We start from the raw sequence: 57,671 nt of genomic DNA, 5'->3' as shown, positions 1-57,671 counted from the left end.
GATGACAGTTCACTCCAGACGCTGCCTTTGTCCCTGCAGTTTCTGGCAATGATGATCTTTACCATGCCTCTGTCCGGCTTGATGGGGCGCTACGGGCGACGTTTGGGCTTCTCCCTGGGGGCCGGGGTTGGTGTGATTGCCGGGATCCTCTCTGCGCAGGCCATTCTGATGAACTCCTTCCTGCTTTTCTGTGTGGGATCTTTCCTGTTCGGTTTTTCTGCCTCGGCTGTTTTCTACTATCGCTTTGCTGCAGCTGATGCTGCGCCACAGAATGCGAAGGCCAAGGCAATTTCGCTGGTGATGGCCGGGGGTGTGTTGGCTGCCATTCTGGGGCCGGAGATTGCCAAGTGGTCCAAGGACCTTTTGTCCCCGGTGCTTTTTGCGGGCAGTTTCTATGCCATGGCGCTTCTGTCGTTCCTGTCACTTGTTGCCCTGCAGTTGCTCAACATTCCTGCTGGTCCCCGCAAGGCTGTTGCGGAAAGGGTCAGATCCTTCGCAGAGCTTCTTCGCCAGCCGGTTGTTGTTGTTGCGATGATGGGCGGAGTGGTCAGCTTTTCCTGCATGAACCTTGTCATGAGTATCACGACAACGGCGATGATTGCCTGCGCCTTTCCCTTTGATGATGCGGCCTTTGTCATTCAGTGGCATATCCTCAGCATGTATGCGCCTTCCTTCTTTACAGGGCAGTTGATCCGACGTTTTGGCGTTCTGATGATCATGGCGCTGGGTTTGCTGATGCTCATTATGGCGGCCACCATCAATCTGTCGGGGATTGATTTCCTGAACTTCTGGTTTGGTCTTGTCATGCTGGGGCTTGGCTGGAACTTCCTTTACGTAGGAGGAAGCACCTTGCTGACCTACGGTCACAGACCGGAGGAAAAATCGAGAGTTCAGGGGTTGAATGAACTGGTGACTTTTGCCGTTGTTGCTGTCACATCCTTTTCATCCGGCTGGATCTATGATGCGCTTGGCTGGAATGCGATCAACCTGATTGTGTTTGTCCCGCTGACCCTGATGACGCTTGGTCTGATCTGGTTGACCCTGCGGTTCAGAAGAGGGCTGGAGCAACCCGTCTGATCAGATGGTCTGCATGGCATGAAAAAAGCGCGGAGACGAGGATGTCTTCGCGCTTTTGTTTTGTCCTGTTCAGGAAAAACGGCTAGCTGCCGGGAGAAGGCAATCGGCCAAGGTTGCCCAGGAACTGCTGCAGAACTGTCAGCTCCTGTCCTTCTGTTGGTGTAATGCGTTCCACGAATTCGATTTCCTGGGCGTCTTCCAGGGAATATTCGTTGGCGGCAGTCAGGATACCTTCCTCATCAAAGGTCACAACCAGAACTGTTCTGGAGATGATCTCCGGGTCAAGGAAACCGTCTTTCTCCAGCTCTTCCCCGATGTAGTACCAGACCCTGTCCTTGAAGGTGGAGAGAGTGGAGGGAGAGCCCAGACGTTCCACAACATCGCGCCGGTCATCCTTTCCGGCTTCCAGTTCTCCGACAATGTCGGGGTCGGGTATGTGTCCGCGAATGATCGTTTTGGTTTCGCAGGCGGAAATCAGCAGGGGTACTGCTGCAATACACCCCAGAGCCCAGGCGCGCGGGGTTGTCTTTTTCCGGGGCTCTGAAGCACCAGAGCCGAAAGAAAAGAAGTTCAACATCAGGTCATGTTTCCTGTGGTCTTGAATATTCGGGGAAGGTTTTAGCATAGCCTTCGCGAAAAACAAACCTTTCGACAGTGCTATATACCCTTGCTGAAACCGGGTGGCTTGCATTTGTCGTAAAAAGAGGGCACATCACAGTTTAAACCTCTAGACGACCAAGGGCAGGATCATCAATGTTCGGAAAATTAAAGCGTGCGATGATGCGATCAGGGAATGTGCAGGAGCTTTATGCCATGACTGTTGCGCAGTCCCGTTTGCCGGGGTTTTACGGGCGGGGCGGCATTCCCGACTCTGTCGACGGGCGTTTCGAGCTGCTGGCCCTTCACATGGTTGCTGTTCTGAGGGCCCTGAAATCCGATGAACGCGAGGTCAAGCTCTTTGCCCAGGAGCTTTATGATTTCATGTTTCATGCCATGGATGTTGCAATGCGCGAGGACTCTGTTGGCGACAGTGGTGTCAGCAAGAGGATCCGCAATCTGACCGAGTCATTTTCGGGACGCATCGTTGCCTACGAGAAAGGCCTGCGTCTGCATGAGGCCGGTGAGGGTCTGGAGGATGAGGCGGATGGCCTGAAGGCTGCCTTGAGGAGAAACCTGCTGGGGACCCTGTCCGATGAAGTCGTGCAGGAAGGGCAGCTGGAGGATTTCGCAGCCTATTTTATCGCCCTGAATGACAGTCTGCAGGAGCAGGGTCGCATCGCCCTGCTTGAAGCCCGGGTGACTTTTCCAAATGCTGATTTCCCGAACGGTTGAAGACAGAAGGCAAGAGAGTATTCCTGAATGATCGAGAACGAGTTTTCCCGGCTCTATAAAGCCGATAACCTTCAGCGTGCACCACAGACCATCAGGCTGAAGGCCAAACCGGAGGAATGTGCCGCTCTGGCTGATCGCTTTGAACTCGAAGTCCTGGAAGGGCTGGAAGCGGAACTGAGGCTCTTTCCGAATGAAAAGGCTTCCCTCCTGAAGGTTGAGGGGCGTTTTTCCGCTGAAGTGACACAAAATTGTATTATTAGTGGTGTTCCGTTGAAAAAGCTTCTTGAAGAAGACTTTGAGATTCTATATAGCTTCGTTCCAGTTCACCAGCCCGACTACAGTGAAGCTGATGACGAAAGCTACATCGACATGGAAGCAGAGGATCCCCCGGAAGAGGTTGATCCCGCTGGCATAGATTTCGGTGAAGCTGTTGCGCAACAACTTGCTGTGTCACTCGACCCCTATCCAAAGGCGGAAGGCGTGGAGTGGGATGGTGAGAGTATTGATGTTGCTCCGAAAGAGGAGGAAGCGGCGCCTGTCAAGCGCGCTGATAACCCTTTCGAAGCGCTTCGTGCTCTGAAAAAGGATTAATTTCGAACCTTGCCCTGTTAAAAGGCTTGCTCTTATCGGCTGAATTGGCTACTAAGCGGCAAACTTTTGTCAGTGCTTGCAAAATGAAGAGAGTGAACAATGGCTGTTCCAAAGAGTAAAATAAGCCGTTCCCGCCGTAACATGCGTCGTGCTCACGATGCAATTTCTGCTGGTGCGCACCATGAGTGTTCAAACTGTGGCGAACTGAAGCGTCCACACCACGTTTGTGCATCCTGCGGCCACTACGATGGTCGTGATGTTGTCGAAGCAGAAGCTTAAGACAACATTCAGATTATGAATTTACAATAGGCCGATCTCTTGCGAGGTCGGCCTGTTGCCTTGTCATAGAGGCTTTTTCTTTCGGTTATTCTGTGACAGGGCTGGTGTGTTCGACTGGACGCATGGATCAGTTTCGTTAATCAACAACCTGATTTGGAAGCATTGTGACTGCTGCTGTAACCATAGCACTTGACGCGATGGGTGGTGATGCGGCCCCCGGTATTGTTATCGACGGGGCAGAGATATCCTGCCAGCGTTATCCTCAACTGCGCTTTATCATCTTTGGACGCGAGAAAGAGGTTCTGCCTCTTCTGGAAAAGACAGAACGCCTCAAGGATGTTGCAGAGTTTGTTCACACAGACGACATTGTCGAAGCGGATGACAAGCCTGCTGTTGCTCTTCGCGCAGGGCGCAAGTCTTCCATGAGGCTGGCCATCAATGCCGTGCAGGACGGTCGTGCTGACGGGGTTGTCTCTGCAGGCAACACGGGCGCGTTGATGGCGATGTCCAAATTCGTTTTCAAGACACTGCCCGGCGTTGATCGCCCGGCTATTGCGACCTTCTTCCCGACCATGCGCGGTGAATCACTGATGCTGGATCTGGGCGGTAATCTCTCCTGCGATGCAGACAATCTCGTTGACTTTGCGGTCATGGGCAATGCCTTTTCCCGTTGTGTGATCGGTGTCGAGGAACCTTCTTGCGGTATTCTGAACATCGGCTCGGAAGAAGTGAAAGGGCACGAGTATCTGCAGGTGGCCAGTGCCCGCCTGAAAGAAGCCAACCTGCCCGGCAGGTTTGTCGGTTTCGTCGAGGGAGATGACATTGGCAAGGGAACTGTCGATGTCATCGTAACAGACGGTTTTACTGGAAATGTTGCCCTGAAAACTGCCGAGGGAACCGCAAAACTGATTTCAGAACTGTTCAGGCAAACCTTCCGCAGTGACCTTCTGGCAAAGTTGGGTTATCTTCTTGCGCACTCTGCTCTCAAGAAGCTGCGCAAGCGTGTCGACCCGCGTCGGTATAACGGTGCGATCTTCCTGGGCCTGAACGGCATTGCCGTGAAAAGCCACGGGGGAACGGATGGTGTGGGCTTTGCCAATGCCATCAGTGTTGCCGTGGACATGCAGAACCAGAATATTATTGCCCGTATGCGCGAAGACTTTGACGCATTGACGGCTGAAAGTCTCGACAAGGAAGTGGTTGCCTCACAATGATGTTTCGTTCTCAACTTCTCGGCTGTGGTTCCTATTTGCCAAGCAAGGTTGTCACCAACGATGAACTGGCCCAGCGGGTTGAGACTTCTGATGAATGGATTCGTCAGCGAACCGGTATTCGTCAGCGCCACGTTGCGGCTGATGGCGAACTGACATCCGATCTGGCGACACGGGCGGCAAAGGCTGCCCTTGAGCATGCGGGTGTGGAAGCGAGTGAAGTGGATCTGATTGTCTGCTGTACGGCCACTCCGGATGAAACCTTCCCCGCAACAGCCACTGTTGTTCAGAAAAATCTGCAAATCCGGAACTGTGCAGCCTTTGATCTGCAGGCCGTCTGCAGCGGTTTTGCCTATGGTCTGTCTGTTGTGGATGCCATGGTGCGATCCGGTCAGGCAAAAATGGTTCTTCTGATTGGAGCGGAGACCTTCTCCCGCATTCTGGACTGGGATGACCGTTCAACCTGTGTGCTTTTCGGTGATGGAGCCGGTGCCGTGGTTGTGAAGGCGGTCGAGGTTGAAAGCGAAAAGGATCGCGAGACCTCCGGCATTATCGCAACTCACATTCAGTCCGATGGTGATTTCCACGATGCGCTCTATGTCAACGGCGGACCTTCCAGCACGGGAACGGCCGGTGTTGTGCGTATGGAGGGACGTGAAGTCTTCCGTCATGCCGTTGCCAACATGCCTGCTGCAATGGACAAGGTGATGGAAAAGGCCGGCTATACGCAGGATGATATCGACTGGCTGGTTCCGCACCAGGCAAACATTCGCATCATTGAAGCCATGGGCAAGCGTTTGGCGCTTTCAGGCGAGCGTGTTGTTGTGACGGTGGACAAGCATGCAAACACCTCTGCTGCTTCCATTCCGCTTGCTCTTTGTGAGGCCGTTTTTGACGGACGCATCAAGCGTGGTGATACATTGGTTATGGCTGCAATGGGGGGTGGCTTTACCTGGGGCGCAGCACTTCTGAAATGGTAAAAAAGCCCGAAACATACTTTTAAGTATGGATGGGTTTGTTTCTGAATATGGTGCGAATTTGATTTAAACACTTGTATTTGTGTAACATATTCCGCATCATTGTATTTGCTACTCGCTCCGAATGGGGGGCAGGGCCAATAACAGGAATAGACCGGGAGCTTGAATGCCATGGGAAATACTGTGACACGCGCTGATCTGAGTGAGGCTGTCTACGAAGAAGTCGGTCTCTCCCGCAATGAGTCAGCAGAGCTGGTGGAAGCCATTCTTGATGAAATCTCTGATTCCCTCGTAAAGGGCGAGATGGTCAAAATTTCGTCATTTGGCAGCTTTACAGTTCGTGAAAAGGGAGAACGCATCGGCCGCAATCCAAAGACCGGTGAAGAGGTTCCGATCCTGCCAAGGCGGGTTCTGGTCTTTCGTGCATCCCATGTCTTGAAAAACAAAATCAACGCATCCCTTAGCTAAGGTTTGCCAAACGTCCTGTCACGTTGTGAAAAGGGGTCAAGCAAGGCCCCTTTGCTGGCTGTCTGTTGCTCTGGGTTTTTTAAATCCTTTGGAGTTAAGCGGGCGAATGTCGTCTGAATCTTCTGCCAACAAGTCAGCCAATGCCTTTCGCACAATCAGCGAAGTGTCCGAGGAACTGGACATACCCCAGCACGTTTTGCGTTTTTGGGAGACCAAGTTTACGCAGGTCAAACCGATGAAACGTGCTGGCCGGCGACGGTATTATCGCCCGGCCGATATCGACCTTCTCTCCAGAATCAGGGATCTTCTTTACAAGGACGGCTTGACGATCAAGGGCGTTCAGAAGCTCTTCAAGGACAATGGCGGGCGCTTGCCCAAGCGTCTGGACAGCAAGGCTGCCGCCTCTGCTGCGGCAAGCTCCTCCGATCTTTTTTCTGACAGTCAGCCCGGAACTTCGGACAACACGTCCGGTGCTGTTGAGGCCCTTGCCGATCTTATGCAGGCGGCCAGAGGCCAGTTGCCTCCGGGCGGGCAGGACAAGGCGGAAACGGGCGTTTCTGCAGGCACACCGGATATCGGTGCCCTGCATGAAATGCTGTCACGTTTGCAGAAGTTGAGGGACAGGCTGGACGATTGATCCTTTTTCCTTTGCAGGAACTTCAGGGAATCCTGTGAAAGACGTTGATCTCTTTGAAAGGAGGAGCTATATGCTGGTTTCAGATATTTCTTCCTGCGAATCAGGGAGATACTTTTACGGAGTATAGCGCAGTCTGGTAGCGCACTTGGCTGGGGGCCAAGGGGTCGCAGGTTCGAATCCTGCTACTCCGACCAACGAAAAACGGGAACCGTCCGGTTCCCGTTTTTTTTTTGTTTCCGGAGGACAGGCTCTGTTTTTCTTCCCTCTATTTCTCTTCCTCGTGAAGCCACTCGGGAGGAAAGCCGTCATGTGTGACGACATTGTCCGGTATCTGTTCCCAGGACGCCTTCGAACCCACAAAAATATGCTTTTCAATGGCAATGTCCTGATCGTCATCCAGACACCCGAGAGTGATGCCGTGAACCTTGCCCTCGACGATACCGCAGAGGGTGGAGCCGCACTTGCTGCAAAAGGCTTTCCCGAAATCTCCTTCGGGGGGATAGAAGCTCAGCAGGTTTTCCCCACTGACCCATTCCAGCGTTCCTTCGTCGATCAGGGCATAGGAACTGGCCTGGGCGCTGAAGGCCTTGCGACAGCGGGAGCAATGACAGGAGCGGGCATCAAAGACAGGGCCGTTGATCCGGTATTGTACCGATCCGCAAAAGCATTGCCCTGTTCTTGTCATGCTGTTCTCCTGTCTGCTTGCCTTTTATTCATTCAGGATTTTTTGCCGTAGAGCTCTTCCGGTGAGATTTCCGGTTCCATGATTGTTGCAAGGTCCGTGCGATCGCCTTTGCCTGCAGAAAGATAGAAGCAACTGCGCCGCCCTGTGTGACAGGCCACACCCTTCTGGCGGACCTTTACGAGGATGGTATCGCCGTCACAATCAATGAGAAAGTCGACCAGTTCCTGCTGCTGGCCGGAGGTTTCGCCCTTGCGCCAGAGTTTCTGGCGGGACCGCGTCCAGTAGCAGACCTTGCCTGTCGAGAGCGTTTCGATCACGGCATCCCTGTTCATCCAGGCCATCATCAGGACATCGTTTTTATCGACGTCCTGGGCGATGGCAGGCACCAGGCCGTCGGCATTAAAGGAAATGGCATCCAGGATTTTGGGGTAGTCTTGAGACATTTCTGTGTGTTCCTCAGGCATTTGCACTCAGGCGTTTGAACCCGGCATCGAGATCGCTGATCAGGTCCTCGACATTTTCCAGACCGATGTGCAGGCGAACGAGATCGCCCTCGACTTCCCATTTGGTTGCTGTGCGGATAGAGGCCGGATTGGCCGGGAGAATCAGGCTTTCGTACCCACCCCAGCTGTAACCCATGCCGAACAGTTCCATGTTGTCGACCATGGCAGCCATGGCGGTCCTGCTGTAATGCCTGTCGAGAATGAAGGCAAAGAGACCGCAGGTTCCGCTGAAATCCCGTTTCCAGAGTTCATGGCCGGGATGTTCCGGCAGGGCAGGGTGAAGAACCCGTGCAACCTCTGGCCGTTCGGACAGCCATTTTGCCACCTGCAGACCGCTCTCGTGGTGCTGTTTCAGGCGAACGGCCATCGTGCGCAGACCACGTTGCCCCAGATAGATGTCGTCCGGTCCGGCGCACTGACCCAGATGATAAACGGAGTTCTTGACGGTTGTGTAGTGTTCATCGGTGGTGACAATCAGCCCGAGCATGGCATCGGAGTGGCCGACAATGTACTTGGTGCCGGCGTGAACCGAGACATCCACACCCAGTTCAAAGGACTTGCAGTAAAGCGGTGTCCCCCAGGTGTTGTCGAGCATGACAATGGCGCCCTTTGCATGCGCGGCTTCGGCAATGGCCGGGATGTCCTGGATTTCAAAGGTCAGGGAGCCCGGGGACTCAACAAAGACAACCGAGGTGTTGCCGGTTATGAGAGCGGCAATGTCGCTGCCTGCCAGCGGATCATAGTAGACTGTTTCGACCCCCATCTTCCTGAGGATGTCATTACAGAACATGCGGGTTGGTGCATAGACCGTATCGGGCATGAGAATGCGGTCGCCGGTTTTGACAAAGGCAAAGAGCGCTGTGGTGATTGCACCCAGACCGGAGGAGACTGTAAAGGCGTGGTCGCCCCCTTCAAGCTCGGCAATGGCACGTTCCAGCGGGAAGGTGGACGGAGTGCCCTGACGTCCGTAATTGATGTTCTCCGGCTGCATTTTGTTTCTGGCGCGTTCGTCCATCTCTTCCAGGGATTTGAAGAGGATGGTCGAGGCGTGATAGACGGGCGGATTTACAACGCCGTAATTTTCAAGTGGGGCGCGGCCTGCATGAGCCACACGGGTTTCAGCGGAAAACTTCTTTGCGTCAGTCATATTCACATGTCCTGTTCAGACTTTAGGCTTCGGCGGACATAATGCAGGCGTGAGACCTAAAGTCAAAGCGTGATTTGCCGCTTCAGCCTCTTTGGTCTGGCGGAGAAGGGAAGGGGCGTATCCGCGATCAGGAAGGGTTGGGGGCAATCTGTCACTGACTGTTGGTGCTGAGATTAAATACAGATTTTTAGTGCTAATTTTTTATGTTTAATTTCAATTATCTAATTTGATGATAGCTTTATTGGAAAAGATAACTGTGAAATTGAATGAAAAGTCCCTCAAAAGAGGTTTTGCAGATGCATCAGTGTGTTATACGGCTCCTGTGCAAAAAATTCTCTCTGTTTTATAAATCAAGGAAAAAGAGTAATGGGTTTCAAAACTCTCCTGACCGCTTCTGCTCTGGCCGTCGTGGCCTCTGCAACTGCCTCTGCCGGTACGCTGGATGATGTCAAGGCCAAGGGCTATGTCCAGTGTGGTGTTAACCAGGGTGCTCCGGGCCTCTCGAACCCGGATGACCAGGGCAACTGGACCGGTCTGGACGTCGATTTCTGTCGTGCCATGGCTGCAGCAATCTTTGATGATCCGCAAAAGGTGAACTTCAGCCCGCTTTCCGGCAAGACACGCTTTACAGCCCTGTCTTCCGGCGAGATTGACGTTCTGTCCCGCAACACCACCTGGACCATGAGCCGTGACGTCGGCCTGGGCCTGGAGTTTGTTGGTGTGAACTTCTATGACGGCCAGGGCTTCCTGGTGCGTGAGGATCTGGGTGTCAGCTCCGCTCTTGAACTCTCTGGCGCTGCCGTCTGTACGTCGACCGGGACAACAACCGAGTTGAACGTGACGGATTACTTCCGTGCAAACAGCATGGAGCTTTCCCTTGTTGCCTTTGAAAAGGAAGACGAGGTGATTGCAGCCTATGATGCCGGTCGTTGTGATGTCTACACCACAGATGTTTCCGGTATTGCTGCACACCGCACAAAACTGAATGATTCTGCAGCGCATATTATCCTGCCGGAGATCATTTCAAAGGAGCCGCTTGGTCCTGTTGTGCGTGAAGGGGATGCCCAGTGGATCAACCTTGCGCGCTGGACCCTGAACGCCATGATCAATGCAGAGGAGCTGGGTGTGAGCTCTGCAAATGTTGATGAAATGCTGAAGAGTGAAAATCCGTCCATCCAGCGTTTGCTGGGTGTCACTGGTGAACTGGGCTCCAGTCTTGGTCTGAGCAATGACTTTGCCTACCGGATTATCAAGCAGGTTGGCAACTATGGTGAGTCCTATGAGCGCAACGTTGGCGAGAACACACCAATCGGTCTGCCCCGTGGATTGAATGCCCTCTGGAACCAGGGTGGTGTTCTCTATGCTCCGCCTGTGCGCTGATTGTTACAGGACAGGGTGATTTCGGGTCGCCTGCCTGAAACCGGAGGAGGGAGTGAAGAGATCGCTCCCTCCTTTTTTGTTCCGCAATAGCTGTGATTATCTGATTTGTGATTTAATTTCGCATTAAGGGGCATGGAAACCCTGTAAAGATCAGTTTTCCTTTTCCGATTTAATATGAAAATAGAGCTATATAGTTTTTTCGCTGTCTGATTCTGTTTCTTTTTTTCGCATCAAATGAAAAATATTTAAATATGGTTAATTTGTAAGACTTTGAATCTAAATGAAAAAAAGGTGTCAAATGGAATTGTATCAACACAAGATAAAAAAAGCCTGTTTTCCTCAATGACTTATTGGGGTAGAGATAACTTACTCATCTGTTTTTGGAGGGTCTGCCATGTCGGATTGGCATGGCTACCGTTTGAAGCCGGATGACAATCAAATGTCTTATTAGAAAAATAAGCAGGGAAGACAATACAATGAAACTGAAAACCATTTTGGCGACTTCTGCCATCGCACTGGCCGCTACAGCGTCTGCTAGCGCTGGCACACTTGACGATGTCAAGGCAAAAGGCTTCATCCAGTGTGGTGTGAGCCAAGGTCTGCCTGGCTTCTCCAACCCTGACGATGCGGGTAAGTGGACTGGCCTGGACGTTGATTTCTGTCGCGCTATGGCTTCTGCGATCTTTGGTGATCCGGAAAAAGTAAACTACACACCTCTGTCTGCGAAAACACGCTTCACAGCGCTGTCTTCCGGTGAGGTTGACGTTCTGCCACGTAACACCACCTGGACCATGAGCCGTGATGCTACTCTCGGCATCGACTTCGTTGGTGTGAACTTCTATGACGGTCAGGGCTTCCTGGTTCGCAAGGATCTGGGTGTAAGCTCTGCTCTGGAACTCTCCGGTGCTGCGATCTGTACAAACACCGGTACAACAACAGAGCTGAACGTTACAGATTACTTCCGCACAAACAACCTGGACTTCACTCTGGTTGCCTTTGAAAAAGCGGACGAGGTTGTTGCAGCTTACGACGCTGGCCGTTGTGACGTTTACACAACTGACGTTTCCGGTATCGCTGCTCAGCGTACAAAGATGACAGATCCTGCTGCTCACGTTGTACTGCCTGAAGTGATTTCCAAAGAGCCGCTTGGCCCAGCTGTTCGTGAAGACGACGGTCAGTGGGAAGACATCGCTCGCTGGACACTCAACGCAATGATCAATGCTGAAGAACTCGGCATCACATCTGCAAACGTTGATGAGATGAAAAACAGCGAGAACCCTTCAGTTCAGCGTCTGCTGGGTACAACCGGCGAACTGGGCGCAGGCATTGGCCTGGGTAACGACTTCGCTTACCACATCGTCAAGCACGTTGGTAACTACGGCGAGTCCTACGAGCGTCACGTTGGTGAAAGCACACCTCTGCAACTTCCACGCGGTGTAAACGCACTGTGGAACCAGGGTGGTTTCCTTTACGCGCCTCCAATGCGCTAAGATATTCTGATTATTATCAGAATGATCGAATGACTTGATATGACGAGGGGGAGTGACGCAGTCGCTCCCTCTCGTTCGTATCACGTCACAACAGGGCAACTGTGTCCTTTAATAAAAAAGTGTGGAGAACACATGACTGATAGCGTTCAGACAAAAGCGCCATCGGGAGACAAATCATTCTGGAACGAGCCGAAAAACAGATCGATTGTTTATCAGCTTCTGGTTCTTTTGATTGTCGTTGGCTTGGGGTGGTCTATTTTTGACAACACTCTCAAGAATCTCGAGGCCCGCGGTATTTCAACCGGTTTTGACTTTCTCAGCAGTGAAGCCGGTTTTGCCATTATTCAAACCCTTATTGAGTTCAATGAATCCTCGACCTACGGTGATGTTTTCATCATTGGTCTGCTGAACACCCTGCTGGTGGCCGTCATCGGTATTATTCTGGCAACCGTTCTCGGTTTCATCATGGGGGTTGCACGCCTTTCTCCGAACTGGCTCGTGCGCAAGCTGGCGGAGGTCTATATCGAGATCTTCCGTAACGTTCCTCTGCTGTTGCAGATTTTCTTCTGGTATCACGCTGTTCTGAAAGCTCAGCCCGGACCCCGCGAGGTTTTTAAATCCGGTGACCAGGTTTATTTCGGTGTGACCAACCGTGGTATCGCACTGCCGGAATTCTCCTTTGCTGCATCCTTTGATTATGTGATCTGGCTTTTCTTTATTGGCGTTGCTGTTTCTGTCTTCGTCAAGAAATGGGCCAGGGAACGCCAGGTGCGCACCGGACAGCAGTTCCCGGTCTTTCTGGCAACTCTTGGTCTGACAATCGGCCTGCCCCTGGTTCTTTTCCTGATCCTTGGCATTCCGGTCGAGGCCATTCCCGGCGAGATGACACGTTTCTCCCTGAAGGGCGGTACGACAATCAACCCCGAGTTCATTGCCCTGACGCTGGCTCTGGTCGTCTATACTGCTGCCTTTATCGCCGAGATCGTTCGTGCGGGTATTCAGGCTGTCAGTTACGGTCAGACCGAAGCATCCCGTGCTCTTGGCCTGCAGGAGAGTGTTACGTTGCGTCTGGTGATCATTCCCCAGGCGATGCGCGTTATTGTTCCTCCACTGACCAGTCAGTTTTTGAACCTGACAAAGAACTCCTCTCTGGCTGCGGCGATTGCCTATCCGGATCTGGTATCCATCTTTGCGGGTACGTCACTGAACCAGACAGGCCAGGCGCTTGAAATTATGGGAATGACCCTTGCGATCTATCTCCTGATCTCCCTGCTGACCTCTGTCTTCATGAACTGGTACAACTCCCGTATCAAGCTGGTGGAGCGATAAGATGGCTGAGAACAAGACCTTTACACCTCTGCCGGATCTTCCTCCTCCGGCTTCCACAGTGGGCTTTGTAGGCTGGCTTCGTTCGAACCTGTTCTCTTCGCCTGCCAATACGATCATGACTGTGCTGGCTGCGGTTTTTGCCCTGTGGCTGATCCCGCCAACTCTGGACTGGACCCTGTTCAGTGCTGTTTACAGCGGAGGCTCCGAAGCCTGTGCTGCAAATCCGGATGCTGCCTGCTGGCCCTTTATCACGAAACGTCTGCCTCAGTTCTTCTACGGTTTCTACGAGGAAACCGAGCGCTGGCGTGTCGATGTTGCGGCGATCATGCTTGCTGTCGGTCTGGTCTGGCTGCTGATCGAGCGTCTGCCCTATCGTCAGTTCGTGGGTCTCTTCATGCTGCTGGTCTATCCGCTGATTGCCTGGGCTCTGCTTTACGGTTCCGTGTTCGGGATTGATTTCTTCCCGATCGTGCAAACCAGCCTGTGGGGTGGTTTCTCCCTGACGCTGGTGATTGCACTGACCGGGATCGTGATTTCCCTGCCTTTGGGGATCGTCTTTGCCCTTGGACGTCAGTCCAAGATGCCGATCATCCGGACCATCTGCATCAGCTTCATTGAATTCTGGCGTGGTGTTCCACTGATTACAGTGCTCTTCATGGCATCTGTGATGCTGCCGCTCTTCCTGCCGGAAGGCGTAACCTTTGACCAGCTGCTTCGTGCCCTGCTGGGTGTTGCGCTCTTCTCTTCTGCCTACATGGCAGAGGTGGTTCGCGGTGGTCTTCAGGCCATTCCGAAGGGACAAACCGAAGGCGCCCAGTCCCTGGGGCTTGGTTACTGGCTGATGATGCGCAAGATCATTCTGCCACAGGCCCTGAAAACGGTGATCCCGGGTATCGTGAACACCTTCATTGGTCTGTTCAAGGATACAACACTGGTTCTGATCATCAGTCTCTTTGACCTGCTGGGTGTTGTTCAGGCGGCGATTGCCGACCCGAACTGGAGCGTAAAGTCTGTCCCTTACACCGGTTATGTGTTCGTGGCCCTTGTCTTCTGGGTGTGCTGTTTCGGCATGTCCCAGTACAGCCGCTATGTCGAACGCAAACTTCACACCGGTCACAAACGATAAGGAACTGTTGCAATGAGTGAAACAGCAACACAAAACGTAAAATCCTCTTCCATGACAGACGAAGTTGCGATCCGACTGGAAGGCGTTAACAAGTGGTATGGTCAGTTCCACGTCCTTAAGGACATCAACCTGACTGTCAAGCGCGGCGAGCGTATCGTGATCTGTGGTCCGTCCGGTTCCGGCAAGTCCACCATGATCCGTTGTATCAACCGTCTGGAAGAACACCAGCAGGGCAAGATCCTGGTGGATGATATCGAACTGACAGACAACCTCAAAAACATCGAGGCGATCCGTCGCGAAGTGGGTATGTGTTTCCAGCACTTCAACCTCTTCCCGCACCTGACCGTTCTGGAAAACTGTACTCTGGCTCCAATCTGGGTTCGCAAGATGCCCAAGAAGGAAGCGGAAGAGATTGCAATGCACTATCTGGAGCGTGTGAAAATCCCGGATCAGGCCAACAAGTTCCCGGGCCAGCTTTCCGGTGGTCAGCAACAGCGTGTGGCGATTGCACGTTCCCTGTGCATGAACCCGAAAGTGATGCTGTTTGATGAGCCGACATCTGCACTTGACCCGGAAATGATCGCCGAGGTTCTCGACGTGATGATCGGTCTGGCTGAATCAGGAATGACCATGCTTTGCGTGACACACGAGATGGGCTTTGCGCGCAAGGTTGCGGACCGTGTGATCTTTATGGATGCAGGTCAGATTGTTGAGGAAAACGAGCCGGAAGCCTTCTTCGGCAACCCGCAGAACGAGCGTACACAGCTCTTCCTGAGCCAGATTCTGGGGCACTGACCGGATTTCTCCTGAAATTTCTTCAGGGACAAACAGAAAAGGCAACCTTCACGGAAGGTTGCCTTTTTTCTTGTGGAAGATCAGGGTATAAGCCAAAAAAGAACAGAAGAAATCAGGCGAACGCAAAGGAACAGGCCGTGCTGTCCATCGAATTCAGAAATGTGACCAGGCGTTTTGGAGAGCAGGCTGCTCTGGATCAGGTCAGCTACGGGATTCCCCGCGGCAAACGGATTGTACTGATCGGTGGATCTGGCAGCGGCAAGACGCTGCTGCTCAAATGTCTGCTGGGTATTGAAAGCCATGATGGCGGTGAAATTCTTGTTGATGGACAAGCTGTGTCAGCGCTGGCCTTCGGGGAACACAAGCGGTTGATGAAGCGGTTTGGCATGCAGTTTCAGCAATCCGCACTCTTTGACAGTATGACCGTCTGGGAAAACATCGCTTTCCGCACGCTTCAGGACCAGAAGGCATCCCGCAGCAAGGCCCGGGATGACGCCATGGCGTTCCTGTTGCGTGTCGGTTTGCCTGAAACGACTGCTGATCTTTATCCGGGTGATCTGTCCGGCGGGATGCAAAAGCGCGTGGGGCTGGCCAGAGCTGCCTTCGAGGATCCTGATTTCCTGATCCTTGATGAGCCGACTGCCGGTTTGGATCCGATCATGAGCAGCTCCATTGCCGGCCTTATCAACAGTCTCTCGGAGCCTGAACGCGTAACAACAGTCTCTGTTTGCAGTGATTTGCAAACCATCCGCCGTATCGCTGACCAGGTCATGATGCTGGATCGCGGCAAGCTCGTCTGGTCCGGCCCGATTGAAGAACTGGATACCACGGACAATCCCTATGTCCGGCAGTTCGTCAGCAAATCTGCTGATGGGCCTATCCCGACCCTGACAGAGTAAGTAGCCTGTCATGCTGAACCTCTGTGCACCTTCCGAAGGCGAATTTGAGGAAAAGAAGTCACGTTTTCTGGCTTTTCTGGTGGCCTTTGATGATTTTGAGTCCACAATGGAAACACTCAGGACCGAGCACAAAAAGGCCAATCATTTTGTCTGGGCCTTTCGCCGGATGAATGAGCAGGGACGGGTTGAGGAAGGATCAAGTGATGACGGCGAGCCGTCCGGTACGTCCGGTCCACCCTGCCTGCGTGTCTTGCAGGGTTATGAACTGATTGATGCTGCCGTGATTGTCGTTCGCTTTTTCGGGGGAACGAAACTGGGAACAGGGGGGCTGGTCAAGGCCTATACAGAAGCGACCAGGACTGCAATTCTCAATGCCCGCACCGAGCCTTTTATCAGACAGTACGAAGCATCATTCTTTGTGCCTTTCAGAGAGATCTCCCATCTGGAATACCTTGTCAGCAGACACGAAGTAACCACGCTGGATCGACAGTTTGGTGCGGAGGGCGCGGAGGTTTCTCTCAAGGGTAGTCTGGAAAACCTGAATGCTGTGCTGGGTGCTTTGGGGGAGACACTTCATGATCCCGACGAGCCGGGATAAAGAGAGGCAGGCCTGACGTAATTCCTAAAGGCCGCCGATTTTTCTGTTGAGCTCTTCAATCTCGTTTTTGCAGAGATAGGTTTTCTCGACAACATCCTCCAGCAGGGCGTTCAATCTCAGAGACGTGGAATAAACCTGGAGATGATTGAGGAGCTGATTGAGTGTGTGTCTGTCCCTGGCCGAAAGGTTTGGATGGGACTGGAGATGCTTTCTCGTTCTCCGGATCAGATCCTCGCAGCTGCTCCATGTCGTTTCGGACGTTGGTGCCTTCACTTCTGGCGAAGTGGTCTTGGTCGGGAAACTGGCGACAGTGGCAGGCTTGTTGTCCTGATGGGCAGTCTGCGCATCGCGGGCCAGAGGTTCCCAAAGAGGAGTAATTGTTATGTCGGAAGGATTGAGACGCACCTGAGGATCATCCGGCGAAAGTGTTTCTGCCTGATTGCCACCCAGTCCTTCTGATGATGGAAAAATTCGCTTCATCCCAATACATGCAAGCGCGAACGCCACCCTGCTTGTTTTCTGTCCCCTTAACACTTTTTTTACCATAGAAATTTTGAATTTTCATCAAATACTTTTGAGTTGGGTTCTATGAAAAACGCATTTAAATCAATGTTCTTCATGATAATGTGCGAAAAGGTCACAAAAAAACAGGGCACTTTATCTGGATCAGTGACGCTTAGGGGGCAGAAAACAATATTTATCTTTGAAAGGCTATGTAGAGAAGATGAAATTGTATGAAGTAAAATTTGATTTCGTGATTTTTTTTGTTGTTTCGTTCTTTCTGGCCTGTCTTGTCCTGGGGCGTGCGGAGTCCCAGGAAATCGGGTTCGGGACCGGGCAGGTGCGTATTTTTGATGAAAAGGGACTGCAAAGGGCGGAGTTTTCGGTTGAAGTGGCTCGCAGTCAGATACAAAAAAGCCGGGGGCTGATGTTCAGGGAGGAATTGCCGGATAGTGCGGGAATGATTTTCCTGTATCAGCGTCCACAGATCCTGTCGATGTGGATGGCAAACACGCTGATCCCGCTGGACATGCTTTTTGTGGCCGGGGATGGAACGATTGTTCATATCCACGAGAACGCTGTTCCGCTTTCGAAAGATATCATCTCTTCAGGAGCAGATGTGACCACTGTGCTGGAAATTGCCGGAGGGCTTGCTGAAAGACTGGGTATTCAGCAGGGAGATGTGCTTTATTTCGAGGAAAGCCGTTAAATCAGTCAGGCTTTCTCTTGCAAATGAACTGTTCTGACGAGGCAGAAGGCAGTTTTTACTGCCTTCGCTTTTGTGCAGGGAAACCGGAGCCTGTGGTCAGGCCGGAGGAACGAGATCTGTTGATTTTTCAACTTTCTGCAGTTCCGGATCGGTTCTTTTCCATCCGTCACCGGCTGCCATCAGACAGCTGACACCTTTGGGGGAGGTGACGATGATGGTCCAGGTGCCCTTTTGTTCGTTTGTCAGCACCTCGATGAGTGCTCCGCGATTTGTGACGCCCAGGGCTTCACGCTGTTCGCTGTAACGATCGGAAAGAAGTTCGATAACCTGACCGCGGTCGCCGCACTGTTGCTGGGCGTGTGCCGTTTGCAGGTTGAAGCCCAATGTCGCGACGGCCATTAGAGTTATTGTTTTAAGCATAGTGGCCTCCTTCAGTCAGTTGTTAAACACAATAACAACAGGGTTTGCGAAGGACTGCGCTTGCAATCATATAAAACAGAAAGAAAGGCAGAGCTTTCGCTTGAAAAGTATTCCGCTATTCATGTCTTCTTCTTATATTATAATGTGTGAATGCTAATAAAAACTTTCAATTTGTTTTTTTGTTTTTTCGTTTCGCAAAACTGTAACTTTTTTTTGTTCCTCTGTGATCCGTGGAGGTGATTTTTTCTTTGCTCTTGTTTTTACAACAAAAAAGGCTGTCTGGATCAGACAGCCTTTTGGGAAACACCTTCAGGTTGCTTCGTCTAGTTGAAAACAACGCTTGGTAGCCATGTTGCCAGTTCAGGGAAGAAGGCCAGCAGAAGCAGGGCCAGAAGCTGAATGAGGACAAACGGCAGAACGCCCTTGTAGATTTGCATCGTTGTCACTTCCTTGGGAGCAACACCGCGAAGGTAGAACAGGGCAAAGCCGAAAGGCGGTGTCAGGAAGGATGTCTGGAGGTTCATGGCCATCATGACACCCAGCCAGACAGGGCTGATGTCACTTTGCAGCAGCACAGGTGCCACGATTGGAACCACGACAAAGGTGATCTCGATAAAATCGAGGAAGAAACCCAGAACAAACATCACCAGCATGACCACGATTAGTGCGCCGGTTGTGCCGCCAGGCATGGAGGTCAGGAATTCGTGGACCATTTCGTCACCGCCAAGGCCGCGGAAGACCAGGGAGAAAACAGAGGCACCGATCAGAATGACGAAAACCATGGAGGAGATTTCCATGGTGGAGATCATGATGGGCTTGAGAATGGTGGTGCGGAAAACACGATCCAGCGAAACGAGGATACCCCAGACCAGAACGGCGCAGAGAAGGTAGGCTGCGTAGATTGCCATCTGGTCCATGGCCGGGATCTCGTTTCTGGAGATGCGCAGATCAAAGCTGCCAATCAGAACGAGCAGGAAAACCAGCGAAAGTGCTGCCGCGAGGATGGGAGTGGCTCCACCAGTGTCCAGACGGGACAGAACTGTGCGGGAGTTTGCATCCTTGAGCATGCCCAGTTCCTGAACACGCATACCCGCCAGCAGTGTGGCGCCGATGGCCCCGACTGCGGCGGCCTCGGTCGGAGTGGCGATACCGGTCAGGATGGAACCCAGAACAGAAACAATCAACACGATAGGCGGAACAAGGGCGTGGAGGACCTGCAGCAGGAAATTGTCCCCGTGGCGTTCAGAGGTTTCCCGGGGGACAGGCGGTGATGTTTCCGGCTTTATGATTGCGACAATCAACTGGTAGCTCATGTAGAGTCCAACCAGCATCAGGCCGGGAATGAGAGCGCCGGCAAAGAGATCACCAACAGAAACAGGATCGGGGGACCAGTTTCCAATGGCGCGTTGCGCGTCGGAATAGGCGTTGGAAATCTGATCACCAAGAATGACAAGGACAATAGAGGGCGGGATAATCTGCCCCAGTGTCCCGGAGGCGCAAATCGATCCGCAGGCCAGAGAAGGGCTGTAACCCCGGCGCAGCATCGTTGGAAGGGACAGCAGGCCCATGGTGACAACAGTCGCGCCGACAATACCGGTTGAAGCGGCGAGCAGTGCGCCGACGAGGGTGACAGACAGGCCAAGGCCACCGGGAAGACGCCCGAAGAGCTGCCCCATGGTTTCAAGCAGTTCCTCTGCCACTTTGGACTTTTCAAGCATGACCCCCATGAAGACAAAGAGGGGCACGGCAATCAGAACGGTATTGGTCATGGCATTGCCGTAGATCCGCGACGGCAGTGCACCAAAGAAGGAGGGGTCAAAAACACCAAGCATATAGGCAATGCCCGCAAAGATCAGGGCAACACCTGCCAGGGTGAAGGCAACCGGAAAACCTGCCATCAGGAAGATACAGGCGACGGCAAACATGAGGAGGTCAAGAGTTTCAGCAATCGCCATGGCTTAGTCTTCTTTGTTTTTGTCTTGTTTCTGGATGTCCTGCAGGTCATTGAAACCGGCAAGGCCTTCTTCTTCCGGCAGATGATCACGCCCCATCAGCGTTGCAAGGGAGTGCAGTGCCATGGCAACGCCCTGCAGGATCAGGACGCCACAAAAGAGAAGGATCAGGGTTTTCAGAACGTAAACCAGCGGAATGCCACTGGTTTCAACAGAGCTTTCCCGGATGGACCAGGACTGTTCGACAAACCCCCAGGAATAGGCGGTAATCAGGATGCAGACCGGAAGGAGCAGGAAGAGGCTGCCGAGCAGATCGACAAGGGCCTTTTTGTGCTCCGGGGCTGTTCTGTAAAAGATATCAACCCGGACATGCCCACCGTGTAACAGGGTATAGCCTGCCCCCAGCATGAAGAGGCTGGCATGCATGTAGACGATGGATTCCTGCAAGAAAATGGAGTTAACCCCGAAGGCATAGCGCATCAAGACGACTGCAAACTGAACAACAACCATGATCAGTGCCAGCCAGGAAACGATGCGCCCGATACGATTGTTCAGTGCATCAACAGCACTGGCCAGAGAAACGAGAGCCTGCACGTTCTGATTCCCGATAAAAACAAAAGGACGGATGAAAGGCGTGTCTTTCAGCTTGTCCTGAAACCGAAAAGGCCCGTCCGGAACGCATGCCCCGGACGTGCCTTTTCAAAGACAGAATGAAAGAAACGATTAGTTCCCCAGAGCGGTTGAACGCGCGGAGGTGTATTCTGATTCAGAAAGCGTGGTCCAGCGGGAGACCTTGCGACGGAATTCAAAATAGCTGTCGTAAATTTTCTTGGTGTTGGCATCACTGTTGCCAACTTCTGCAACAACTTCCTCGGAGGTTTTGCCCAGCACGTTCATGATATCCTGTGAGAACTTGCGCAGCTCGACGCCGTGCTTGGTCAGCAGTGTATCGAGTGCATCACCGTTCTTGGCGTTGAATTCTGACAGCATGTTTTCGTTTTCTGCTGCACAGGCTGCCTGAACGAGGGTCTGATGTTCAGCAGACAGACTGTCCCAGACGTCCTTGTTCAGACCACAGGACAGTGTTGTGCCCGGCTCGTGGAAGCCCGGATAGTAGTAGAACTTGGTGACCTTGTAGAAGCCAAAAGCCAGATCGTTCCAGGGGCCAACCCACTCGGTTGCATCAATCGCACCTGATTCCAGAGACGGATAGATTTCGCCACCCGGCAGGCTGACAGCCGCTGCGCCGATACGGCGCAGAACTTCACCACCCAGGCCCGGCATGCGGATTTTCAGACCCTGGAAGTCTTCGATGGAGTTGATTTCCTTGTTGAACCAGCCGCCCATCTGAACGCCTGTGTTGCCTGCTGCAAAGGCTTTGATGTTGAAACGGCCGGACAGCTCGTCCCACAGTTCCTGACCGCCGCCGTAGTTCAGCCATGCGTTCATTTCATTGGCTGTGAAACCGAATGGAACGGCAGCAAAGAAGTTGAAACCCTTGTCCTTGCCCTGCCAGTAGTACTCGGCACCGTGATACATGTCGGCTGTGCCGTTGGAGACGGCATCGAAGGATTCAAAGGGAGGCACCAGCTCGCCGGCGGCATAGAGCTTGACTTCCAGCTTGCCATCACTTGCAGAGGTGATGCGGTCTGCAAGGCGCTGTGCGCCTGTGCCCAGACCCGGGAAGTTTTTCGGCCAGGTTGTGACCATTTTCAGTTCACGCTTGCCGGTCTGTACGGCTGGCGCTTCAACCTTGGTTTCAGTCGCTGGTGCTTCCGGAGCTGTTTCTGTCTGCTTGCTTGGCTGGGTGGCAACATAGGTGGCACCGGCGCCAACAACCAGACCAGTCGCTGCACCTGTTAGAAAGTCTCTGCGATTCATATGGGCGTCTCCCTGTGAAGGTCACTCTTCTTTGAAAACAACTGAGAGTGTAGACCCCAATCATGGGATCATGATCAGGGCCATATTCTTAAAAGGTTTTTGATAGGTTAAGGATAAGTGAAGCTCAACCCGGACGCAACAGATTCAGCTCATATCTATCGGAATTGTAATTATTTTTCACTCTGAAGAGGCGACCACTGCCCCTTGAGGAAGACTTCTGCAGGCTGGAAGTTGGCTTTGTAGGTCATTTTGGGAGAACTGGGGATCCAGTAACCCAGATAGACATAGGGCAAATCGCGTTTGCGTGCTTCCTCTGCCAGACGCAGGATCATGTAGCCGCCCAGACTGCGCCGGGTTTCATCGGGATCAAAGTAGCTGTAGACCGCAGAATAGCCATCGAAAACCTGATCGATCAGACAACTGCCCAGAAGCTTTCGGGTTTCGGTCTGTTCCGACCCTTGTTCGACTTTCCCGCCGTCAGGGAGGATAAAATCGAGCAGTGCCGTTTTTATCGGGCTCTCCAGTATCATACTTTCGAATTCTGTCCGCCCCATGTCGGCCATGCCGCCGTCAAGATGACGTCCGGAGACATAGCGCCGGAAGAGGGCATAATCGCTTTCATCCAGAAAGAAATCCCTTTTGCCCACCCAGCGAAAGCGCGTTTCAAGATCGCGGTTTTTGTTTTTTATACGCCTCTGGGTCTTGCTGAGCTTCAGCTGCTCGACAGGAATGCGCAGGGAAAGGCAATAGCCGGGGTCTTCATAAAGGGACTTGTAGACATAGTCGTGCTGTCGGCGAAAACCGGAATGGATCAGAACATCGTATTGCTCCGTTCCGTTATCAGGATAGAGCTTACAAAGGATTTTCTGTTCCTGAACGGAAGGATCATAGGCACAGGGCGCGGGTGGGGTCGTGTTGAAAACCTGCACTGTTTTTTCTCGCGTGTTCAGGCGTCGATGACACCATCATCCTCTTCACGGATCACGATTGTGCCGGAAAGGATTTCATGCAGGGTGCGCCGTTGATCATTCAGGAGCATGACAACAAGGATCAACCCGGATGTGGCAGGAACCGTAACGTAGAAGATGACGGTATTGATCGCGGCTTCAAGAATTGAAACCGGGCGTCCGTTGTCGTGGCGCAGCATCTTGAGTCCGACAAAGGACATGCCGGGTGTGCGTCCTTTCTGGGCCAGAAACCAGCTGTGATAGGCGACCGGAAGCAAAATTGCAGCAAGGGCTGTCAAAGGCGCAAGCAGGCCGAACGAGAGAACGTTCAGTATGGAGGCTGCAATTGCGAAAATAGCGGCAATGACAAAGAGAATGCAAAGGTCGATGATGTAGGCCACAAGTCGTGAAAGGGGCACACCATCCGGCTTGACAGTCTCTCCGAAGGGAACTGTGCCGGAATTGCTTTCTTTGGAGCCGAGGTCGAGTTCAGGTAGTTTTGACATAACCAGAGAATTGGGGAGTTGCGTTCATTTTTCAAGAGATTTTCATACAAGGGATGAAAAGCGGGCCAGATCACCTGAAAGCCGGAAGCTGCGAAACAGGAGGCTGTTTCAATTGAAGAGTGGCAGAGCCCTGGAGAGGAGAATGATGCCGCCGAGCACCATGAGGCTCCAGAATATGATAAGATCCTTGCGCATTAAGGTAATCCTGTTTTGTTTCGTCACTCGTGTTTTTGACTTTACCTATCATGGAAAGCAAGAAAAAGCTGGTTGACAGGTTTGGCTTGTGGCATTTGGACGCGAGGACATGACTTGAGAAAAACTAATTCGGCAGAGACCTGACGTTCTTGGTCAAGGCGCTGAAAAAAAGAAAATGCAAAAGATCGACTAGGGAATACGGTGGAACAGGAAAGGCATCGGTGTGTCATACAAGGATCTTTCAGAAGCAGAACTGCTGAAACAGGTCACAATCGACGATATCAGGAAGGCGCAGGAGTCCATCCGTGGCGGAGTGGTCAGAACTCCATTGATCCACGCTGTGCGCCTGTCCGAACTCCTGGGATTTGACCTTTATCTCAAGCTGGAAAATCAGCAATTTACAGGGTCTTTCAAGGATCGTGGCGCTCTGTACCGCATGCAGAACCTGACGGATGAGCAAAAGCGCAAAGGCGTGATCGCCATGTCTGCGGGCAACCATGCGCAAGGTGTCGCGCTGCATGCACGCAATCTGGGCGTGCCGGCTACGATTATCATGCCTGAAGGCGCGCCGTTCTCCAAAATCGAGAGAACCCGTCAGCTGGGTGCAAAGGTCGAACTTTTCGGGGACACGCTGGATGATTCCAGAGTACGGGTCGACGAGATTATTGCAGAGACAGGGATGACCTTTGTCCACCCCTATGATGATCCCTATGTTGTCGCAGGGCAGGGGACGATCGGTCTCGAGATGCTGGAAGACCAGCCGGACCTGGACGCCGTTGTCGTGCCGATTGGTGGCGGTGGAATTCTCTCCGGTATCGCAACAGCCATCAAGGCTGCCAAACCCGATGTGAAGTTCTACGGTGTTGAGGCCTCTCTCTATCCCTCCATGTCCCAGGTGCTTGATCACCAGCCAGCAACATCGGGTGGTTCAACCATGGCCGACGGTATTGCTGTCAAGGAGCCGGGTTTTATCACCAGAACGCTGATCAGGGAATATGTGGAGAAGATCTTCCTGGTGTCAGAGGCGGAAATCGAGACGGCCATTCTGACCCTTGCAGAAGAGCAGAAGATTGTTTCCGAAGGTGCTGCAGCAACAGGTGTTTCCGCCCTGCTGGCCAATGCTGAACAGTTCAGGGGCCAGAAGGTTGCGACAGTGATCTGCGGCGGAAACATTGATGCCCGCCTGTTGTCGGGTCTTTTGATGCGTGGTCTGATGCGCAGCAACAGACTGGTTCGTATCCGGACGGAAATGGTTGATCAGCCGGGGCTGCTTGCCCTGATTTCATCGGTGATTGGCAAGAGCCGTGGCAACATTATCGATGTGATGCATCAGCGTCACTATTATGATGTTCCGGCCAAGCTGGTCGAGATTGATTTTGTCATCGAGACACGCGATCTGGATCATGTGCACGAAATCATCGCCAGACTGTCCGATGAGGGCATTGGTGCCCGTGTGCTTTCCCTTTCCAGCCAGGATCCGAATGCCTGAGCCTGATATGCTGAAAAAGGCGTTCTCCTGACAGGGAAAACGCCTTTTTTGTCTTGTGCAGGAATTTTCCGGGATCAGGACGCCAGAGAAGCGTATCCGCCTTTTGCATAGAGAAGCGGAGAACCTGCCTCGGCCTTTTCGTAGGATTTGACTTCACCGATCATGATGACATGGTCCCCGGCCTCGACACGCTTGAAGACTTCGCAGTCGAAGCTGGCAAGGGAGCCGTCAATCACCGGAGCGCCTGTTTCCATCGTGCGGGTCTGTACCTTGGACCAGCGATCTTCCTCAAAGGCAAAGGCGTTTGAAATGGCCTGTTGCTCTTCGGACAGGATGTTGATGGCAAAGTTTTCGTTTTTCATGAAAGCCTTGTAGGCATTTGCAGACTTGTCGATGCAAAAGAGGATCAGTGGAGGTTCCAGGGAGACCGAGCTGAAGGAGTTGGCGGTCAGCCCGTTGAGGGTGCCGTCCTCGGAACGTGTTGTCACAACAGTTACACCTGTTGCGAAAGCGCCAAGCGCAGAGCGGAAGTCTCTCTTGTCAAATGCCATTGGGGGTCTCGTTTGTCGTCACACTTTTTGTGATTACCGAATGATCCGGGGATCCCGGTTTAAAATCAGTCCGGTTCGGAATAATGGCAACCTAGCTTTAAAACGTGACTGAAAACAGCTCTTTTTGTTCAAAAAGAACCATTCTTACGTATTTGGTTGACCTTTTCTGTCGTCTTTGCCACAGACTGAGTGGACTGTGGTGTCCCTTTGAAGGAATTCACAGCGCGTTCACAACAATCCAGCTTATTGAACAATGCGGTTTTTGCGACTGTATTGGGACAGGAGTGCGAAGCCTTGACCCGTTTTCAGGCCAATCTGCTGCTTATGGTGGCGGCGACAATCTGGGGTTCGACCTTTTTCTTCCAGCATCAGGCAATGGATGCAATGGGCCCGCAGCTCTTTACAGCCTGTCGCTTTTTGCTGGGCGGGTTGTTTGTGGTGCCTTTTGCCATGCGCGAATGCAGAAAGCTGAGAGAACAGCGTCAGGCAAATCCGACAGAGAAACATGGAAAGGGCGAGCGTCTCTTTTCCACCATGGACTGGGGTCTGATGATTGTTGTCGGACTTTTCATCTTTATGGGAACGATCCTTCAGCAGATTGGTATTATCTACACAACAGTCACAAAAGCCGGTTTCCTGACGGCAATCTATGTGCCGCTGGTTCCGATCATGGGGTATCTGTTTTTCAGGGACAAACCTCATTTTCTCGTTGTCTTTGCTGTCCTGTCCAGTTTCTTCGGAACGTTCCTGCTGAGCGGGGCTGATCTGGGGATGTTCCTTTCCCTGTCGCTGAACAAGGGGGATGCCTATGTGATGGCGTCTGCGCTTTTCTGGGCGGCCCATGTGCTTGTTCTGGGCCGGGTTGCCGTGCGGGTCGGATCGCCTCTTACCCTGGCGGCAACGCAGTTTCTGGTCTGTGCTGTTATCTCGGGTGTCTTTGCCATTGCAACCGAGGAAATCAGCTGGGCTGCCATTGTGGAAATCTGGCCGATGATTGCCTATGCCGGGATCGGGTCTGTCGGCATCGCCTTCACATTGCAGGTTGTCGGGCAGGCGCATACGCAGGCAACCGATGCCGCAATTATTCTGAGTATGGAAACTCTGGTTGCGGCCCTTTGCGGCGCCCTGTTCCTGAGTGAGCGTCTTACGGCGCTGGAATTCCTTGGCTGTGCCTTGATTTTCTCTGCGGTTCTGATTGTCGAGGTTCTTCCACTGGTTTTGAGGAAACTGCGCAAGAAAGCGGTTCCCCAAACCTGATCTGCCTTGAGGTTTTCAGGATATTAACGTTTTGTTCCGGTTGCAGGCAGCCGGAACAAGGGTTTGTTTTCCATGAAAAAAAGCTGAACTGTTGCTGATGGACAACTGTGCGGGATTTAAGGAGTTTTTAACCTTGTTCCCACATTATGTTGGAGAATGAAAATCTCCAGATTTGGCAGGGTTCTATGAAAGTACTCATAGGTATTATTATCGTATCGGCGTGTGTTTTTGGTGGTTACGGCGCGGCTGGCGGTCCGCTTGGCGTTTTGTGGCAGCCTTTTGAGTTTGTCATCATTCTGGGCGCTGGCCTCGGTGCGATGATCATTACAAACACCGGCACAACCTTGAAGGCCTGTGGCGGTGCCTTTGGACGGATGTTCAAGGGGCCAAAGTACAAAAAGGAAGACTACCTCGAGCTTCTGTGCCTGCAGTATCAGATCTTCAAGCTGGCAAAAACCAAAGGAATGCTGGCGCTGGAGCAGCATGTCGAGAACCCGCACGAATCAAGCCTGTTTCAGGAGTTCCCGAAGTTTCACAGCGATCACCATGCTGTGGAATTTGTCTGTGACTATCTGCGTCTGGTGAGCCTTGGTGCCGACAAGGCGCACGAGATCGAGAACCTGATGGACCAGGAACTGGAAATTCACCATGAGGAAGAGGCCAATATCGGTGGCGCAATTGTAAACATGGGTGATTCCCTGCCTGCGCTGGGGATTGTCGCGGCGGTTCTCGGGGTGATCTACACCATGGGTTCCATTTCCGAGCCTCCGGAAGTCCTTGGTAAGCTGATTGGTGCGGCCCTTGTCGGAACCTTCTCCGGGATTCTGGCCTCTTATGGCTTCGTCTCTCCGATGGGGACCTTCTACGGGAAGATCGCAGAAGAGGATTCCGTCTACTACAACTGTCTGAAAGCCGGTTTGCTTGCCTTTATCGCAGGAAACCCGCCAACAGTGTGTGTCGAGCATGCGCGCAAAATGATTATGTCGCATACCCGGCCAACCTTCTATGAAGTTGAGGAAGCAGCAAACGCCTTGCCGGCACCGGCTTGAGCCGAGGCCTGCCTCTCAATTTGTCTTTGCAGAATTTATAAGTATTTCAGAGTATCGAGATGGCCGACGAACAAGGCGATATCATTATCAAGAAGGTCAAGAAAGGCCACGGCGGACACCACGGTGGCGCCTGGAAGATTGCCTATGCTGACTTCGTAACGGCGATGATGGCCTTCTTTTTGCTGCTGTGGCTTTTGAATGCGACCACAGAGGAACAGAAAGAGGGGATCGCAGACTATTTTTCTCCGTCCACCCAGATTTCTAAAACCACAAGCGGATCTGACGGTTTGCTGGCCGGGCAGTCTGCTGCCAGCAAGGGAGCACTTGTTTCAAGTCTGTCCAATATCGGGATCGAAATGAACCTTCCGCCGGAGGAAGAGGAAACAGATGCCGAGGATGAAAAGGACAGTGAAGGCGCGAATGCGGGCGATGAAGGGGAACTTGAAAGTGGCCCGGAAACGGATTCCGGCGCAGCCTCTGACGAGCAGTTGAAGCAGTATCAGGAAGAGCAGCAGCAGATCCAGTTTGAAGAGACTGCCGAGGCGCTCCAGGTGGCGATCGATGCAAACCCGGAGCTGGAAGGGCTGGCGGACAACATCCTGATCGATGTGACGCCCGATGGTCTGCGGATCCAGCTTGTGGATGAGGAGAACACCTCCATGTTCCCTTCTGGTTCTTCCAATATGGCAGAGAAAACAGAAGTTCTGATGGGGCTTGTTGCAGACGCGATCAAGGACCTGGAGCAGAAGGTACGGATTTCCGGTCATACCGATGCGACGCCTTTTGCGGCAAACAATGGTTTCAGCAACTGGGAGCTTTCAGCAGAACGTGCAAACGCGAGTCGTCGCGCCTTGATCAAGGGTGGTCTTGCCACGGACAGGATTGCCTCTGTTGTCGGTCTGGCTGATACCGAACCCTTTGTCGAGGAGGATCCCTATTCTCCTACAAACCGCAGGATTTCCATCACCTTGCTGAAAGATACAATTCCTGTGCCGGATCAAATCAAAAACCCGCAAAAGCAGCGGGACAGTGATTTCCAGAGCCTGGATCTGGATTCCTGAGCGGAGACCGACAAACCCGAATGGCAAAAGGCCGGAAGAGAAGAGCTTCCGGCCTTTTTGTATGGGGGGTATCTGCTTGCGCCCCTAGTGGGACAGCAGAACCGGAATTTTGGATTTCTTCACCAGATAGCGGGTCAGACCCATGAAGAAATCGCGCAAACGGCTGTGTGTGAAGGCGCCGATGACGATCAGATCGCAGTTTTCCTTTTGTGCCAGCTTGTGAATGGCTGAGCCGGAAGAGCTGTCATCCTTGACATGAGGCAGGAGCGAGACATTGACGCCGTGGCGTTTCAGGTAGTTCTCTGCCTCGTGAAGGGAAGGGGTGTCGTCCTTGCTGCTCTGAACGGAAACCAGCAGAACCTCGTCGGCGTCCTGCAGCATGCAAAGGGAATCGCGAACGGCACGCAGGGACTCCCGTGTGCTCCTCCAGACAACCAGAATGCGGGTGGCAATGCTTCGGGAGGTGTCGAACTCGCGGGGAATCATCAGGGTTGGCAGGCCACTGTGAAGAGCCAGTTCTTCCGTCAGGTGGGCGCGGAACCGGTCTTCGAAGTGTTCCATCTCCGGCTGGCTGGCGATGATGAGATCGGCAGCATGTGCCTTTTGCGTCATGAGCTTGAGGTGATCGCCTTCCTGTGTGGACCAGAGGTGTTCAATCCCCTCCTTGTCACAATAGTCGTCGAATTCCTTTTCCAGGGCCCGCGCCGTTTTTTCTGCAGCCTTGTGCGTATCAATCAGAAATTGAACCGAGGCGCCGCGGCCATAGATTTCTGCGGGCATTCCTGTGGGCGTGGTGATGAAGAGGGCGTGGATCAGTGCGTCACTGCGTTTGGCAAGAACCTTGGCGATATCCAGGCGGCGTGTGTGTTCATCGTCATTGGCCAGATGAACAAGGATGGATTTCAAACTCATTTTGACCCTCTGCTGGCGTTTGGTTGTCTTGTGGTAATTTATAGGACAACTTTGCCGCAACCGCAAAGGGCATCACGGAAAAAACTGTGATGGGGAGTGCAACTCAGGGATGCGAAAAACTCAGATCAAATCTGTCAGGAGGAAAATGAAATCAGGCCGGGTACCACTGATTGCAGAGCTGGGGTCCGCGCGCCTGGCGATTCTTTGAGGTGCCGAGCTTGAGCATCTTTCTGGAACTGCGCTCCAGTTCGCGGATGTGGCTTTCTGGAACACCGGACCGGGCCAGTTTCTGACGCGACGTGCGGGCCGCCTGTTGGTGGTTGTCCGCCTTGCTGGATGAATTCAGAGCCTGATAGGCTCCGGCCAGGCAAACCTGTTGCTGATACCATCTTGGCTCGTTGAACGCCTGCGCCGAGGAAACGGCCAGACCAAAAGCCAGAGCAAGAGTGGTAGAGAAAACAACAGTCGTCTTACGCATTACAGTACAAGTCCTTAAGGGGCCGATATGAAACCGGCCGTCACATCTGGTGGGCCTGAAGTGTAGGTATCAAGGCTGGAAGAAGCTCCTCGCCGACCGAAAAATGATGCGAACCCGAAGCCTTTGTCTGTTTTGCAAAGATGTCCGGATTCGAACAGATTTCTGCCTTTTTCAAGCTTTCTTATATACTGGGATACAAGGTTTGAAAAATGGTTAATGACGTCGCAGAGAGCTTTTGCGATATCTTTTTTGTGACCTCATTTGTGACGGGCTGAGAGCAAACTCGCTATTTTGCTACCTGAAACTTTTGATTTATTCTGAAGAAAGACCTGTGTGGGCAAGGCGGCTGTGATAATCTTTCCTGCACACAATGACGTAAACGACAGAGTAGAGATATGGCGAAGATCATTCCTTTTTGCGGTGTCATGCCGCGCATTTCTCCGGATGCCTTTATCGCGGAGGATGCCGTGATTATCGGTGATGTGGAAATCGGTCCGGAATCGTCAATCTGGTTCGGTTGTGTTTTGCGGGGGGATGTCAATGCCATCAGGATTGGCCGTCGCACCAATATTCAGGACGGAACGGTTATTCATGTCGATTCCGACAAGACAGGTGCGGACTACCGTGAGTCCGGGGGCGGGCATCCGACGATCATCGGTGATGATGTCACAGTTGGGCACATGGCTCTTCTGCACGCCTGTGTGCTGGAGGACAGATCCTTTGTCGGCATGCGTTCTGCGGCAATGGACCGTTCGGTCGTGTCATCGGGTGGAATGCTGGCCGCAGGTGCCTTGCTGACACCGGGCAAAAGGATACCGGCCGGGCAAATCTGGTCGGGTTCTCCGGCAAAGCTTTTCAGGGAAATGAGCGAGGCTGAACAGGCCTATATCAAGACCTCTGCGGATAATTATTGGACTTTGGCGCAAAAATACATGTAAACCTAAAGGGAAGGGGCGTTTCCGGAATCGGGGGGACAGGCGGCTCAGCAAAGACTTTTTTCTCGCTGAAAGATGAAAAGTTCTTTTTTTGCCGTTTGTTAAGCATTTTAATGTTAGTCAGCCTGTGATACGAAATGACCTCTGTCCAAAGGGACGGATTGTTAAATGATGCATGAGAATAGGCAACGGGTAGGCTTGAAAATGAAGAATTCGCTGCGCTGGTTGGGGTTGATCACTTTGCCAATTATGGTGTCGGCGTGTTCAACATCCGTACCTGATTGGGCTGATCCTACAGAATGGTTTGAAGACAGCCCCGAGAATGCGCCAGAGCGTGTGACCAATGCAGAAGAAGCCGTTCCTGCTGCTGACTTCCCAAATCTTGCGACTGTACCGGGCGAGGCGCCAAGCGTTTCTGCCGATGCCCTGCGTGAGCAACGCCAGCAGGGCCTGATTGCGGATCACGGCAATGCCGAGTACAGCAACGAGCCTCTGACAGCCAACTCCACACTGGTTGCGCCGGCACCTGCGCCGGATGCGCCGGCAGCACCGGTTCTGGCACCGGTGACAGCCGCGCCGTCTGCAACTGTCACTCCGTCTGCACCGGCAGCTCCTGCAGCTCAGGCCGCTAACGGATCTGCGCCGGCGGTCAACCAGGTTGTGCGTTCACAGTCCCAGCAGGCTCCAGTACCGGCTGCTCAGAACTATGGCGGTACCACCGTTATTTCATCCGGCGGAACATCCGGCAGTAATGGTTTGCCACCGGCATTCCCGAATGGTGCGCCATCTGCCTATGCTGCTGCGCCATCCGGTCCGACATTCAACACACCCAGCTGGGCCGCGACTTCTCCGGCCTATCAGCAGGGGCGTGTTTCACCATATCAACAGGGCTATCAGCCCCAGTACCAGCCACAGACCTATGCAACAGCAACGCAGTCCGGGTTCCTGCCATATGGCGGTGCCGTTCTGCCATCCGGTCGTCTGGTGGCTGTCATCTACTTCGATCACGGTTCTGCGAATCTGGACGGTCGCGACCGCAACGTGCTGCGTGATATCGCAACACTTTATGGTCAGACTGGCGGACAGGTCCGCGTTGTTGGTCACTCGTCTTCACGGACACAGCTGACAGACCTTTCAACCCACCAGCAGGCCAACTACCAGATTTCCGAAGCACGAGCACGAGCGGTGAGCTCTGTCCTCGCGGGGCAGGGTATTCCGGCGCAGCTCATCGCCACCGAGGCACGAGCGGACAGCAATCCGGTTTTCCACGAGTTCATGCCAACAGGGGAAGCCGGAAACCGCCGCGTGGAGATCTATCTGAACTGATCTCCTGATCTTTTCCTGAGCAAACAGGAAAAAGCGCGGCACCTGAAACAGGATGCCGCGCTTTTTTTGTTCGGGACATTTGTGCCGAACGCTGTAAAGTCCCATCCCACAACCTTTCTTTATGATATCCGAGGCTTTCATGGATAACGAATTTCACAGAATCAAACGCTTGCCCCCCTATGTTTTTGCAGAGGTGAATGCCCTGAAAGCCAAAGCGCGAGCCGAAGCCCGTGATATTGTTGACTTTGGTATGGGGAATCCGGATCAGCCTCCTCCCCAGCATGTGATTGCCAAGCTGGCCGAGGCAGCGGCCAACCCGCGCACGCATGGCTATTCAACATCCCGCGGTATTCCCGGCCTGCGCAAAGCGATCTCTGCCTATTACGAGCGTCGTTTCAATGTGGACATCTGTCCGGAGACGGAAACCATTGCGACAATTGGCTCCAAGGAAGGGCTGGCAAACCTGGCACAGGCAATCACCAGCCCGGGTGACATCATCCTGGCGCCGAACCCGAGCTATCCTATCCATGCTTTCGGTTTCATCATTGCCGGGGCGGCCATTCGTTCCATCCCGATGCTGGATGAGACCGACTTCATGGAACAGCTGGAGCGGGCCGTTCGCCACTCTGTGCCAAAGCCCCTGGCGATTATCCTGAACTATCCGTCCAACCCGACGGCCCGGGTTGTTGATCTGGATTTCTACGGGCAGGTTGTGGACTTCTGTCGTCACCACGGCATCTATATCATTTCCGACCTCGCTTATGCCGAAGTCTATTTTGATGACTTTGCGCCGCCGTCCATTCTGGAAGTGCCGGGTGCCAGAGATATTGCCGTCGAGTTTCTGTCGATGAGCAAGACCTATTCCATGGCGGGCTGGCGCGTTGGTTTCTGTTCCGGAAACAAGAAGCTTGTTTCTGCTCTGACGCGGGTGAAATCCTATGTGGACTATGGTGCGTTCACGCCGATCCAGGTGGCTGCGACAGCGGCGCTGAACGGTCCGCAGGACTGTGTGGATGAAATGCGTGCCCGTTATCGCGGACGCCGGGATGTGCTGATCAATGGTCTGGCTGCCGCGGGCTGGGATGTCCCAAGTCCTCCTGCGACCATGTTTGCCTGGGCACCGCTTCCCAAAGAGTTTGCCCACATGGGGTCCCTTGAATTTTCCAAGCTTTTGCTGGAGGAGGCAGAAGTGGCTGTGGCACCGGGTGTCGGCTTTGGCGAATATGGTGAAGGATATGTTCGTCTGGGTGTTGTCGAAAACGAGCAGCGTATTCGTCAGGCTGTGAAAAAGATCAAGGGGATGATGGGGCGCAAGGAAGAAATTCTGGAACGTCTCTCCTGAGTTATCCGAAGCCGTCATCAGGCAGGAGGAAAGCTCCTGTTTAAGTGATACTGCTTATGAAAAAAACTGTTGCGCCACTCCATGATGAACTTTAGTTCTCTTTGGACTGAAAAGACTTCTATTCTGTGGTGCAGCAGTTTTTTGTGCCATCTGATCCGTTCTTGTGTAATTGGGATATCTAAACGTGAGCAAAGCTTTCAAAATTGCCATCGCCGGACTGGGGACTGTAGGTGCAGGAACCGTAAAGCTGATCCAGAGTAACCTTGAACTTCTGCGTCGCCGCTCCGGACACGATATCGAAATTGTCGCTGTGTCTGCGCGAAGCAAAAAGGATCGCGGCGTCGATCTCTCCTCCATGCAGTGGTTCGATGATGCTGTCGAAATGGCACGCACGGTGGATGCCGACCTGGTGATGGAACTGATCGGTGGCTCCGAAGGCATTGCCAGGGATGTTGTCGAGACGGCTCTTGGTCGCGGACTGCACGTCATCACAGCCAACAAGGCTCTCCTTGCTCACCACGGCGCTTCGCTGGCACGTCTGGCTGAGGAAAAGGGTGTAAGTCTTGCCTATGAGGCCGCTGTTGCCGGTGGCATTCCGATCATCAAGGGACTGCGTGAAGGGCTGGCGGCCAATGGTGTCAGTAATGTCTACGGTATTCTGAACGGCACCTGTAACTATATCCTGACCAATATGAAGGAAACAGGTCGCGATTTTGAGGAGGTCCTGAAAGAAGCCCAGGATCTTGGCTATGCAGAAGCAGAGCCAAGCACTGATGTTGACGGTTTCGATGCCTCCCACAAGCTTGCACTGCTGTCCTCTCTGGCCTTTGGTGTCGAAGTGGACTTTGACAATGTCTACATTGAGGGCATTCGCAACGTCAGCTCCACCGATATCGCCGCTGCGACCGATCTTGGTTACAAGATCAAGCTGCTGGGCATCACCAAAATGGTTGATGGCAAGCTGTCCCAGCGCGTCCACCCCTGCATGGTCGAGGAAGATGCTGCCATTGGTCAGGTCGACGGTGTTCTGAATGCTGTTGTCTGTAACGGTGGTGATCTGGGCTATGCCTTCTTTGAAGGTCCGGGTGCCGGTGCCGGCCCGACTGCTTCGGCTGTGGTTGCCGATCTGGTCGATATTCTGCGCGGCCTTCGCCTGCCGGTCTTCGGCATTCCGTCCTCTGATCTGAACAAGGCGGAAAATCAGGAGATTGTCGAGCGTTTTGGTGCCTATTACCTGCGTCTTACCGTCAGGGACCAGCCGGGCGTTATTGCGGATGTCACAGCAATCCTGCGCGATCATTCCATCTCTGTGCGTTCCATGATCCAGCGCAACAGCAATCCGGGCAAGAATGTCTCTGTGATCATTACAACGCACGACGTTGCCGAGCGGGACATGCGCAAGGCGATTGATGCCATCAATGCTCTTGAAGCCAATGCCGAGCCGGTCAACATGATCCGTATTGCGAATGTACAGATGATCTGATTTCTTTGCTCTTTGACAGTAAAGTGATTTAAAAAGGCCTGTGAGGATTGCTGATAAGCGCTTCTTGCAGGCCTTTCAGCTTGCCCGAAATAGACGAATAGGGTATCAGACCCCGAAACAGCCCTGTGGTAACAGTCTGAAGTCAGATCTGATCGCCTCGCATAATCGGGCTTTCCCTTCCTGATGCTGGAAAACAGCACACCCAATTCAGAGGATCAGACTATGGAACGCAATCTTGCTCTGGAAACTGTTCGCGTCACAGAAGCAGCCGCTCTGGCTTCTTCCCGCCTTGTCGGCAGTGGCGATGAAAAAGCGGCTGACCAGGCTGCTGTCAATGCAATGCGCGATGCGCTCAATGGTCTGAACATCGACGGTACTGTTGTCATCGGTGAGGGCGAGCGTGATGAAGCACCGATGCTGTTCATTGGCGAGAAGGTTGGCAAGGGAACCGGTCCGGGTGTTGATATTGCACTGGACCCGCTGGAAGGGACAACACTGACAGCCAAGGGTGGCCCGAACGCGATGTGCGTGATTGCCATGGCAGAGTCCGGTAACTTCCTGAATGCACCGGACACCTACATGAACAAGATTGCTGTTGGTGGCGATCTGCCGGATAACGTGGTTGATCTTGATGCCTCTCCGGCCGAGAACCTCAAAAACCTTGCACTGGCAAAGAAATGTGATGTGAGCGAGCTTGTTGCCTGCATCATGGACCGTCCCCGTCACGAGGAACTGATTGCGAAAACCCGCGAAGCCGGTGCGCGTATCGTTCTGATCGGCGATGGTGATGTGGCTGGTGCTCTGGCGACAACCAATCCTGAGTCTGTTATCGACATTTACATGGGCACCGGTGGTGCTCCGGAAGGTGTTCTGGCTGCGGCAGCGCTGCGTTGCACAGGTGGACAGTTCCAGGGACGTCTGGTTTTCCGCAACGATGACGAGGTTGCCCGTGCCAAGCGCTGGGGGATCGAGGACCTGAACCGCAAGTATGACATTCACGATCTGGCCAGTGGCGATGTCATGTTCGTTGCGACCGGCGTGACCGATGGTCAGTTGCTGCGCGGCGTTCGTCTGTTGCCGGGTGGCCGTGCGACAACCCAGTCCATCGTCATGCGCTCCAAAACCGGTACTGTGCGGACTGTTGATGCCCAGCACAACTTCGGTGTGAAAACATGGTACAAGCATCTGGTTGAATAAGCCGGATCATATTGCTGCGATTTCAAAAGGCCTCCCGATTTTTCGGGAGGCCTTTTTGCTGGCTACGGTGACGTGTTCTGTTCCAGTGAATAGGGCTGGTGGCTCCAGAGTTCCTCCAGCAGTTCAAAAACGGCTTTGATGGCTGGATCATTCCGGCGATTTTTCGGGGTGATGAAGCTCATATCGCACGGAACATGGACTTTTTCTGAAACAATGAGACCATGGGCCTGTTGCTCCCGCAGGGCAATGGACTCCCGACAGAGGCTCAGACCGATACCCGAGCGGACCATTTCGAGCATGGACGCTTCCTGATCCACCAGGGCCACGATATTGAGAGAGGCCTTCAGGGGTTGCAGCTCCCGCTCGATCAGGCGGTGGTGGACAGACTGGCTGTGTGTTCCGATCCAGGGGAGTCTGGACAGTTCCGGCCAGTCGAGCTGTTTGATCGCGCTGTCCCAGCCTGGGGGTGCAACAACACAGTAGCGAAACCGGGCCAGAGATGAGACGTGGAACTCTTTTTCATCGGGGTGTTCCGGATTGCCTTCACTCTGTGGACCGCTCAGATAAAAGCCGACATCCAGCTGCTTGCGCTGGATGCGTTCAAGCACTTCTCCGCTCATCCCGTGCAGGAGTTCGATCTGTAAGTCCGGATAGGTTTCGACCAGCCGGACCAGAAACTGGCCCAGACGAATAAACTCCGGGTCAATGATCGTTCCGATCCGCAACTTGCCGCTGATGCGTCCTGCTCTGCGTTGTGCGCTTCTCTGGAAATCGGAAAGTGCCGATAGAACCTGTTCCGCCCGGCTCAGAAGCTGGGCCCCGTCCTGTGTCAGTTTCAGACCGGATGACGTGCGGTCAAATAGCGTCAGGCCCGTTTCTTCGGACAGGCGTTTGAGCTGGTGACTGACTGCGGGCTGGGTGATGTGCAGGGTCTCTGCTGCGCGGGAGACACTGCCATCCCGGGCGACCGCGACAAAAGCCATCAGTGTATTGAGATTGGTGATTTTGCTCATATAAAAAACACTAATATATCTCTGTACCATTCGTCATTGGATTTTTCTGAAAGCTTTTGCAAATCTTGTTTTGTTCACACAGGCAGAAGATGTGAGAGGCTGGAATCCCATTAAAATTGGTAATGGGGTCCCCTCTGCATCCTTGCCTGTCTGTGAAAAGGAAATTCCGGAACTGAACAGACATGACAGGTCAGGGCTGGTGACTGCCTTGACGACAAAGACAGGAAAGTGATGACAGGATGAGCCAGACAGCCGATAGCCTTTTGCAGATTGACAACCATGTCAACGGAGCAGGTCTTGAAACCACTTCGGGGAAACGTCAGGACGTCTTCAATCCCGCGACAGGAGACGTCAGAGCGTCTGTGGGACTTTCTTCTGCAGAAGACGTAAATGTTGCCGTTGCAGCCGCGAAAAAGGCTTTTCCGGCCTGGTCTGAAACCTCACCGATCAAACGTGCCCGCCTGATGTTCCGTTTCCTGTCGCTGCTGCAGGACAACAAGGACAAGCTGGCCGAGGTGATTACGACCGAGCATGGCAAGGTCTTTTCCGATGCGCGAGGAGAGGTTGAGCGCGGTATTGATGTTGTCGAGTTTGCCTGCGGTATTCCCCAGCTTCTGAAAGGGGACTATTCGGACCAGGTTTCCACAGGGATGGACAACTGGACATTCCGGCAGCCTCTGGGGGTTGTTGCCGGAGTGACACCTTTCAATTTCCCGGTCATGGTGCCGGCCTGGATGTATCCGGTTGCCATTGCTGCCGGAAACACTTTTGTTCTCAAGCCAAGCCCGACGGATCCGACTTCAAGTCTGATGATTGCCGATCTGATGAAACAGGCAGGCTTTCCGGATGGTGTCTTCAATGTGGTTCAGGGCGACAAGGTTGCTGTGGATGCGCTGATAGAGCATCCCGATGTCGAGGCCCTGTCTTTTGTCGGATCAACCCCGATTGCGAACTATATCTATGAAAACTGCGCAGCCAGGGGGAAACGTGTTCAGGCTCTTGGTGGAGCAAAGAACCATCTTGTTGTCATGCCTGATGCCGATATGGACAAGGCCGTTGATGGGCTGATCGGTGCAGCCTATGGCTCTGCCGGTGAGCGCTGCATGGCGATCTCTGTCGCTGTGCTCGTTGGTGAGGCGGCTGATCGCATCATGCCAAAGCTGACAGAGCGTGCGATGGCGTTGCGCATTGGTTCCGGCATGAACGAGGCCAGTGAAATGGGGCCGATCGTAACCGATGCAGCACGATCGCGCATTTCAGGTTATATTGATGTCGGTGTGTCGGAAGGGGCAGAGCTTCTGGTTGATGGCCGCAGCTTGCAGGTTCCGGGATTTGAGGATGGGTTCTTTCTGGGAGCAACGCTGTTTGATCAGGTGACACCGGAGATGAAAATCTACCGGGAAGAAATCTTTGGGCCGGTTCTCTGCTGTGTGCGGGTGGACAGTCTGGATGAGGCGATTGATCTGATCAACAGACACGAATTCGGTAACGGCACAAGCTGTTACACCAGAAACGGTCATGTTGCGCGCACCTTTGGGCGCCGTATCCAGGTCGGCATGGTCGGCATCAATGTTCCCATTCCGGTCCCGATGGCATGGCAGGGTTTTGGTGGCTGGAAAAAGTCTCTCTTCGGGGACATGCATGCCTATGGTGAAGAGGGTGTGCGTTTTTACACCAAGCAGAAGTCCATCATGCAAAGATGGCCTGCAGACATGGAAGACGGCGCAGAGTTCTCCATGCCTGTTGCCAGATAACGGGGCTGTAAATGGATAACACCTTTGATTACATCGTTGTTGGTGCGGGGACGGCAGGCTGCCTCCTCGCCAACCGTCTGTCTGCCGATCCGGACAAGCGTGTTCTGCTTCTGGAAGCAGGAGGCAAGGACAACTATCACTGGATCCATATTCCGGTCGGTTATCTGCACTGTATCAACAATCCGAGAACGGACTGGCTGTTGCGGACAGTTGAGGAAAAGGGCCTGAACGGGCGCTCTCTGATCTACCCGCGCGGGCGGGTTCTGGGGGGCTGCTCCTCGATCAACGGTATGATCTACATGCGCGGACAGGCGCGGGATTATGATGGCTGGGCCAATCTGACAGGGGAAAACGGGTGGTCCTGGTCGGCCTGTCTGGAAGATTTCAAGGCTCATGAAGACAACTATCGCCTGGAAGGTGAAAAGGCTGTTTCGGATGATGATCTCCATGCCGGAGGCGGGGAATGGCGCGTTGAAAAGCAGAGACTGAACTGGGAAATTCTGGATGCCTATGCTGCGGCAGCCAACGAAGCCGGTATTCCTGCGACGCCTGATTTCAATTCCGGAGACAACACAGGGACGGGTTACTTCGAGGTGAACCAGCGTTCCGGCTGGCGCTGGAATTCCTCCAAGGCCTTTCTCAATCCTGTAAAGGACCGGAAAAATCTTGAAATCCGGACAAATGCGCAGGTCAAAAAACTGCGCTTTGACCGGGATGAAAATGGACAGAAGGTCTGTGTGGGTGCGGATTTGATCTGGAACGGGCAGGACACATCCGTTCAGGTCAGGGGTGAAATGATCCTGAGTGCCGGTGCCGTGAACAGTCCGGCCATTCTGCAGTATTCCGGTGTCGGGGATGCAGAATACCTGCAGCAGCAGGGAATCCGGCCTGAACATGAACTGCCCGGTGTCGGCAGGAACCTGCAGGATCATTTGCAGCTGCGTACGATCTATCGTGTCGAGGGCGTCAAGACGCTCAACGAGATGGCGGGGTCCCTGCACGGGAAGGCCCGGATCGGGCTTGAATACCTCCTGAAGCGATCCGGGCCCATGAGTATGGCGCCTTCACAGCTGGGGATTTTTACCAGAAGCGCGCAAGGGCAGGAGCATGCCAATATTCAGTTCCACGTCCAGCCGCTCAGCCTTGAGGCCTTCGGACAACCCCTGCACCCCTGGCCCGGGATTACATCCAGTGTTTGCAATCTGAATCCGACCAGCCGCGGGACAGTGCTGGTCCGGGGGAATGATTCCATGAAGCCACCGGAGATCGCACCCAACTATCTCAGTACCGATGAGGACAGGAAGGTTGCCGCTGACTCTATTCGCATGGCGCGCAAAATTGCAGAGCAGCCGGCTCTGGCACAGTACAATCCGCAAGAGGTCAAACCGGGATTGTCCTATGAAAGTGACGAGCAGCTTGTCACTGCAGCAGGTGACATCGGTACAACGATTTTTCACCCTGTCGGAACGACGAAAATGGGTCGTGCAGATGATCCGATGACTGTCGTGGATTCCCATTTGCGCGTTATGGGGATCAGGGGATTGCGCGTGGTCGATGCGGGAATTATGCCGACGATTGTCAGTGGCAATACAAATTCACCCACGCTTATGATTGCTGAAAAGGCGGCGTCCTGGATCAGGGCGGAAAACCGGGCCTGAGAACCCGGCAGAAATGATTGACTCTGGGAGGAGTTGGAATGAACAGCAAGGCCGATTCAAAACTGCCGCTCAAAGGCGTGAAGGTCGTTGATTTCGGGCAATTCATTGCAGGGCCTGCAGTGGGAATGCTTTTGGGGGATCTGGGGGCAACTGTGGTGCACGTCGATCCGCCTTCCGGTCCGTTCTGGGACAATCCGGCGAATGCCGTTCTGAACAGGAACAAGCTGATTGTCTCGCTTGACCTGAAAACACGGGACGGTCTCGACAAGGCCCGGGCGCTTTGCCGTGAAGCAGATATTGTGATTGAAAACTTCCGTCCCGGAAAGCTGAGCCGTCTGGGTCTGGATTTCGCAGAAATGCGCAAGCAGCGTCCGGAACTGATCACGCTGTCGATCCCCGGTTTTGCCTCCGACGATGCAGAGCGCCGGGAACTGAAGGCCTATGAAAGCATCATTGCAGCCAGTTCCGGTGTCTTTACAGATATGGGGCTGAACCGTGTTCTTCTGGGGATCAATCCGTCCTTTTCTCCGCTTCCACTGGCTTCTGCCTATGGTTCCATGATGGCGGCCTCAAGTGCTGTTCTGGCCTTACAGGCCCGTCAGGTGACCGGGCTTGGGGACCAGATCGAAGTACCGCTGGCTGCCGCGGTCATGGAAGGGCTCTGCTACAACTCACTGAAGCTTGAAGGCATGCCCCGGCGTTATCTGACCCAGCGGGAGGTCGAGATTGACCGTCGCCGGGATGCCGGGCTGGCGATGGACATGTCCTATGAGGATCTGCAGGAGCTTCTGGATCCCTTCTATCGCAGTTACATGTGCAAGGACGGACGGATGTTCTATGTTGTCTGTCCCAGCCACAAACATCATGCCAGGCGCTGTTTGCAGGCACTGGGTATCTATGACGAGCTGATTGCGGAAGGTTTGAACGAGCAGGACAACACCTATCTGCCGGTTTCGCAATGGGAGTCCGACACATCCCTTGGTGTCTATCCCATGCCGAAGAAGTGGGCAGACATTATTGCTGAACGCATGAAAAGGGTTTTTCTGACGAGAACCTCCCAGGAATGGCAGAAGGTCTTTGGCAAAACAGGAATTCCCGGTGCGCCTCAACGCTGGCTGCAGGAATGGATTCACGATGACTATGCCGAAATGTCCGGCCTGATGATCGAAGTGGACGATCCTGTCTATGGCATGATGATCCAGCCGGGTCCTGTTGTCTGGCTGGAGGAAAGTGGTGAGGAGGCTCTGAAACCGGCGCCGCGGCAGTGGGTCGAGTTTGACGAGGCTCTTTCGAGCTTGCAGGCAATCCGGACAGAGCTTCTGAAGCCCCGGCAAAGTGATGACAAATCCGGCTGGATGTCAGGTGTGCGCATTCTCGATCTCTGCAATGTCATTGCCGGACCACACTCTGCCTGTTATCTGGCGCGCTTCGGAGCTGAGGTGATCAAACTGGAACCGGCCACACCGCTCTATGACAGCTGGAACACAGTGATCTATGGCATGTCCCAGATGCGGGAAAAACGCTCGGTTCTGGCCGATATTACAAGCGAGAAGGGGCGTGAATTTTTTGAAAAGCTGGTTGCGGGTGTCGATATTATTGTCTGGAATGCGACCGACACGCAGATTCGGAAAATGGGCCTGGATGAACAGAGCCTGAAAGCCATGAACCCGGATGCCATTTTCTGCAAGCTGGACTGTTTTGGCGGGGTCAGGCATGGCACGCGCACGGACTATATCGGTTACGATGATCTGGTTCAGGCTTCGACCGGTATCATGATGCGTTTTGGCGGAGCGATGGACCGACCTGAAGAGCATGCTCATGTTGGAACCATTGATGTCATGTGCGGTTTTGGCGGAACACTGAGCATTGCGGCAGCGCTTTACCAGAAATACACAACAGGGCGGATCGGACGTGGACGAACATCCCTGTCAGCCAACAGTGGTCTGCTTCAGGTTCCTTTCTGTTATGACTACAGGGGCAGAGGACTGTTTGATGAACCCTCCGGCCCGGATATTACCGGCTATGATGTCTGTCACCGGTTCTATCAGACAGCTGATGGCGAGTTTCTGATGCTCAATGCCTATGGCGATGATGCCCACAGGCTTGAGAAACTTTCGGGCTTTGAGGAGCTGGCTGGGCTGGAGCCGGAAAAACGCGATGTGCATATGGTCGCGGTTTTTGCCCGTGACACGGCTTCAAACTGGGTGTCGCGCCTTGCCGAGGCCGATATTGCAGCCGTCGTATTTGACAATCTGGACAGTCTGCGCAGCCGGTACAGCCGTGAGGCGGATGGAACGCCCGGAACGGATCGGGGGAGCTATTCCTTCTCGATTTACAGTGATCATCCGAGCGGGCACGTTGTTACACAGCTTGATCCCTATGCTGTCAGGTCGAAGCGGGCAGTTGTCAGGGCTCTGAGGCCTCCTGAAAAGTTCGGAACCTCGACCCGGGCGGTGTTGTCAGAGTTCGGCTATTCGGACCGGGATATTGAAGCGCTTCTGCAATCGGGCGATGTCAGTGAAAGCTGGAGCGAGGAATACCTGCCAAGCTGACAGGAACCCGGATTTTTGTACAAAAGGCACAGGCTTTTTAGGCTCTGTGCCTTTTCTTTTGGTGTGATCAGCGCGATGATGCTGCGGAGTGAAAAACAGATAACCGATTCCCCTAACGAGAGGATGCCCTTTCATGACACTTCAGGCTGACCAGACCGGTTCCGGTGATATCCCGGTACGTTCCTGCTTTCTGGGGGTGGAAAGCTCTCTTCTGGGGAAGCGCTGGGAAGAGCGTCTGGGGGCTGAAGGATCAGGGGATGAGCGCCATGCCCTGTTGCTCACCCAACGTCTGAACCTGCCGGAAATTATCGGACGGGTGCTGGCCGGACGCGGGGTTTCCCTGGAAGAGGCCGAAAATTTTCTGAACCCGACTCTGCGGGACTTTCTGCCTGATCCGTCGCGTTTTCAGGATATGGACAAGGCAACGGCGGCTGTGGCCTCGGCTCTGGAAGCGGGACAGAAGGTTGCAGTTTTCGGGGATTACGATGTCGACGGGGCAACCTCCACAGCCTTGATTGTTCGTTATTTCAGAGGGCTGGGGCGCGATCTCGCTGTGCATATTCCCGACAGGATTGCAGAAGGTTATGGGCCAAATCTTCTGGCGATGGAAAGCTTCAGAAAGCAGGGTTGTGGACTGGTTCTGACTGTGGATTGCGGAACCACGGCTTTTGAGGTTCTGGAAGAAACCCAGAACTCCGGTCTTTCTGTTGTGGTTCTGGATCACCACGAGGCAGAGCCGAAACTTCCGGCTGTAACCGCTCTGGTCAACCCCAACCGTCAGGATGAAGACCGGAAGTACGGCAATCTGGCTGCTTGCGGGGTGGTCTTCCTGTTCCTGATCGGCCTGAACAGGGAGTTGCGCAACAGGGGCTTTTTTGAACAGCAGGGTATGAAGGAGCCAAACCTGATGGCTCTGCTGGATCTTGTGGCGCTGGGAACAGTCTGTGATGTGGTGCCACTTACCGGTCTGAACAGGGCCTATGTTGCGCAGGGGCTGAAGCTGATTGCCCGGCGCAGCAATGCCGGGATCGTTGCCCTGAGTGATCTTTCCGGCTTGAAGGAGCGCCCTGATGCGGGGCATCTCGGCTTTTCCCTTGGACCACGTGTTAATGCCGGGGGGCGTGTGGGGGAGGCATCTTTGGGCGCGCGCCTGCTTTCCAATGACAATGCATCCGAAGCCGAGGCTATGGCGCAACGGCTGGACAAGATGAATGATGCCCGCAAGGAGCTGGAGGATTCTGTTTTGCTGGCTGCGCTGGATCAGGCCGAGCAGCAGGAACACAGAGGTTGCGTGATCGTTGCGGGGCAGGGGTGGCATCCGGGTGTGATCGGTATTGTCGCCAGTCGTTTGAAAGAACGGTTTAATCTTCCGGCGCTGGTGATTGCCTTTGATGAGCATGGTGTTGGCAAGGGTTCGGGGCGCTCTGTCCCCGGTGTGGATCTGGGAGCCGCCGTTATTGCCGCGCGCCAGCAGGGTTTGCTTGAGGCTGGGGGTGGCCACGTGATGGCAGCCGGTCTGACAGTCTTGCAGCCGTCCTTTGCCGGGTTCACAGCTTTCATGCAGGAACGCCTGGACAAGGCTCTCATCCAGGCCTCCTATGTCCCGACACTGGGCGTGGACGGCGCGCTTTCACCCAGTGGTGTGTCGGCTGATCTGGTGGATTTGCTGGAAGCCTGCGGTCCCTATGGCACAGGCAATGCCCAGCCTCGTTTTGTTCTGCCGTCCGTGCGCGTCGTGCGTCCGTCTGTGGTCGGGGAAAAGCATGTCCGCTGTATTCTGACCGGTCAGGATGGTGCCTCTATCAAGGCGATTGCTTTCAGGTCTCTGGATACAGAGCTGGGGCAGAAGCTTTTGAACACGCGTTCCCTGCCTTTGCATGTTGCCGGGAAACTCAAAAAGGACACCTGGGCTGGACCGGATGGTGTTCAGCTGATTGTCGAGGATGCTGCAGAAGCATCCTGATTCGGAACGCTGAAACGATTCTCCCTGTCTTATCAGTGGTCTGCTTAGATTCCGGGCCGGATGTTTTTTCTTTCTGTATCGGTTTTAAATCCCGGAAAACCGCAGAAAAGCTTGATTTGGAAGCGATCTTTGTTTTTCTGCAAAGAAAAAGTCACAAAGACGCACAAAAGTCCTTGCAAAGGAACAGGGATGCGGGGTAAACACACCCTCGTTGAGCCGCTGACCCCTTCGTCTAGAGGCCTAGGACACCGCCCTTTCACGGCGGCAACACGGGTTCGAATCCCGTAGGGGTCGCCAGCTCAGCTCGACACAGCTCTGAACAAGAGTGATCAGACTTGCCCTTGACCCCTTCGTCTAGAGGCCTAGGACACCGCCCTTTCACGGCGGCAACACGGGTTCGAATCCCGTAGGGGTCGCCAGTCTGATCCGGTTTTTCGAGCCGTGACAAGAGAGTGCTTTGCACCACAGTGACCCCTTCGTCTAGAGGCCTAGGACACCGCCCTTTCACGGCGGCAACACGGGTTCGAATCCCGTAGGGGTCGCCACTCTCTCTTACCAGTTGGCATGATGATCTGTTCACTCGCTTGTGGCCCGGCCCTTGCGGGTTTTTTGTTGTCTGTCTTTTCCCGTTTCCAAATCTTTTTGAAAGCAGGGCCACATCGGACTTGCTTTGCGTTCCAGTCTGTCACACACTCGCATCAGATTTTGTAGACTCTTTGTAGACATGATTTCGAGATGACTGAAAACACACGCTTTAAAGCCGGAGAATTGCTGCATTTAAGAGGGCAGAGCCTTTCCAGGGGAGAGCCGGTTGCCTTGCCTCTGGTGCAGAGTTCCATGTACCACCTGCCTGGACAACCGGATGAAAGCCCGGGCTACGGGCGTGTCACAAACCCGACCTGGGATCATCTGGAGCACGTGCTGGCGCATATGGAACAGGCACCCTGTCTGGCCTTCCCCTCCGGAATGGCGGCAATCGCTGCGGCGCTTTTTGCAACGCTGAAAGCAGGTGATCGCCTGCTTGTTCCCTCTGATGGCTATTATGTCACCCGAAGGCTGTCGGAACGCTTTCTGGCTCAGCTTGGTGTGAGTGTCGAGCAGCGCCCCACAGCGACTTTTGCAGATGGTGGTTTCGAAGGCTTTGCTGTTGTCTTCCTGGAAACACCATCGAACCCGGGTCTGGATGTGATCGATCTCAAAGAGGTGTCTTCGGCTGTCAGGAGCTCTGGTGGAATAACCATTGCCGACAATACGACCATGACGCCACTGGGGCAGCGCCCCCTTGATCTGGGTGTTGATATTGTTGTGGCGTCAGACACGAAATCACCGGGTGGGCATTCCGATCTTCTGATGGGGCACATGGCCTGTCGGGATGAGAGCATCATGGAAGCAGCCCGTGAATGGCGAACCTTCTCCGGTTCCATTCCCTCTGCCCATGAATGCTGGCTTTTGCACAGGGGGCTGGAGAGTTTCGAGGTCCGGTTTGAACGCATGTGTACGACGGCCGGGGTTGTTGCAGAACGCCTGCAGGATCATCCGGCCGTGCGTTCTGTTCGCTACCCGGGTTTGCCGGATGATCCGGCGCATGCCCTTTCTGCCCGGCAGATGGATCGCTTCGGTTTTCTTTTGTCCCTGACGCTTGAAAGTGAAGGGAAGGCCGAAGCCTTTATCAATGGCTGTTCCCTGTTGCGCCCGGCGACTTCCTTTGGTGGTCTTCATTCCTCTGCTGAACGCAGGGCACGCTGGGGAGATGCCGTTGATCCGGCTTTCGTTCGTCTTTCGGTGGGCTGTGAACCGGTTGAAGAACTCTGGTCCGCTTTGAAGCAGTCTCTCGACAACCTCTGATTTACCGGAAAGGGTACAGGACATGATCCGTGTAATTGACAGTCACACTGAAGGTGAACCAACCCGTGTTATCGTCGAGGGTGGTCCGGATCTGGGAGAAGGGACCGTTGCCGAACGCGCTTTGCGACTTGAGCAGGAACACAGCGCGTTTTGCCAGTCGGTGCTGCTGGAGCCCCGGGGACACGACGCCATGGTTGGCGCCTTGCTGGTTGAACCTTCCCGCCCGGACTGTGTTGCAGGGGTTGTCTATTTCAATCCTGTCGGAAATCTGGGGATGTGTGGACATGCAACGATTGGCCTTGCTGTCACACTCGGTTTTATGGGGCGGATCAAGGAAGGCCAGCACCGGATTGAAACGCCCGTGGGTGTGGTGGAGATTACTCTTCATGCAGACAACTCTGTTTCTGTCGTCAATGTCGAGAGCTATCGCCTGCACAGGGATGTTCAGGTAGACGTTGAGGGGTATGGCGTTGTTACGGGTGATGTGGCCTGGGGAGGAAACTGGTTCTTTCTCACTGACGATCGCCCCTGCGCACTGAAGCTTTCAGAGTTGACCCGCCTGACAGCCTTTTCACTTTCTGTTCGCAAAGCGCTGGAAAAGGCCGGCATTACAGGAAGGGACGGCGCATGGATCGACCATGTGGAACTGTTGTCGTCTGCACATTCGGAGGATGCGGATGCGCGCAACTTTGTGCTTTGTCCCGGTGGGGCCTATGACCGTTCCCCCTGTGGAACAGGCTGCTCCGCCAAGATGGCGTGTCTTGCCGAGGATGGCAAGCTTGATGCCGGGGTGGAATGGGTTCAGGAAAGTGTTATCGACAGCTGCTATCGTCTGAGCTACCAGCCCGGTGAGAGGGGTGGTGTGATCCCGACGGTGACAGGGCGTGCCTTTGTAACGGCAGAAGCCAGTCTCCTTTTTCATGATGCCGATCCCTATGCCAGGGGCATTACAGCCTGACCTTCCTTTCCTGTTGTCTGAAGTTGAGAGAACGCACCCATGTCAAAGACACCTGTAATTGTTATCGGGGCAGGGATCATTGGAACGACCTCTGCCCTTGCCCTTCAGGAGCATGGTTATGCCGTTACCCTGCTGGGCAGGGATGATGCCTCTCTGGCGGCCTCATCGCGCAATGCCGGGGCTTTTGCCTTCAGCGAGGTGATTCCGCTGGCCACACCGGGTATCATGCGCAAGGCTCCGAAATGGCTGCTTGATCCGCTTGGACCGCTTTCTGTTCCTCCATCCTATCTGCCCTCCATTGCGCCCTGGCTGCTGAAATTCTGGCGGGCCAGCTGGACGGACCGTTATGAGGCCTCTGTCCGGGCGCAAACAGCCCTGATGGGCTTTTCCAGGGAAGCTCTCTTTGCCCTTATGAAAAAAGTATCGGGAGAGCACTTTCTGGTCAAAAAGGGACAGATGCAGCTCTATGAGGGGGAGGCCGAGTTCAGGGCTTCCATACCTTTCTGGGACATTCGCAGGGAACTTGGTGTTCGCTATGATTTGCTGGAAAGCCCGGAAGCCATTGCAGAAATCCAGCCCGGTCTGGACAGGCGCTTTACGCATGGCGGATTTACACCTGACTGGGTGAATTGCTGCGATCCGGCAAGCTGGCTCCGGTTTCTTAAAGAGGCCTTTGTGGAACAGGGCGGGCAAATCGTCCAGGCCGAAGCCCTGTCGCTCAGGGACAGGGGACAGGATGTTGAAGTGCTGACCTCTTCCGGTGCTTATGATGCCGCGAAGGTTGTTGTTTCAGCCGGAGCCTGGTCACACCGGCTGGCTGCAACGCTTGGGGACAGGATACCGCTTGAAACAGAACGGGGATACAACACGACCTTGCCGGAGGGCTCTCTTGATCTGCGCACACATCTGACCTTCAGCGGCCATGGCTTCGTCATTTCGGAAATTGACGGGAAGATCAGGGTTGGTGGTGCGGTCGAGCTTGGCGGACTGGAAAGAGCCCCTGATTACCGGCGTGCCAAAATCCTGCTGGACAAGGCCAGAAGCTTCCTGCCTGAGCTGAAGACGGATGATGGCGAACAGTGGATGGGGTTCAGACCGTCCATCCCTGACTCCCTGCCTGTGATCGACTACTCTCCACAGTCCCGGCGCGTTGTCTATGCCTTTGGACACGGGCATCTGGGCCTGACCCAGTCAGCCGGGACGGCACAGCTTGTTGCCGGACTGGTTTCAGAGCAGCATGCCGACTTTGATCTGAAGGCCTTTTCTGCAGGTCGCTTCTAGCGTATCAGTGTGTTTGGTTTATCAGCGTGTTTTGGCGTGTTTCAGACGTCGAACCGGCTGAGTGTTTGTGATGCCGTATTTTTCGTGAAGGACTTTTGCTTCAGGGGATTTGCGGACCTTGTCCATGGCCTGTTGCAGTAGTTTCAGGGCGGCCTTGTCCGTTGCATGGTTGGCGGCGATGTAAATGGCAGCATCGCCGAGAACGGCAGTGATTTCAAACTCGTCCAGCAGGTCCGCTTCATTGAGTTTGAACTCGATAACATCCTGACCATAGGCCCAGTAGTGAACCCGGTCCTTGCGGATCAGATCGATAATACTGTCCGGGTCCGGGGTCAGAAGCGTTTCGTCTTCACCGATACCGGCTCTTTCGAGATATTCGAGTGTGATATCTCCGCGAACTGTTGCAATTCTGAAGCTGCCACGGGGATGGGAGGTGGCTTCGACATCCTCGTGGAGACGATGAACGATGACAAAGCGTTCGCTTGTTTCGGAGAAGGGACCCACCCACTGGAACAGCTCTTCTCTCATGGGGGAACGGACGATGCCAACCAGGGCCGAATTTGGCAGGTTGAGAGTGCGTTTGTAGGCTCTTGCCCACGGCACAATGCGCACAAGATCCTGTGCGCTTTTGCTCAGGCCGATTTCCTTGAAGGCAAGGTCCAGCAGTTCGATATAGAGACCTGTAAGTTCGCCATCCTCCTCGTACTGATAGGGAGGGTAGCTTTCGGTCATGTAGGTGAGTTTTTCGAGCGTTTCAACGGCATCCTGTGCCTTGAGCGGGAAAGGCAGCCAGATCGATATCAGGCACAGCACAAGCCCCGCTGCCCTGCGGACAGGATGAGGCAGGCAGGAGACAACTGCCTTGAGATGATCTGAAACAGGCGTCCGGGACAACGCATACACCTTCTTTGCTTCAGCAGGACAAGGGCGCAAAAGGCCCGTTCCTGTCAGGTGCCAGAAGAGTCCTTAAGGCCTCTCAAAGCCTTTACTGTATCGTTGATCAGTTGAAGTGCTTCTGAAGTGTCTTCAGAACCATCAGCGCCTGACTGTTGGATGAGCTTGGAGGCTTTTTCGATATCCGGCAGGGATTTTGCGAGTGTTTTATTGATGTTCTCATTGGCTGTGTCAGCCTTTTCCAAAGCATTCTTGAGTGCTTTCTGATCCAGATAGCGTCTTGTAATGTCTCGTGCAAGTATTATGACCTGCTGTTCTTCAGTTTTTTCGGCGCGAATAAGGGAAGCCCGTCCCTCAAACCAGAATTCGGTGTTGTGAAGTTTCAGATTGTATTCGAAAGACTGGGTTTCGCCCTTTTCCAGAGTGTCTTTGATAACCTTCTGCCAGAACTCGGTTTTTTCTCTTGATGCAAAGGCTGTCAGGGGCTTCCCGACAACGTGCTCCCTGTTCATGTAGAGCAGGCCTTCATCACCATAGACGTCAATCATGACACCGTCGTTGGAGATCACCATTTCCAGATCAGGCATGGAGCGCATATGGGCCCGCAGGTGTGATTCGCTCTTGAGCAGGGCCTCCTGGGTGGAGCGCTGTGATGTGACGTTCTGAACGGTTCCCTCGTAATAGAGCAGTTCACCGTTGTCGCCGTGCACCGGGTTGATGTTTTCACTGATCCAGATGTTCTTTTCTGCATGGCGCACCCGGACTTCCGAAACAAGGTTTTCAACCATTTTGCTGTTTTGCATGTTCTCGTGGATAAATGCGAGACGATTGCTGTCACAATACCAGTTGCTCATGGCAGTGGCATCCGGGTTGGCAAGGACCTGATCCTCGTTTTCGTATCCCAGAAGACGGCAGAGATAGGGATTGGCCTTGAGCAGTTGCCCGTCTGTATTGGCCCGGTAAATACCGATTGCAGCGTTGTTGAAGATGTCCTTGTAGCTCCGTTCGATTTCGCTCAGGGATTTCTTCTTTGCCTGCAGATCGCTGTGGAGGGCGGATTCCGTTTTGGCAAACTGTTCCTTCTGCTGACGGAAGAGATAGAACATGACGACAATCAAGAGCGCAGAGAGACCTGTGACAACAAGAATGATCTGTTCTCTGAGGTTGGAAAAGGCGGCTGAAATTTCCTTGTCCGGTGCGGAAAGGGCAATCACAAAGGTGCGGCCATCCAGTTTGGCACTGTTCCAGGCGATCAGCTTTCTGGATTGCTGTCCGGTATCGCGGTCCACTGTAAAGGTGTATTCGTCCTGACCGCTGTCCTCGCTGACCAGACGTCTGTCGATACGCAGAACTTCGGGAAAGTTTTCGTGCATGCCGCCAAAAACATTCTGGCCGATGATTTCCATCTCGTGATCGTAAATCACCATGCCGTCCTCATTGAGCATGTAACCCGCGCCATATTGACCGGACCTCAGATCACGGACGAAGCGCTCGGAGAGCAGGCCGACATCAACCAGCGCAACGAAGGCACCGGCAAAGCTGTTGATTTTTGGAGTGCGAACAGGAAAGAGCAGGGCAAAGAACTGCTCCTCCGGTGTGGCATGAATAGGTGTAACGATCCGGTTGATGCTGTTTTGCTGCAGGGCATTCCAGTTTTCATCCACCCATTTTTGAATCTGCTTTTTCTCTTCTTCCGTGTCGTGACCTTCCTTGCTGACGTTAAAAATGGTCTCACCATTCTGGTCAAGGAAGATGTTCTGAATGACAAAGGAATTCAAAGAGAGGTTCTGTTTGATAAGCCGGAGGGATTCTGCTTCATCGATTTGCCGGGTCAGCAAGGGTTCGATCGCGCTTTGCAGGGTCTGTTCAGAGGTCAGAAGGGTGGTGTTGAGACTTTCCTGAAAGCCTTTTGCCGAGAGGTTTGTGTCCAGTAACTGTTGATCGTTAAAAGACGATTCCTGTTGGCGGATGGCGAATTCCTCAATTCTGAGAATCAGGAAAACAAAGAGGCCTATCATTGCCAGGCCAAGGCAAAAATAGGGGAGGATCGATTTGATCAGGTTTGTTCTTTTGTTTGCCCCTGCTCCGTACCCAGCAAATTCAGCGTCCTTGTCGAGCATTATTCTCTCCGGTTTTTCACCACACCATAACATGAATCGTTTTTTGTATAAACAAAGAGCAATTCTTATTTTACCGAGAGTTAGAATAGGAGAAAGGAGTTAACGATCCTTGAACAAGGGTTGTTGTTTGTACTCTTCACTCGTCTTACCGTGGTAAACGGCATCCTTGAAATGCTTCCGGCAAAGAGAAAGGTATCTGTCGTTTCCTCCGATTTCAACCTGTGCTCCGTCGCGAACAGGTTCTCCATCCTGATCCAGGCGAATAACCATATTTGCTTTTTTCCCGCAATGGCAAATGGTTTTCAGTTCCTGCAGGTTGTCAGCCCAGGCCAGAAGCTTCTCACTCCCCGGAAAGAGATTGCCCTGAAAGTCTGTCCGCAGTCCATAGGCCAGAACCGGAATATTCATTTCATCCACGATTTCACTGGCCTGGAAAACCTGCTCGTGGGTCATGAACTGGGCTTCATCGATAAAAACACAGTCAACAGCCCTGTTCTGACGGACCTGATCAACCATGGCATAGAGATTGTCTGTGGTCTGGTAAATCAGAGCCTCTTCGTTCAGGCCGATGCGGGAAGTAATTTTGCCCACGTCGTAGCGGTTGTCCACGGCTGCTGTGAAGAGCAGGGGCTGCATACCCCTTTCGCGGTAATTGTAACTGGATTGAAGCAGGACTGTCGATTTGCCTGCGTTCATTGTGGAATAGTAAAAATACAGCTTTGCCAATTGTTTAATTCACTTTTTCTGTTCTGCCTGCAAACTGTGCTCAGGGACATGCTTTTGCCAGCAGAGCCTGTTTGGTTGTTTCATCCGCGAAGGAATCTTCCAGGGCCATGCGGGTGACCTGAAGCAGCTCCTGTCTTGAAAAACCGAAGTCGCGGGCTGCTGTTTCGTATTCCTGACCGGCTGTTGTATGAAAAAACGGAGGATCGTCCGAATTCAGTGACAGACGGATACCATGGTCATAGAGCCTGCGAAGGGGATGAGCTTTGAAATCCGGATAGACGGACAGTGCAATGTTGCTGCCCGGGCAGACTTCAAGGGCAATGCCCCGTTCTTTCAGGGCATCCATCAGTGCGGGGTCCTCGATGGAGTGCACGCCGTGACCAATGCGTTGAACCGGCAGGTCATTGATGGCGTTCCACACACTCTGGGGGCCTGCCACCTCGCCAGCGTGGACATTGCATTTCAGACCTGCTTCCGCTGCGAGATTGTAGGCTGGTGCAAAATCGGCCGGACTGTGCGCATTCTCGTCGCCGCCCATACCGAAACCAACGACCATGGGATGGCTTGAGGCTGTTGCCATTCTGGCTACATTCAGTGCCTTTTCCGGTCCGAGGTGACGGACACAGGTGATGATGATGCGTCCGGTAATGCCAAAGTCCTTCTCGGCCTCTTCGATACCGGCAACAATGCCCTCCAGATGATCCTGGTACCCCATTCCCGAGGCAGCCGCATGGTCGGGAGAAGACATGGTCTCGACGTAGATGACCCCCTCGGCTGCACAGCGTTTGAGGTAGTCATAGGTGACATCGCGATAGTCTTCGGGCGTTCGAATGGCTGCGGATGCAAGATCATAGGCCTTCAGGAACTCGAGAAAATTGCTCCAGCGAAAACTGTCTTCCGGAGTGAAGAGATCATCCGAAAGAGTGTAGCCGTTCCGGGAAGCAAGTCGTCTGGTCAGTTCCGGTGTCAGCGTGCCTTCCAGATGGTTGTGGAGTTCCACTTTGGGCAGGGATTTCAGATCGCTCATTGTGACTGTACTGCCTTTTCAAAAACACTTGTGCCATGCGAGAGTGGCTGAAGATCCAGATAGTCTGCGACAGACTGCCCGATATCGGCAAAGGTCGGGCGCTGTCCGATGGAACCCTTCTGACTGACACCGGGGCCGAAGATCAGGACGGGAACCTGTTCACGGGTGTGATCTGTTCCACTCCAGCTTGGATCACAGCCGTGATCTGCTGTAATGACCACAATGTCATCGGGCTGCAGGAGAGCCTCGACCTCCGGCAGGCGGCCATCAAACTGTTCCAGCGCTGCAGCATAGCCGGGAATATCGCGGCGGTGACCGTAAAGGGCATCAAAGTCGACAAAGTTCGTAAAGGTCAGGGAGCCGTCCGGTGCTGATCTGATAGCCTTCAGGGTCTCGTCCATCAACTGGTCATGGCCGCTGGCCTTGACCACCTGTGTTACGCCCTGATGAGCATAGATATCGGCAACCTTGCCGATTGCGATAACCTCCCGTTCTGCGGTTTTCGCATGATCCAGCAGGGTTGGTGCAGGGGGCAGGACCGAATAGTCCCGGCGGTTTCCGGTACGCTGGAAATCTGTTGCGGACTCTCCCGTAAAGGGGCGGGCAATCACACGGCCGATATTGAGAGAGTCAACCAGATCGCGGGCAATCAGGCAAAGCTCCAGAAGGTGATCAAGGCCAAAGCTTTCTTCGTGAGCGGCAATCTGGAGCACGGAGTCTGCCGAGGTGTAAACAATTGGCTTGCCGCTGCTGAGGTGTTCCTCGCCAAGGCGGGCAATGATTTCTGTGCCCGAGGCATGACAATTCCCCAGCACGCCGGGCAGGTTGGCCTTTTCCACCAGAGCTTCGATCAGCTCATTGGGGAAGCAGGGAACTTCGTGGGGGAAATATCCCCAGTCAAACTGGACGGGCACACCTGCTATTTCCCAGTGACCGCTTGGTGTGTCCTTGCCGTTGCTCGTCTCGGCAGCAGAGCCAAAAAGGCCCTCGACGTTGTGCGCTGTGCTCAGGCCGGCCGGAACCCGGCCTGTTGCAATTTGAGCTGCATGGGCAAGGCCGAGGCGTTGCATGTTCGGGATTTGGAGAGCACCGTTCCCTGTCGAACGGTCATCTGCCTTTCCTTCGGCACAGGCTTTCGCAATATGTCCCAGAGTGTCAGAGCCTTCATCGCCGAAGGCTCTGGCATCGGGAGCGTTGCCAATTCCAAAGGAGTCCATCAGAAGAATAAAGGCTCTGGCCATTCTGTTCTTTCCCTGTTGCGTCAGCCGTTGGCTGCAATGCGTTTGAGGATCGCCGCTGTCGTTTCCGGTTTTTGGTCGGTGACGTTCAGGGCTGCCAGATAGGCTTCCTCTGCGGCCTTTGCCTGCTCTTCACTGTGTGCAAGAACGACCGCTGCCGGGGGGTGATCGGGACCGACCTGTGAACCAACAGGCTGAATGTCAACGAAACCGACAGCATGGTCGACAGGATCAGCCGCACGGATCCGTCCGCCCTTCATGGCGACAACCGCGACACCAATGTCACGGGTCTGCATGCCACCGATGAAGCCATTTTCAGGCGGGCGGATTTCCCTGCGAATAGAGGCCAGGCTCAGATGTTTCTCTGCATTGGCGCAAAAATCAACCGGACCACCAAGCGCGACGACCATCCTGTCAAAGACTTCGCAGGCCTTGCCGCTATCAAGAACTTCATTGACCCTGTTACGGGCAGAGGACAGATCATCGCTCAGGCCCGAGAGCAACAGCATCTCTGCACAGAGATCAACGGTGACCTCGTGCAGTCGGGCCTCGCGGTAATCGCCCCGCAGATAGAGCGCTGATTCGAGAATTTCGACAGCATTCCCGGCTGTTGGCCCGAGAACCTGGTTCATATCCGTGATCAGTGCCGTGGTTGGCAGGTCGGAGCCGTTTGCGACTGTCACAATGCTTTCGGCCAGTTCATTGGCCATTTCAAAGCTGTGACAGAAAGCGCCGTTACCGCATTTGATATCCATGGCCAGACCATCAAGCCCGGCTGCCATTTTCTTGGACAGGATAGAGGCTGTGATCAGGGGCACGGACTCAACAGTCGCGGTGACATCGCGAATACCATAGAAGCGTTTGTCTGCCGGTGCCAGATCCGCGGTTTGACCAATGATGGCGCAGCCGACATCCGAAGTGACTTTCTGGAAGGTCTCGATATCCGGATTGGTGTTGTAACCCGGTATGGAATTGAGCTTGTCCAGTGTGCCGCCCGTGTGACCCAGTCCGCGGCCTGAAATCATGGGAACAAAACCGCCACAGGCTGCAACAATCGGTGCAAGCATCATGCTGACCTTGTCTCCGACACCGCCTGAGGAGTGCTTGTCGAGAACAGGACCGCGATCGGAAAGGAACTTCCAGCTGAGAACATCACCGGAATAGGTCATGTTGCGTGTCAGTTCCCTGCGCTCATCCATGGACATGCCCTGAAAGAAAACAGCCATGGCCAGGGCTGCAACCTGACCTTCGGTAACAGATTCGTCCTTGATGCCTTTGACAAAGAAGGCAATTTCCTCGGCAGTGAGATTTTCGCCCTCGCGTTTTTTGCGGATGATTTCCTGTGGGAGAAGCATGGGGACGCCTTCGTATCCTGTGATTAGTAGCTTGAGGAGGTGCCGCTGTCGGAACCGGAAGAGTGACCAAGGGAAGCCAGAAGGTCCGTCAGCAGGCCGCTTGCGCCGAAACGGAATGTTTTCGGGCTGATCCACTCAGGACCCATCACCTGCTCGGCAAAGCCCATGAAGCGATGGGCCTGTTCCGTTGTGCGGATGCCGCCGGAGGCCTTGAAGCCACAGCGGGCTCCGCTGTCACGAATGGCGTGCAGCATGGTCATTGCGGCCTGGGGAGTGGCAGAGACTTCGGTCTTGCCTGTGGAGGTTTTGATGATGTCTGCGCCTGCGCCGATGACAGCCCGTGAAAGGGTGTAAAGATCTTCCTGATCGGAGAAGGCACCGCTTTCCAGAATGACTTTCAGCAAGCCGCGCCCACTGCAAAGCTCGCTGCAGGCCTCGACCATGTCGGTGACCAGTCCGTGCTGGCCGTTTTGCCAGTCGCGGTAGGGAATGACGAGGTCGACTTCATTCGCACCGCTGTCCAGCAGGGCCTTTGTTTGCTCCCTGGCGGCGTCGAGACCTTCGTCACCACC

At 53.8% G+C, this 57,671-nt stretch carries 54 protein-coding genes and 4 tRNA genes (2 of these 58 cut by a window edge); 36 read left to right on the top strand and 22 right to left on the bottom strand.

From position 1 onward, the window contains the following. On the top strand, positions 1-1,077 hold the 3' portion of the coding sequence (locus AAAH10_RS10295) for an MFS transporter (RefSeq protein WP_343563183.1). Its footprint begins 195 nt before the window's first position; 1,077 of the gene's 1,272 nt are visible here — the last part of the coding sequence; its start codon lies off the left edge, out of view; it ends in the stop codon at positions 1,075-1,077. 82 nt (positions 1,078-1,159) lie between these two features. Here AAAH10_RS10295 and AAAH10_RS10290 read toward each other — a convergent pair whose 3' ends face one another. Further along, positions 1,160-1,654, bottom strand: a complete 495-nt coding sequence (locus tag AAAH10_RS10290; protein ID WP_343563180.1) for an outer membrane protein assembly factor BamE — start codon at positions 1,652-1,654, stop codon at positions 1,160-1,162. Positions 1,655-1,830: 176 nt separating this feature from the next. Here AAAH10_RS10290 and AAAH10_RS10285 point away from each other — a divergent pair, with 176 nt between their 5' ends. The 8 genes from AAAH10_RS10285 to AAAH10_RS10250 all read left to right on the top strand — a co-directional run bounded on the left by AAAH10_RS10285 (position 1,831) and on the right by AAAH10_RS10250 (position 6,766). Further along, on the top strand, positions 1,831-2,409 hold the full coding sequence (locus AAAH10_RS10285) for a ubiquinol-cytochrome C chaperone family protein (protein WP_343563178.1): 579 nt from the start codon (positions 1,831-1,833) through the stop codon (positions 2,407-2,409). Between the two features lie 27 nt (positions 2,410-2,436). Next, positions 2,437-3,000 carry a YceD family protein gene (locus tag AAAH10_RS10280; protein WP_343563176.1) on the top strand — a complete coding sequence of 188 codons (564 nt, stop codon included), beginning with the start codon at positions 2,437-2,439 and terminating at the stop codon, positions 2,998-3,000. A gap of 99 nt (positions 3,001-3,099) precedes the next feature. Then, positions 3,100-3,279 (top strand): 50S ribosomal protein L32, encoded by a 180-nt coding sequence (rpmF, locus tag AAAH10_RS10275; RefSeq protein WP_343563174.1) that lies wholly within the window; start codon positions 3,100-3,102, stop codon positions 3,277-3,279. Positions 3,280-3,443: 164 nt separating this feature from the next. Continuing rightward, the gene (plsX, locus tag AAAH10_RS10270; protein ID WP_343563172.1) at positions 3,444-4,493 is read left to right on the top strand and encodes a phosphate acyltransferase PlsX; all 1,050 of its coding nucleotides are present in this window, start codon (positions 3,444-3,446) and stop codon (positions 4,491-4,493) included. Continuing rightward, positions 4,490-5,470: a beta-ketoacyl-ACP synthase III gene (locus AAAH10_RS10265; protein WP_343563170.1), complete on the top strand. Its 981-nt coding sequence runs from the start codon at positions 4,490-4,492 to the stop codon at positions 5,468-5,470. Before plsX ends, AAAH10_RS10265 begins: the two co-directional genes overlap by 4 nt. 168 nt (positions 5,471-5,638) lie before the next feature. Beyond that, complete coding sequence (locus AAAH10_RS10260; RefSeq protein ID WP_343563168.1) at positions 5,639-5,935, top strand: integration host factor subunit alpha; 297 nt, start codon at positions 5,639-5,641, stop codon at positions 5,933-5,935. Between the two features lie 106 nt (positions 5,936-6,041). Then, positions 6,042-6,572, top strand: a complete 531-nt coding sequence (locus tag AAAH10_RS10255) for a MerR family transcriptional regulator (RefSeq protein WP_343563166.1) — start codon at positions 6,042-6,044, stop codon at positions 6,570-6,572. 117 nt (positions 6,573-6,689) lie between these two features. Continuing rightward, positions 6,690-6,766 (top strand) — tRNA-Pro (locus AAAH10_RS10250). Between the two features lie 71 nt (positions 6,767-6,837). Here the strand turns inward: AAAH10_RS10250 and AAAH10_RS10245 are convergent. From AAAH10_RS10245 to metC, 3 genes are read right to left on the bottom strand one after another with little or no spacing between them, the layout of a single operon-like run. Beyond that, positions 6,838-7,257, bottom strand: a complete 420-nt coding sequence (locus AAAH10_RS10245; protein ID WP_343563164.1) for a GFA family protein — start codon at positions 7,255-7,257, stop codon at positions 6,838-6,840. A gap of 32 nt (positions 7,258-7,289) precedes the next feature. Beyond that, positions 7,290-7,700, bottom strand: a complete 411-nt coding sequence (hisI, locus tag AAAH10_RS10240) for a phosphoribosyl-AMP cyclohydrolase (protein WP_343563161.1) — start codon at positions 7,698-7,700, stop codon at positions 7,290-7,292. A 13-nt stretch (positions 7,701-7,713) separates the two neighbouring features. Further along, positions 7,714-8,907 (bottom strand): cystathionine beta-lyase, encoded by a 1,194-nt coding sequence (metC, locus tag AAAH10_RS10235; protein ID WP_343563159.1) that lies wholly within the window; start codon positions 8,905-8,907, stop codon positions 7,714-7,716. Between the two features lie 366 nt (positions 8,908-9,273). On the opposite strand from metC, the gene AAAH10_RS10230 reads away from it, so the two are divergent. From AAAH10_RS10230 to AAAH10_RS10200, 7 genes are all read left to right on the top strand, one after another. After that, complete coding sequence (locus AAAH10_RS10230) at positions 9,274-10,287, top strand: amino acid ABC transporter substrate-binding protein (RefSeq protein ID WP_343563157.1); 1,014 nt, start codon at positions 9,274-9,276, stop codon at positions 10,285-10,287. Between the two features lie 476 nt (positions 10,288-10,763). Further along, entirely contained in the window at positions 10,764-11,777 is a 1,014-nt protein-coding gene (locus tag AAAH10_RS10225) for an amino acid ABC transporter substrate-binding protein (RefSeq protein ID WP_343563155.1), read from the top strand. Between the two features lie 132 nt (positions 11,778-11,909). Next, on the top strand, positions 11,910-13,106 hold the full coding sequence (locus AAAH10_RS10220; protein WP_343563153.1) for an amino acid ABC transporter permease: 1,197 nt from the start codon (positions 11,910-11,912) through the stop codon (positions 13,104-13,106). A gap of 1 nt (position 13,107) precedes the next feature. After that, positions 13,108-14,232, top strand: a complete 1,125-nt coding sequence (locus AAAH10_RS10215; protein ID WP_343563151.1) for an amino acid ABC transporter permease — start codon at positions 13,108-13,110, stop codon at positions 14,230-14,232. A 12-nt stretch (positions 14,233-14,244) separates the two neighbouring features. Beyond that, a complete protein-coding gene (locus tag AAAH10_RS10210) occupies positions 14,245-15,027 on the top strand; it encodes an amino acid ABC transporter ATP-binding protein (protein ID WP_343563149.1) in 783 nt (260 codons plus the stop codon). Positions 15,028-15,164: 137 nt separating this feature from the next. Further along, the gene (locus AAAH10_RS10205; RefSeq protein WP_343563147.1) at positions 15,165-15,926 is read left to right on the top strand and encodes an ABC transporter ATP-binding protein; all 762 of its coding nucleotides are present in this window, start codon (positions 15,165-15,167) and stop codon (positions 15,924-15,926) included. 10 nt (positions 15,927-15,936) lie between these two features. Next, positions 15,937-16,524, top strand: a complete 588-nt coding sequence (locus AAAH10_RS10200; protein ID WP_343563145.1) for a YigZ family protein — start codon at positions 15,937-15,939, stop codon at positions 16,522-16,524. A gap of 24 nt (positions 16,525-16,548) precedes the next feature. On the opposite strand, the gene AAAH10_RS10195 is transcribed toward AAAH10_RS10200, so the two are convergent. Next, complete coding sequence (locus AAAH10_RS10195) at positions 16,549-17,004, bottom strand: hypothetical protein (RefSeq protein ID WP_343563143.1); 456 nt, start codon at positions 17,002-17,004, stop codon at positions 16,549-16,551. Between the two features lie 274 nt (positions 17,005-17,278). Here AAAH10_RS10195 and AAAH10_RS10190 point away from each other — a divergent pair, with 274 nt between their 5' ends. Further along, positions 17,279-17,734: a DUF192 domain-containing protein gene (locus AAAH10_RS10190; protein ID WP_343563141.1), complete on the top strand. Its 456-nt coding sequence runs from the start codon at positions 17,279-17,281 to the stop codon at positions 17,732-17,734. Positions 17,735-17,830: 96 nt separating this feature from the next. On the opposite strand, the gene AAAH10_RS10185 is transcribed toward AAAH10_RS10190, so the two are convergent. From AAAH10_RS10185 to AAAH10_RS10160, 6 genes are all read right to left on the bottom strand, one after another. Then, positions 17,831-18,154 carry a hypothetical protein gene (locus tag AAAH10_RS10185; protein WP_343563139.1) on the bottom strand — a complete coding sequence of 108 codons (324 nt, stop codon included), beginning with the start codon at positions 18,152-18,154 and terminating at the stop codon, positions 17,831-17,833. 323 nt (positions 18,155-18,477) lie between these two features. Next, positions 18,478-20,109 carry a TRAP transporter large permease gene (locus AAAH10_RS10180; protein ID WP_343563137.1) on the bottom strand — a complete coding sequence of 544 codons (1,632 nt, stop codon included), beginning with the start codon at positions 20,107-20,109 and terminating at the stop codon, positions 18,478-18,480. A gap of 3 nt (positions 20,110-20,112) precedes the next feature. Beyond that, positions 20,113-20,700: a TRAP transporter small permease subunit gene (locus tag AAAH10_RS10175; RefSeq protein WP_343563134.1), complete on the bottom strand. Its 588-nt coding sequence runs from the start codon at positions 20,698-20,700 to the stop codon at positions 20,113-20,115. A 129-nt stretch (positions 20,701-20,829) separates the two neighbouring features. Next, positions 20,830-21,987: a TRAP transporter substrate-binding protein gene (locus AAAH10_RS10170; protein ID WP_343563132.1), complete on the bottom strand. Its 1,158-nt coding sequence runs from the start codon at positions 21,985-21,987 to the stop codon at positions 20,830-20,832. Positions 21,988-22,157: 170 nt separating this feature from the next. Next, positions 22,158-22,916: an aspartate/glutamate leucyltransferase gene (locus tag AAAH10_RS10165; protein ID WP_343563130.1), complete on the bottom strand. Its 759-nt coding sequence runs from the start codon at positions 22,914-22,916 to the stop codon at positions 22,158-22,160. 17 nt (positions 22,917-22,933) lie between these two features. Continuing rightward, positions 22,934-23,440, bottom strand: coding sequence for an RDD family protein (locus AAAH10_RS10160; protein WP_343563128.1), 507 nt, complete (start codon positions 23,438-23,440; stop codon positions 22,934-22,936). 418 nt (positions 23,441-23,858) lie between these two features. Between AAAH10_RS10160 and AAAH10_RS10155 the strand changes: the two genes are divergently transcribed. After that, positions 23,859-25,124 (top strand): threonine ammonia-lyase, encoded by a 1,266-nt coding sequence (locus AAAH10_RS10155; RefSeq protein WP_343563126.1) that lies wholly within the window; start codon positions 23,859-23,861, stop codon positions 25,122-25,124. A gap of 74 nt (positions 25,125-25,198) precedes the next feature. Here AAAH10_RS10155 and AAAH10_RS10150 read toward each other — a convergent pair whose 3' ends face one another. Then, positions 25,199-25,675, bottom strand: coding sequence for a flavin reductase family protein (locus tag AAAH10_RS10150; protein ID WP_343563124.1), 477 nt, complete (start codon positions 25,673-25,675; stop codon positions 25,199-25,201). Between the two features lie 294 nt (positions 25,676-25,969). On the opposite strand from AAAH10_RS10150, the gene AAAH10_RS10145 reads away from it, so the two are divergent. The 3 genes from AAAH10_RS10145 (at position 25,970) to motB (ending at position 29,042) form a co-directional block, all read left to right on the top strand. After that, positions 25,970-26,932 (top strand): DMT family transporter, encoded by a 963-nt coding sequence (locus tag AAAH10_RS10145; RefSeq protein ID WP_343563121.1) that lies wholly within the window; start codon positions 25,970-25,972, stop codon positions 26,930-26,932. A gap of 185 nt (positions 26,933-27,117) precedes the next feature. Continuing rightward, complete coding sequence (motA, locus tag AAAH10_RS10140; protein WP_343563119.1) at positions 27,118-27,981, top strand: flagellar motor stator protein MotA; 864 nt, start codon at positions 27,118-27,120, stop codon at positions 27,979-27,981. Positions 27,982-28,040: 59 nt separating this feature from the next. Further along, positions 28,041-29,042, top strand: a complete 1,002-nt coding sequence (gene motB / locus AAAH10_RS10135; RefSeq protein WP_343563117.1) for a flagellar motor protein MotB — start codon at positions 28,041-28,043, stop codon at positions 29,040-29,042. An 84-nt stretch (positions 29,043-29,126) separates the two neighbouring features. Here the strand turns inward: motB and AAAH10_RS10130 are convergent, their stop codons facing one another. Both AAAH10_RS10130 and AAAH10_RS10125 read right to left on the bottom strand, forming a co-directional pair. Next, positions 29,127-29,954 (bottom strand): universal stress protein, encoded by an 828-nt coding sequence (locus AAAH10_RS10130; RefSeq protein ID WP_343563115.1) that lies wholly within the window; start codon positions 29,952-29,954, stop codon positions 29,127-29,129. A 151-nt stretch (positions 29,955-30,105) separates the two neighbouring features. After that, the gene (locus AAAH10_RS10125) at positions 30,106-30,432 is read right to left on the bottom strand and encodes a hypothetical protein (protein ID WP_343563113.1); all 327 of its coding nucleotides are present in this window, start codon (positions 30,430-30,432) and stop codon (positions 30,106-30,108) included. Positions 30,433-30,827: 395 nt separating this feature from the next. Here AAAH10_RS10125 and AAAH10_RS10120 point away from each other — a divergent pair, with 395 nt between their 5' ends. The 5 genes from AAAH10_RS10120 (at position 30,828) to glpX (ending at position 36,715) form a co-directional block, all read left to right on the top strand. After that, positions 30,828-31,370 (top strand): gamma carbonic anhydrase family protein, encoded by a 543-nt coding sequence (locus AAAH10_RS10120; protein WP_343563111.1) that lies wholly within the window; start codon positions 30,828-30,830, stop codon positions 31,368-31,370. A gap of 201 nt (positions 31,371-31,571) precedes the next feature. Further along, a complete protein-coding gene (locus AAAH10_RS10115; RefSeq protein ID WP_343563109.1) occupies positions 31,572-32,693 on the top strand; it encodes an OmpA family protein in 1,122 nt (373 codons plus the stop codon). 139 nt (positions 32,694-32,832) lie between these two features. Continuing rightward, a complete protein-coding gene (locus AAAH10_RS10110) occupies positions 32,833-34,035 on the top strand; it encodes an LL-diaminopimelate aminotransferase (protein WP_343563107.1) in 1,203 nt (400 codons plus the stop codon). Positions 34,036-34,219: 184 nt separating this feature from the next. Continuing rightward, positions 34,220-35,518 (top strand): homoserine dehydrogenase, encoded by a 1,299-nt coding sequence (locus AAAH10_RS10105; protein WP_343563105.1) that lies wholly within the window; start codon positions 34,220-34,222, stop codon positions 35,516-35,518. A 222-nt stretch (positions 35,519-35,740) separates the two neighbouring features. Then, on the top strand, positions 35,741-36,715 hold the full coding sequence (gene glpX, locus AAAH10_RS10100) for a class II fructose-bisphosphatase (RefSeq protein WP_343563102.1): 975 nt from the start codon (positions 35,741-35,743) through the stop codon (positions 36,713-36,715). 62 nt (positions 36,716-36,777) lie between these two features. On the opposite strand, the gene AAAH10_RS10095 is transcribed toward glpX, so the two are convergent. Further along, positions 36,778-37,728, bottom strand: a complete 951-nt coding sequence (locus AAAH10_RS10095; protein ID WP_343563100.1) for a LysR family transcriptional regulator — start codon at positions 37,726-37,728, stop codon at positions 36,778-36,780. A 239-nt stretch (positions 37,729-37,967) separates the two neighbouring features. On the opposite strand from AAAH10_RS10095, the gene AAAH10_RS10090 reads away from it, so the two are divergent. The 10 genes from AAAH10_RS10090 to AAAH10_RS10045 all read left to right on the top strand — a co-directional run bounded on the left by AAAH10_RS10090 (position 37,968) and on the right by AAAH10_RS10045 (position 49,739). Continuing rightward, positions 37,968-39,482, top strand: coding sequence for a CoA-acylating methylmalonate-semialdehyde dehydrogenase (locus AAAH10_RS10090; RefSeq protein ID WP_343563098.1), 1,515 nt, complete (start codon positions 37,968-37,970; stop codon positions 39,480-39,482). A gap of 11 nt (positions 39,483-39,493) precedes the next feature. Then, positions 39,494-41,140: a GMC family oxidoreductase gene (locus tag AAAH10_RS10085; protein ID WP_343563096.1), complete on the top strand. Its 1,647-nt coding sequence runs from the start codon at positions 39,494-39,496 to the stop codon at positions 41,138-41,140. A 38-nt stretch (positions 41,141-41,178) separates the two neighbouring features. After that, entirely contained in the window at positions 41,179-43,692 is a 2,514-nt protein-coding gene (locus AAAH10_RS10080) for a CoA transferase (RefSeq protein ID WP_343563094.1), read from the top strand. A gap of 133 nt (positions 43,693-43,825) precedes the next feature. Next, entirely contained in the window at positions 43,826-45,655 is a 1,830-nt protein-coding gene (recJ, locus tag AAAH10_RS10075) for a single-stranded-DNA-specific exonuclease RecJ (RefSeq protein ID WP_343563092.1), read from the top strand. 221 nt (positions 45,656-45,876) lie between these two features. After that, positions 45,877-45,952: transfer RNA gene (locus AAAH10_RS10070), tRNA-Glu, on the top strand. A gap of 46 nt (positions 45,953-45,998) precedes the next feature. Beyond that, positions 45,999-46,074 (top strand) — tRNA-Glu (locus AAAH10_RS10065). Between the two features lie 50 nt (positions 46,075-46,124). After that, positions 46,125-46,200, top strand: a tRNA-Glu gene (locus tag AAAH10_RS10060). Between the two features lie 190 nt (positions 46,201-46,390). Next, the gene (locus AAAH10_RS10055; RefSeq protein WP_343563090.1) at positions 46,391-47,500 is read left to right on the top strand and encodes a cystathionine gamma-lyase; all 1,110 of its coding nucleotides are present in this window, start codon (positions 46,391-46,393) and stop codon (positions 47,498-47,500) included. Between the two features lie 22 nt (positions 47,501-47,522). Next, on the top strand, positions 47,523-48,458 hold the full coding sequence (locus tag AAAH10_RS10050) for a 4-hydroxyproline epimerase (protein ID WP_343563088.1): 936 nt from the start codon (positions 47,523-47,525) through the stop codon (positions 48,456-48,458). Positions 48,459-48,497: 39 nt separating this feature from the next. Continuing rightward, on the top strand, positions 48,498-49,739 hold the full coding sequence (locus tag AAAH10_RS10045; RefSeq protein ID WP_343563086.1) for an NAD(P)/FAD-dependent oxidoreductase: 1,242 nt from the start codon (positions 48,498-48,500) through the stop codon (positions 49,737-49,739). A gap of 21 nt (positions 49,740-49,760) precedes the next feature. Here the strand turns inward: AAAH10_RS10045 and AAAH10_RS10040 are convergent, their stop codons facing one another. From AAAH10_RS10040 to deoC, 7 genes are all read right to left on the bottom strand, one after another. After that, positions 49,761-50,633 (bottom strand): substrate-binding periplasmic protein, encoded by an 873-nt coding sequence (locus tag AAAH10_RS10040; RefSeq protein WP_343563084.1) that lies wholly within the window; start codon positions 50,631-50,633, stop codon positions 49,761-49,763. A gap of 53 nt (positions 50,634-50,686) precedes the next feature. After that, entirely contained in the window at positions 50,687-52,753 is a 2,067-nt protein-coding gene (locus AAAH10_RS10035) for a PAS domain S-box protein (RefSeq protein ID WP_343563083.1), read from the bottom strand. Positions 52,754-52,852: 99 nt separating this feature from the next. After that, on the bottom strand, positions 52,853-53,479 hold the full coding sequence (locus AAAH10_RS10030; RefSeq protein WP_343563081.1) for a thymidine kinase: 627 nt from the start codon (positions 53,477-53,479) through the stop codon (positions 52,853-52,855). A 40-nt stretch (positions 53,480-53,519) separates the two neighbouring features. After that, positions 53,520-54,506, bottom strand: coding sequence for an adenosine deaminase (locus AAAH10_RS10025; protein ID WP_343563079.1), 987 nt, complete (start codon positions 54,504-54,506; stop codon positions 53,520-53,522). Continuing rightward, entirely contained in the window at positions 54,503-55,747 is a 1,245-nt protein-coding gene (locus tag AAAH10_RS10020; RefSeq protein ID WP_343563077.1) for a phosphopentomutase, read from the bottom strand. Before AAAH10_RS10020 ends, AAAH10_RS10025 begins: the two co-directional genes overlap by 4 nt. Positions 55,748-55,767: 20 nt before the next feature. Further along, positions 55,768-57,099 (bottom strand): thymidine phosphorylase, encoded by a 1,332-nt coding sequence (deoA, locus tag AAAH10_RS10015; RefSeq protein ID WP_343563075.1) that lies wholly within the window; start codon positions 57,097-57,099, stop codon positions 55,768-55,770. Positions 57,100-57,122: 23 nt separating this feature from the next. Beyond that, positions 57,123-57,671, bottom strand: the 3' portion of a protein-coding gene (deoC, locus tag AAAH10_RS10010; RefSeq protein ID WP_343563073.1) for a deoxyribose-phosphate aldolase. It continues 225 nt past the right edge of the window; 549 of the gene's 774 nt are visible here — the last part of the coding sequence; the start codon falls outside the window, past its right edge; the stop codon is at positions 57,123-57,125.

This window comes from Carbonatibacter coralli, assembly GCF_039592655.1.
GTDB lineage: Bacteria > Pseudomonadota > Alphaproteobacteria > Kiloniellales > Kiloniellaceae > Carbonatibacter > Carbonatibacter coralli.
This window is presented reverse-complemented; position numbering and strand designations above follow the sequence as displayed.

Coding starts and splice junctions, on each gene's coding strand:
- AAAH10_RS10095 (WP_343563100.1), bottom strand. CDS start 37,728: ATGAGCAAAATCACCAATCTCAATACACTGATGGCTTTTGTCGCGGTC.
- AAAH10_RS10150 (WP_343563124.1), bottom strand. CDS start 25,675: ATGGCATTTGACAAGAGAGACTTCCGCTCTGCGCTTGGCGCTTTCGCA.
- AAAH10_RS10045 (WP_343563086.1), top strand. CDS start 48,498: ATGTCAAAGACACCTGTAATTGTTATCGGGGCAGGGATCATTGGAACG.
- AAAH10_RS10260 (WP_343563168.1), top strand. CDS start 5,639: ATGGGAAATACTGTGACACGCGCTGATCTGAGTGAGGCTGTCTACGAA.
- AAAH10_RS10170 (WP_343563132.1), bottom strand. CDS start 21,987: ATGAATCGCAGAGACTTTCTAACAGGTGCAGCGACTGGTCTGGTTGTT.
- AAAH10_RS10085 (WP_343563096.1), top strand. CDS start 39,494: ATGGATAACACCTTTGATTACATCGTTGTTGGTGCGGGGACGGCAGGC.
- AAAH10_RS10280 (WP_343563176.1), top strand. CDS start 2,437: ATGATCGAGAACGAGTTTTCCCGGCTCTATAAAGCCGATAACCTTCAG.
- hisI (WP_343563161.1), bottom strand. CDS start 7,700: ATGTCTCAAGACTACCCCAAAATCCTGGATGCCATTTCCTTTAATGCC.
- motB (WP_343563117.1), top strand. CDS start 28,041: ATGGCCGACGAACAAGGCGATATCATTATCAAGAAGGTCAAGAAAGGC.
- AAAH10_RS10265 (WP_343563170.1), top strand. CDS start 4,490: ATGATGTTTCGTTCTCAACTTCTCGGCTGTGGTTCCTATTTGCCAAGC.
- metC (WP_343563159.1), bottom strand. CDS start 8,907: ATGACTGACGCAAAGAAGTTTTCCGCTGAAACCCGTGTGGCTCATGCA.
- deoA (WP_343563075.1), bottom strand. CDS start 57,099: ATGCTTCTCCCACAGGAAATCATCCGCAAAAAACGCGAGGGCGAAAAT.
- AAAH10_RS10210 (WP_343563149.1), top strand. CDS start 14,245: ATGAGTGAAACAGCAACACAAAACGTAAAATCCTCTTCCATGACAGAC.
- AAAH10_RS10220 (WP_343563153.1), top strand. CDS start 11,910: ATGACTGATAGCGTTCAGACAAAAGCGCCATCGGGAGACAAATCATTC.
- AAAH10_RS10195 (WP_343563143.1), bottom strand. CDS start 17,004: ATGAAGCGAATTTTTCCATCATCAGAAGGACTGGGTGGCAATCAGGCA.
- AAAH10_RS10180 (WP_343563137.1), bottom strand. CDS start 20,109: ATGGCGATTGCTGAAACTCTTGACCTCCTCATGTTTGCCGTCGCCTGT.
- recJ (WP_343563092.1), top strand. CDS start 43,826: ATGACACTTCAGGCTGACCAGACCGGTTCCGGTGATATCCCGGTACGT.
- AAAH10_RS10290 (WP_343563180.1), bottom strand. CDS start 1,654: ATGTTGAACTTCTTTTCTTTCGGCTCTGGTGCTTCAGAGCCCCGGAAA.
- AAAH10_RS10185 (WP_343563139.1), bottom strand. CDS start 18,154: ATGCTTAAAACAATAACTCTAATGGCCGTCGCGACATTGGGCTTCAAC.
- glpX (WP_343563102.1), top strand. CDS start 35,741: ATGGAACGCAATCTTGCTCTGGAAACTGTTCGCGTCACAGAAGCAGCC.
- AAAH10_RS10225 (WP_343563155.1), top strand. CDS start 10,764: ATGAAACTGAAAACCATTTTGGCGACTTCTGCCATCGCACTGGCCGCT.
- AAAH10_RS10285 (WP_343563178.1), top strand. CDS start 1,831: ATGTTCGGAAAATTAAAGCGTGCGATGATGCGATCAGGGAATGTGCAG.
- AAAH10_RS10080 (WP_343563094.1), top strand. CDS start 41,179: ATGAACAGCAAGGCCGATTCAAAACTGCCGCTCAAAGGCGTGAAGGTC.
- rpmF (WP_343563174.1), top strand. CDS start 3,100: ATGGCTGTTCCAAAGAGTAAAATAAGCCGTTCCCGCCGTAACATGCGT.
- AAAH10_RS10160 (WP_343563128.1), bottom strand. CDS start 23,440: ATGTCAAAACTACCTGAACTCGACCTCGGCTCCAAAGAAAGCAATTCC.
- AAAH10_RS10090 (WP_343563098.1), top strand. CDS start 37,968: ATGAGCCAGACAGCCGATAGCCTTTTGCAGATTGACAACCATGTCAAC.
- AAAH10_RS10130 (WP_343563115.1), bottom strand. CDS start 29,954: ATGAGTTTGAAATCCATCCTTGTTCATCTGGCCAATGACGATGAACAC.
- AAAH10_RS10020 (WP_343563077.1), bottom strand. CDS start 55,747: ATGGCCAGAGCCTTTATTCTTCTGATGGACTCCTTTGGAATTGGCAAC.
- AAAH10_RS10115 (WP_343563109.1), top strand. CDS start 31,572: ATGAAGAATTCGCTGCGCTGGTTGGGGTTGATCACTTTGCCAATTATG.
- AAAH10_RS10200 (WP_343563145.1), top strand. CDS start 15,937: ATGCTGAACCTCTGTGCACCTTCCGAAGGCGAATTTGAGGAAAAGAAG.
- AAAH10_RS10245 (WP_343563164.1), bottom strand. CDS start 7,257: ATGACAAGAACAGGGCAATGCTTTTGCGGATCGGTACAATACCGGATC.
- AAAH10_RS10125 (WP_343563113.1), bottom strand. CDS start 30,432: ATGCGTAAGACGACTGTTGTTTTCTCTACCACTCTTGCTCTGGCTTTT.
- motA (WP_343563119.1), top strand. CDS start 27,118: ATGAAAGTACTCATAGGTATTATTATCGTATCGGCGTGTGTTTTTGGT.
- AAAH10_RS10215 (WP_343563151.1), top strand. CDS start 13,108: ATGGCTGAGAACAAGACCTTTACACCTCTGCCGGATCTTCCTCCTCCG.
- AAAH10_RS10035 (WP_343563083.1), bottom strand. CDS start 52,753: ATGCTCGACAAGGACGCTGAATTTGCTGGGTACGGAGCAGGGGCAAAC.
- AAAH10_RS10050 (WP_343563088.1), top strand. CDS start 47,523: ATGATCCGTGTAATTGACAGTCACACTGAAGGTGAACCAACCCGTGTT.
- AAAH10_RS10025 (WP_343563079.1), bottom strand. CDS start 54,506: ATGAGCGATCTGAAATCCCTGCCCAAAGTGGAACTCCACAACCATCTG.
- AAAH10_RS10255 (WP_343563166.1), top strand. CDS start 6,042: ATGTCGTCTGAATCTTCTGCCAACAAGTCAGCCAATGCCTTTCGCACA.
- AAAH10_RS10110 (WP_343563107.1), top strand. CDS start 32,833: ATGGATAACGAATTTCACAGAATCAAACGCTTGCCCCCCTATGTTTTT.
- AAAH10_RS10120 (WP_343563111.1), top strand. CDS start 30,828: ATGGCGAAGATCATTCCTTTTTGCGGTGTCATGCCGCGCATTTCTCCG.
- AAAH10_RS10230 (WP_343563157.1), top strand. CDS start 9,274: ATGGGTTTCAAAACTCTCCTGACCGCTTCTGCTCTGGCCGTCGTGGCC.
- AAAH10_RS10055 (WP_343563090.1), top strand. CDS start 46,391: ATGACTGAAAACACACGCTTTAAAGCCGGAGAATTGCTGCATTTAAGA.